Below are 56526 nucleotides of genomic sequence, written 5' to 3'. Positions count from 1 at the left end.
CGACGAATTGCAGGATCGAATAGGGCGGGAAGTAGATGTCGAAGGTCACGTCAGGATGGCGCGCGATCAGGCCGGCGGCGTCACGCTCGAAATGCCGCACCATGGCCTCGTAACCATAGCCTTCGCCGAGAAAGCGGCTGCGTACGGGATCGGTGATATAGGCGAAGGCCGCGAGCGTCCTTTTCGCATTATAGGCGCGCGCGACGTCGACATCCCGCGGCAGCGCATAGATGTCGTCGACATCGGACAGCGCAAACTTGACGGGCAGAAAAGGCGCGGCCCGGGTCAGCGGCTGCCGCAGCGGCGGAACCGACCGCAGCAATGCGAACAAGGATTCCTTCGCCATCGCCGCGCTGAACAGATACGACGCGATGCCTTTTGCTGTTCCGCGATAGAGATCGGCAGAGAGATAAGGATCGGTCTCGATGTCGGCCGCATCGACAAAGATGAAATCATCCATCTGCCAGATCACGCGCTTTGCGCCGCGATCGATGGCCTGCTCGAGCACAAAACCCTGCTGGCGCGAATTGGATCCGGTCATCGCCAGCTTGAGCGAGTGCACGCCAAGCGCATGGTCGATGTCGCTCTGGCGGAAATGGATCGCCAGCGAGGTGCCCATGAAGGCGGTGTCGAACGACTGGCTGCGGATCAGACCGGCATTCTGCACGCGCGTGTCATCGGAATAGAACGGCGCGACGAGGCGCGAGGGGCGAAACAGTTGCAGGGGATCGATGACATAGGTGAGCGCAGCCGCGCCGAGCACGCACGCGATGCTCGCGAGGAGAAGACGCCCTGGATGTGTGAACGCGCCTCGCATCAGAACCGGAAATAGATGAATTCGCTGTGGCTCTGGATGCCCAAAATCCCGAACGCAAGCACCAGCGACGCACCATAGAGGACCAGCGGCCGCATCCGTCCGGCCATCAGGCCTTCGCCGACCCGGCGATTGGCGTGGTCGTACCCCATGATACCTTGCGTGTTCGGTGCCAGCCACACCAGCGCGGCATAAATTGCGACCATCACCGACGCCGCAATCTCCTCGCGCCCGAACACGATGTTGGAGGGATCGGCCATGGCATTCAGAATCCGCAGCGCCCAATCGACCCGTTCGGCACGGAAGAATACCCAGGCGACAACGACGGCGAGGAATGTCAGCACGGCCCCGGCGACGCGCGTTGGGCGCGCGAGCAACTTCGGAACATTCGGCACCAGCGCGTTGAAGGCGTGATTGATGCAGAGATAGGCGCCATGCAGTGCGCCCCAGACGACGAATGTCCAGGCCGCGCCGTGCCAGAGCCCGCCAAGCAGCATCGTCAGCATCAAATTGACATAACGGAGCACGCGGCCGCGACGGTTACCTCCGAGCGGAATGTAGAGATAGTCGCGCAGGAAGTGCGACAGCGTCATGTGCCAGCGCCGCCAGAACTCCACGATGCTGCTCGCCTTGTAGGGCGAGTTGAAATTTACGGGTAAGAAGATGCCGAACATCAGCGATATCCCGATCGCCATGTCGGAATAGCCGGAGAAGTCGAAATAGAGCTGAAAGGTGTAGGCGAGTGCACCGAGCCAGGCCTGATCAAAACTCGGCGCGCGCGCCTCGAAGGCGAGCGCGACGAGCGGCTGGATGCCGTCGGCGAGGCATGTCTTCTTGAACAGGCCGATTGCGAAGATGATGATTCCGCACAGGATCAGATGCGCATGCGGGTGCTTGGTTTCCTCCCGTTCGAATTGCGGGATCATGTCCTTGTGGTGAAGGATCGGCCCCGCGATCAGATGCGGAAAGTAGGTCACGAACAGCGCGTAGTGCGGCAGCGCGTAGGCCGCGACCTGCCCGCGCCAGGCGTCAACTAGGAACGCGATCTGGGTAAAGGTGTAGAAGGAGATGCCGACCGGCAGCAGGATGTGGACCGCGAAATGCGTGCCGGTCAACGCATTGACGTTCTCCGCGACGAAGCCGGCATATTTGAAGACGCCGAGCACCAGGAGATCGCCGGCGACGCCGAGGGCAAGTGCGGCCTTTCGCTGCGACGGAGCAAGCTTCGCCACGATGAGGAGATGGCCAATGCCATAGTTGAAGGCGATCGAGATCAGCAACAGGGCCACGAATTGCCAATTGCCGATGGCATAGAAGGCGAGCGAGGCCGCCGCCAGCCAGATCACCGGGGCCAGATTGCTGCGCCGCCCCAGCCAGAAATAGCCCGCCAGCGCGGCCGGCAGGAACAGCAGGATGAACGGATAGGAATTGAACAGCATCAGGCTGGACCGGCGGCGGGGATAGGAAGCCTAAAGCATAGAAGGGACCGATCAACAACCCGGCGACTGGCGCAGTGGCGCTGGCAATTCATGAAATCGGGACGATATAAGGTGGGACACATCTTTCTCCCTTTCCCGCCTGCGAGGAGAGCTGAAAGAACGCCGGCGCATCTGAGTGAGGATCGAGTGACACAAGCCAAAACACCTTCCCAGCCTCCCGTCGCGCCGCGCCGGCCGCATTCATTCACGCGGCATGGGATCACCGTGACCGATGACTATGCCTGGTTGAAGGACGAGAAATGGCAGGAGGTGCTGCGCGACCCCGCGGTGCTCGATCCCGACATCCGCAAATATCTCGACGCAGAAAATGGCTACACCGAGAGCCTGCTCGGCCATACCGCAGCCCTCCAGAAGACGCTGGTGCGCGAGATGCGAGGGCGGATCAAGGAGGACGATTCCAGCGTGCCGTCGCCGGATGGTCCCTTCGCCTATTTCCGCAAGTTTCGCGAAGGCGGTCAGCACGAGCTGTTTGGCCGCATGCCGCGCGATGGCGGCGACGGCCACATCGTGCTCGACGGCGATGCGCTCGCCAAGGACCACACCTATTTCAAATTCGGCGGCAGCCGGCACTCGAACGACCACAGGCTGCAGGCCTGGAGCGCCGACACCAAGGGCTCGGAATATTTCTCCATCCGCGTGCGCGACTGGGCGACCGGAAAGGACCTCGACGACGTCGTCGAGGAGACCGACGGCGGCGTGGTCTGGAGCAAGGATGCGACGTCGTTCTTCTACGTGAAGCTCGACGACAATCACCGCCCGATGCAGGTGTGGCGGCATAAGCTCGGCACTCGGCAGGTCGACGACACGCTGGTCTACGAAGAGCAGGATCCCGGCTGGTTCACCCATCTGCACGAGAGCACCAGCGGCCGCTTCTGCGTGATCGCGGGCGGCGACCACGAGACCTCTGAGCAGCGGCTGATCGACCTCGCCCATCCCGAGGCACCACCGCGCCTCGTCGCGGCGCGCGAGGAAGGCGTGCAATATTCGCTCGCCGACCGTGGCGACGAACTTTTCATCCTCACCAACGCCGACGACGCGATCGACTTCAAGATCGTCACCGCGCCGCTCGCTTCCCCCGAGCGCAAGAACTGGCGCGATCTGATCCCGTATCGCCCGGGCATCTACATCATCGACCTCGATCTCTATGCCGGCCACATGGTGCGGTTGGAGCGCGCCAATGCGCTGCCGTCCATCGTGATCCGCGACCTCGCGACCAAGGAGGAGCACGCCATCGCGTTCGACGAGGCGGCCTATTCGCTGGATACGATGGGCTCCTATGAATTCGAGACGACGAATTTGCGTTTCGCCTATTCGTCGATGACGACGCCGTCGGAAGTCTATGATTACGACATGGTCAAGCGGACGCGCACCCTGCGCAAGCGGCAGGAGATTCCGTCCGGCCACAATGCGGCCGACTACGTCACCACGCGGATCATGGCGAAGGCGCATGACGGCGCCGAGGTGCCGGTGTCGATCCTCCATCGCCGCGGGCTCACGCTCGACGGCGCGGCGCCGCTGCTGCTCTACGGCTACGGCTCCTACGGCATGGCGATGCCGGCTTCGTTCAGCGCCAACCGGCTGTCGCTGGTCGATCGCGGCTTCGTCTATGCCATCGCCCATATCCGCGGCGGCGCCGACAAGGGCTGGGGCTGGTATCTCGACGGCAAGCGCGAGAAGAAGACGAACTCCTTCGACGATTTCTCGGCCAGCGCCCGCGCGCTGATCGACGCGAAGTACACCAGCGCAAAACGCATCGTCGGCCACGGCGGTTCGGCCGGCGGCATGTTGATGGGCGCGGTCGCCAACCGCGCCGGCGAATTGTTCGCCGGCATCGTCGCCGAAGTGCCGTTCGTCGACGTGCTCAACACCATGCTCGACGACACGCTGCCGCTGACGCCGCCGGAATGGCCGGAATGGGGCAACCCGATCGAGAGCGAGACGGATTTCCGCATCATCCTGTCGTATTCGCCCTACGACAACGTGGCGGCGAAAGACTATCCCGCGATCCTGGCGATGGGCGGCTTGACCGATCCGCGCGTCACCTACTGGGAGCCCGCCAAATGGATCGCGCGCCTGCGCGCGACCATGAGCGGCGGCGGCCCGGTCCTGCTCCGCACCAACATGGGCGCCGGTCACGGCGGCGCCTCGGGACGCTTCAACCGGCTGGATGAAGTCGCGATCGTGTATGCGTTCGCGCTGTGGGCTGCGGGGATGGCGGAGGCGGGGGTGTAGGCCACGCTCTCCCGGGTCGTCCTGGCGAAAGCCAGGACCCATACCGCGTGATCTATCCGATAAATCTCGGTATCAGTACCGCGCGAAAACACGATGACTCCGAGTCTTCGCCAAATTACTCCCTGGGGTAATGGGTCCTGGCATTCGCCAGGACGACGACGGAGATCGTGGAACGAGTTGTCGGCCTTTACCTTCCGTTCGCCTTCCGCCATGCGGCGAAGTCGGTCAGCGTCTGCGGGTCCGTCGCCGGATAGAGACCGAAAATGCCGCGGCCCTTGTTGACTTCCTCGGTGACGAAGTCCTCGAACGCGGTCATCTCGAAGGTCTCGTTGGCGATCTCCTCAGTGAGATGCGCGGGAATCACGATCACGCCGTCACTGTCGCCGAGAATGACGTCGCCGGGAAACACCGGCGCGTCTCCGCAGCCGATCGGCACATTGATCTCGATGGCGTGATGCAGCGTCAAATTGGTCGGCGCGCTCGGACGGTGGTGGTAGGCGGGGATGCCCAGCTTGGCGATCTCGGCCGAGTCGCGAAAACCCCCGTCTGTGACGACCCCGGCGACACCGCGCTTCATCAAGCGCGTGACCAGGATCGCACCGGCGGAAGCAGCGCGCGCGTCCTTGCGGCTGTCCATCACCAGCACGCTGCCCGCCGGGCAGTCCTCGACCGCCTTCCGCTGCGGATGGGAGTGATCCCTAAAGACGTCAATGGTGTTGAGATCCTCGCGGGCCGGCATATAGCGCAGCGTGAAGGCTTCACCGACCATGGTCGGTTGGTCGGCGCTGAGCGGGTGCACATCCTGGATCATCTGGATGCGCAGGCCGCGCTTGAACAACGCGGTTGCGACGGTGGCGGTGGAAACGGATTTGAGCTTGTTGCGGGTGGCTTCACTGAGTTTTGTCATTGCATTGGCTCTCTCTTTTGTCATTCCGGGGCGCGCGTAGCGCGAACCCGGAATCCATCAGGCGGCACAGACTGCGGCCCAATGGATTCCGGGCTCATCGCTTTGCGATGCCCCGGAATGACAGGGTCATCAGTAAATCGAGGGCTCGCCGATCGGCGCGCCGAAATCGGTCTCGAGGAAGTCGAAGTCGCAGCCGTCATTGGCCTGCTTGATGTGCTTGGTGAACATCCAGCCATAGCCGCGCTCGAAGCGGCGCTCGGGCTGCTTCCAGGCGGCACGGCGCTTTTCGAGCTCGGCCTCGGACACATCGAGATCGATGGTGCGGGCGGCGACGTCGAGCGTGATGCGGTCGCCGTTCCGCACCAGCGCCAGCGGCCCGCCGACATAGGATTCGGGGGCGACATGCAAAATGCAGGCCCCGTAGCTGGTGCCGCTCATGCGCGCATCCGAGATCCGCACCATGTCGCGCACGCCCTGCTTCACAAGCTTGGTCGGGATCGGCAGCATGCCCCATTCCGGCATGCCCGGCCCGCCCTGCGGCCCCGCGTTGCGCAAAATGAGAATGTGATCCTCGGTGACGTCGAGATCGGGATCGTCCACCGCCTTCTTCATCGCGGGATAATCGTCGAACACCAGCGCGGGCCCGGTGTGCTTGAGGAAGCGCGGGGCGCAGGCGGAGGGCTTGATGACGCAGCCGTCGGGCGCGAGATTGCCCTTGAGCACGGCGAGTGCGCCTTCCTTGTAGATGGGATTGTCGATCGAGCGGATCACGTCGTCATTGTGGACCTCGGCTCCCTCGATGTTCTCGCCGACCGTCTGGCCGGTGACGGTGATGCAGTCGAGATGCAGGTGCGGCTTGATCTGCCCCATCAGCGCCGGCAGGCCTCCGGCGTAGAAGAAGTCCTCCATCAGATAGGCGTCACCGCTCGGCCGCACATTGGCGATGACGGGCACCTTGCGGCTCGCAATCTCGAAATCGTCGAGGCCGATGTCGAGACCGGCGCGGCGGGCCTGCGCGATCAGATGGATGATCGCGTTGGTCGAACAGCCCATCGCCATCGCGACCGCGATCGCGTTCTCGAAGGCTTTCCGGGTCTGGATCGTCTTCGGCGTCAGATTTTCCCAGACCATCTCGACGATGCGGCGGCCGCATTCGGAGGCCATGCGGATATGGTTGGCATCCGCGGCGGGAATCGAGGACGCGCCCGGCAGCGTCATGCCGATCGCCTCGGCAATCGCGGTCATGGTGGAAGCCGTGCCCATGGTCATGCAGGTGCCGTAGCTGCGGGCAATGCCGGCTTCGATGTCGAGCCAGTCCTTGTCGGAGATTTTTCCGGCGCGCCGCTCGTCCCAGTATTTCCAGCCGTCCGAGCCCGAGCCGAGAGTCTTGCCCTTCCAATTGCCGCGCAGCATCGGACCTGCCGGCAGATAGATCGCCGGGATGTTCATCGAGGTCGCACCCAGCAGCAGCGCCGGAGTGGTCTTGTCGCAGCCGCCCATCAGCACCACGCCGTCGACGGGATGGCTGCGCAGCAGCTCCTCGGCGTCCATCGCCAGCAGATTGCGATAGAGCATCGTGGTCGGCTTGAGCAGCGATTCCGACAGCGACAGTGCCGGCAGCTCCAGCGGCAGACCGCCGGCCATCAGGATGCCGCGCTTGACATCGTCGACGCGCGACTTGAAGTGCATGTGGCAGGGCTGCGCGTCCGACCAGGTGTTGAGGATCGCGATGATCGGGCGGTCCTTCCACTCCTCGGGCGCGTAGCCCATCTGCATGGTGCGGGAACGATGGCCGAACGAGCGGAGATCGTCGGGTGCGAACCAGCGCGCGCTGCGGAGCTGGTCGGGCGTTAGTTTCTTCTTGGTCATGATTGGGTGCCCCATTTCTGCACGGTGTTCCGCTCGATGGCGCGGAAGATCAGGTTCTCGACAAAAAGCCCGATGATGATCACCGTCAAGAGGCCGGCGAAGACCGCAGGTATGTCGAGGAGGTTGCGGTTTTCGAAGATGAACCAGCCGAGCCCGCCCTGCCCCGACGACACGCCGAACACCAGCTCGGCCGCGATCAGCGTGCGCCAGGCGAAGGCCCAGCCGATCTTCAGGCCGGTCAGGATCGAGCCGAACGCGGCGGGGATCAGGATTTTCGCGACGTACGGCAATCCCCGAAGGCCGTAATTGCGCCCGACCATGCGCAGCGTGTTGGACACGCTCTTGAAGCCGGAATGGGTGTTGAGCGCAACCGGCCACAGCACCGAATGGATCAGCACAAACACCAGACTGCCGTTGCCGAGACCGAACCAGATCAAAGCGAGCGGCAACAGTGCGATCGCCGGCAACGGATTGAACATCGCCGTGACCGTCTCGAGGAAATCGGTGCCGATACGCGTCGAGATCGCGAGCACGGTGAAGATCGCGGCGAGCGCGATGCCGGCCGAATAGCCCATGAACAGCACTTTCAGCGAAGCCCAGGCCCGCATGGGAATCGTGCCGTCCTTGACGCGATCGTACATCGTGAGGACCGTGTCGTGCAGCGTCGGAAACAGCAGGGGATTGTCGAGGGTGAGGCCGTAGGCCTCCCAGACCGCCGCGAGGAACAGGATGATGACGGTCTTGCGGACAAACCCATCGTTCCACAACAGCTCGGGCACGCTCAGCTTGCGCTCGACTTCGGCTGTGCTGGCGGCGACCGGCGCCTCACGTAGCAGGATCCTGGCTTCGCCCATGAGAGGCTCCCTCAATGCGCCGTGGCTTCGGCGGCGAACAGGAGATCGTGGATCTCCTTCTCGAGCCGGCCGGCACTGCCATCGTCATTCGAGACCTTGTCGACGTCCACCACTTCGGCCTTGACGCGGCCGGGATGCGGCGACAGCAGCAGGATGCGGTTGCCGATGCGGATCGCTTCCGCAATCGAGTGGGTCACGAACAGCACGGTGAATTTGGTCTCGCTCCAGAGCTGGAGCAGCTCGTCCTGACAGGTCCGGCGCGTCAGCGCGTCGAGCGCGGCGAACGGCTCGTCCATCAGCAGGATGTCGGGCTCCATTGCCATGCCGCGCGCGATCGCGACGCGCTGCTTCATGCCGCCGGAGAGCGTGTGCGGATAGGCATCGACGACGCGGGTCAGGCCGACCTTCTCGATATAGGCCCGCGCCCGCACCTCGGCGTCCTTGCGCGAGAATTTTCGCGCGGTCAGCAGCGGAAACATTACGTTGGCCAGCACGCTCTTCCAGGGCAGCAGCTGGTCGAACTCCTGGAAGATCATCATGCGATCGGCGCCGGGACCGTGGATCTCGCGGTCGTTGATGGTCATGCGACCTTCGCTCGGCGCCATGTAGCCGCCGACGGCCTTGAGCAGGGTCGACTTGCCGCAGCCGGACGGCCCGAGCAGCACGAAGCGATCGGACCTGTCGACGGTGAAGCTCACCCTTTCCGTGGCGGTGACGACGGCGCTGGAGGTCTTGTAGCGCAGCGTCACGGAGCTGACGTCGAGCAGCGCCATCAGTTGCCCTTCAGGTCGTGGGCGACGGGGAGATAGTAATCGGTCCAGGCCTTGGGCTGGGTCTTCAGCGTGCCGGTCTTGAACAAATGGGCGGCGAATTTCATCGTGCCCTGCGGTTCGAGATTCCACTCCATCATGCCCGGCTCCTTGAGCAGATCGAGCAGCTCTTCCACCGAGGTCTTGTCGCCGGTGATCTCCTTGTAGATTTCGACCGCCTGCTTGGTGTCGCTACGGATCAGATCCTGCGCCTCCTTGGTCGCATCGCGCACGGCCTGGATGATTTTCGGGTTGGCATCGGCGAACTTCGTGGTGGTGAAGAACTGCGCCTGGCTGAGCGGGCCGCCCATCACGTCAGGCGACGACAGCACGACATGTGCGCCCGGCACGTTCTTCAGCTCGAGGAACGTGAACGGCGGAATCGAGAAATGGGTGTGCACCTCGTGCTTGGCGTTGGACAGCGCCGCATAGGCGTCGGGATGGCCGAGCTGCACCGTGTTGACGTCCAGCTTCGACCATTGGTCGGCGCCAAAGGCCTCGGCGGCGGCGATCTGGAGCACGATCGCCTGGGTCGAGACTTTGACGGTCGGCACCGCGATCTTGTCGCCGGGGCCGAAATCCCTGATCGACTTGATGTTGGCGTCGCGGCTGATCAGCGTCATCGGCTGCGCCGAGGTCGCGACGATGCCCTTGACGCCGCCGCGGGTGCGGTCCCACAGCAGCAGCAGATTGCCGGTGCCGGTGTTGAGGATGTCGACGCCGCCCGCGAGCAGCGCATCGGTCTGCGCACCGCCGCCGGAGAAGGTGACCCATTTGGTGGTGACACCCGCCACCCCGAGCTGGGCTGCATGCTTTTCGATCAGCTTCTGTTTTTCCATGACGTGGCTCGGCATGTAGAAAATGCCGGGCTGGCGCGACAGCGAGATCTCGGATTTTTGCTGCGCCGTCGCGGGCGAGGCCGTCAGCGCCGTCGCGGCGATCAGGGCGATGGCCGTGAGGCCGCACTGCAATTGCTTGATCATTGTTGTTCGTTTCCTCCGGCCGCCATTGACGAGCGATCTCGCTGATGCACTAATGTATTAGTGCATCAAAGGCAAGGCCGGCCGGAGCTCTTCGCATGGAAACAACCCACCCCGCGTCCCGCGCGGCCGCCCGCTCCGGCGCGCGGCTCGACCGGGCCCGGCAGGCCGCGCCGCAAGTGTTCGAGCGGCTGCGCAACGCCATTCTCGCGCTCGAATTGCCGCCGGGCTCGCCGCTGTCGCGCACGGATCTCGCCGCACAATTCGGCGTCAGCTCGACGCCGATCCGCGACGCCTTGATGCGGCTGGAGGAAGAAGGGCTGGTCGACGTGTTTCCGCAGCACGCCACCGTCGTCAGCCGGGTCGATGTCGGTCGGGCCGAGCAGGCCCATTTCCTGCGCCAGGCGCTGGAGCTCGAAATCGTCCGTCTGCTCGCGCAGCAGCACGGCGAAGCGCTGGTCATACGCCTCGACCACGCGATCGCGCTCCAGCAGCAATGCGCCAAGGCCGGAGACTTCGAGAGCTTCATCGCCGGCGACAATGATTTTCATGCGCAGCTTTATGCCGCAGCCGGCAAGCAGGAACTCTGGACGCTGGTGCGCAGCCGCAGCGGACATATCGACCGGCTGCGCCGGCTGCATCTACCCTCACCCGGCAAGGCCCAGAACATCGTCCGCCACCACAAGCTGATCACGCGCGCGATCGAGGCCGGCGACGCCGATGCTGCGCAACAGCATCTGCGCAAGCACCTGTCGGGCACGTTGAGCGAGCTCGCCACGATCCGAAGCCACTATCCGGAATATTTGACCGACTAGGCCTATGGCGCGCGGTTGTCGCGAGTGCTTGTGCACGTCACCGTGCATAAGTTGGCGGCATCGTTTCGCCATTTGCGAGCAATCGTCGGATCGATGGCGAAGTGCTTGCAGGCCGGATGCAATCCGCGCAACAATTTCAGAGTTGATGGTTTGATTTGCGGTCGCTGGGAAGCCCCATCCGGCCCGGAGGATACCAGACGTGGCCAACATCCTGATCGTGGATGACGACCCGGCCGTGCAGATGACGATCCGGCTGCTCCTGGAGAGGGTCGGTCATCACATCACCGTCGCCGGAGACGGCCGCAAGGGACTTGCGCTGTTCGAGGCCAGCCAGTTCGACTTGCTGTTTCTCGACATCTTCATGCCCGGCATGGACGGCCTGGAGACGATGCGCCACATCCGGGCGCTGCAGCCGGCGATTCCGATCGTCGTCATTTCCGGCCGTTCGTTCACGCCGGATGCCCATGCGGAGCCGGACTTCCTCAGGATGGCGACCAAGCTCGGCGCGGTCGCGAGCCTGCAGAAGCCGTTCCGGCCCGACGCGCTGCTCGCCGCGGTCGCTGGCTGCCTGGACGCGGCGCGGACGGCATCGGTGAGGAATCCGGATGTCAGCACCGGCCGCCGATGACAAGAACCTTCATTCTGTTCCAACCAAGCGCGGGCACGGCCATTCAGGACGCGGTGCAAATATCGCCATGACGCTCGCTACGCGGCTCGCCATCGCGATGATCCTGCTGGTGGCGGTCACCGTGGCCGCAGTCGGCTGGCTCGGCTATCGCAATATCACCCAGGCCGTCATTCCGCGGGTCCTGGAACGGATTGAAGCCCAGTCGAGCCTGCTGGCCACCCATCTTGAATCCTACGTTGCCGGCGCTCGCGGCGATCTGCTCGGTTATCGCTCCGCCGCGGCCATCAACGGCCTGATCCGTGCCCATATCGGTGGAGGCCTCGACGATGTCGACGGCGTTTCCGAGCAAACCTGGCGCGAGCGCATCGCTGCGCGGCTCGCAGCCGAGATCGACGCGAAACCGAGCTACGGGCAATTTCGAATCATCGGCCTTGACGACGACCAGCGCGAGCTGGTCCGCGTCGATCGCACCGGCCCGAACGGAACAGCACGGATTGTCCCCGACGGCGAACTGGAACGCAAGAACGACCGAACCTACTTCCAGGAGACGATTCAATTGGCGCCGGGCGACATCTATGTTTCGCCCGTCGATCTCGCCACGCGCCAGGGAGGAACCACGGACCCTCACATTCCGACGTTGCGCGTCGCGACGCCGCTGTTCACGCCTGATAGCAAGCCGTTCGGCATCATCATCGCCAATATCGACATGCGTCCTGCGCTCGACCGCGTCCGCTCGACCGCGAGCGCAGGAGGAGAAATCTATGTCGTGAATTCGCGTGGCGACTATCTTGTCCACCCTGATCGCGCGCGGGAATTCGGTGCATTGCTTGGCAACGCCAACGATTGGCGCCGAGACTTTCCTTTCTTTGCAGCCCGGGCCGGCCTGCCGCAAGGATCCACGCAGCTTACGAGCGATCAAGCGGGCCGGCCGAGTGGAGCGGCGATCGCACCGGTACTGCTGGCCGGCAAGGAGTGGTTGGCAGTCATCGAGACGGCACCACCATCCGTGTTCAGTAGCGTTCCGGCGGCCATTCAAAAAACCTCCTCGCTGGTCGGCCTGCTTGCCATCCTTGCCGCAGCTTTGCTTGCGGTGCTGCTGGCGCGCTCATTGACGCGGCCGATCGGGCGTCTGACCGCGGCGGTGGAAGCGATCGGCAGCGGACGGCGCGCCGAGATTCCCGTCGATGCGAGCGGAGAGACAGGCGTGCTGGCGCGGGCATTCGCGCAAATGGTCGAAGAAACGAGAGCAAAGACGGCCGCGCTTGAACGCGAGATCGAGGAGCATCGCCGCACCGAGGCCGCGCGAAGCCATCATGAAGCGCGCGAGCGCTTGTTCAGCGCCGCCGTCGAATCCTCCGACGATGCGATCGTGATGCAATCGCTCGACGCCATCATCACCGGCTGGAATGCGGCCGCCGAGCGCCTCTACGGCTATTCGGCGAATGAGGCGATCGGGCAATCCACCTCGATCATCGTCCCACCCGACCGACGCGAGCAAGGCAAGGACTATTTGCGGCGGATCGCCGGAGGTGAACCGATCGAACGCTTCGAGACGGTGCGCCTGCGCAAGGATGGCACGTCGGTCGAAATCTCACTCAGCCTGTCGCCGATCAGGGGCCCGTCTGGCGAGATCGTGGGCGCCTCCGGCACGGCGCGCAGCCTGACCGAGGCGCGGCGGGCCGAGCGGGCGCTGCAGCAGCAGCTCGAGGAACGGCGGCAGATCTTCGAGACCTCCCAGGATCTGATCATGGTGATGGACGCGCGCGGCCACATCGCGCAGATCAGTCCGAGCAGCGAGGCCATCCTCGGCTACCGGCCGGAGCAGATGATCGGTCGCAGCGGCGCCGATTTCATTCATCCGGACCACCTCGACCGGTCGCGCGACGAGATGCGCGCACTGCGGCGCGGCGAACGTCCGAGGCTCGCCGACACCCGCTGCTTCCACAAGAATGGCCACGAGGTCTGGCTGTCCTGGCTCGCCAGCTGGTCCGCCCAGGCCAATCGCTACTTCTTTGTCGGGCGCGACATGACGGAGGCGAGGCTTGCACAGGAGTCCTTGCGGGAGAGCGAACAGCTGGCGCGCAACATTGTCGAGACCTCGCTCGATGCTTTCACCCAGACCGACCACACCGGGACCATCCTGAGTTGGAACTCGCAAGCCGAGAAGCTCTTCGGATGGACGCGTGAGGAGGCGATCGGCGAGGATGCGATCGAGCTTTTCGTCGCCCCCAGTGAGCGCGAAAGTGTCAGGGCCAGACTGAAGCTCTTTCTCGAATCCGAGCAACAATCGCTGGCCAATCCACGGCGCGACCTTTTGGTGCGGCGGCGCGACGGCAAGGAGTTCAGGGCCGAGCTCAGCGTCACGGCGCTCCGGCGACGCGAAGGCGTTCTCTTCAATTCGTTCTACCGCGACCTGACCGACAAGATCGCGGCCGACGAGCGCATCCGCCAGGCCGAAAAGATGGAGGCGGTGGGCCAGCTCACCGGCGGCGTGGCGCACGATTTCAACAACATCCTCACCGTCATCACCGGCACGATCGAGATCCTGGCCGACGCGGTGGCCAAGGAGCCGGAGCTCGCCGCGATCACGAAGATGATCGACGAGGCCGCCGGGCGTGGCGCCGAGCTGACGCAGCATCTGCTGGCTTTTGCGCGCAAGCAGCCGCTCCAGCCGCGCGAAATCGACGTCAACGCGCTGATCATCGACACGGCGAAATTATTGCGGCCGACGCTGGGCGAGCAGATCCATATCGAATCGGTGTTCGAGGACGAGAACTGCGTCGCGATCGTCGATCCCAGCCAGCTCACCACCGCGATCCTCAACCTCGCGCTCAATGCCCGCGACGCCATGCCGGGCGGCGGCAAGCTGATCGTGGAGACGGGCGCGGCCTATCTCGACGAGGTCTATGCCAACGTCAACGACGTCCCGCCGGGACACTACGTGCTGATCGCCGTGAGCGACACCGGCAGCGGAATTCCCGCCAACATGCTGGCCAGGGTGTTCGACCCCTTCTTCACCTCGAAGGGACCGGGCAAGGGCACCGGACTCGGGCTTTCGATGGTCTACGGCTTCATCAAGCAGTCAGCGGGCCATATCAAGATCTACAGCGAGGAAGACCACGGCACCACGATCAAGATGTATCTGCCGCCCGGCAAGACGCCAACGGCGGTCGGCGAGAGCGCGACGCCGGCGACCATCGAGGGCGGACACGAGACGATCCTTGTGGTCGAGGACGACCGGCTGGTGCGCGACTACGTGCTGGCACAGCTGCATTCGCTCGGCTACGTCACCTTGCAGGCTGCGAACGCCGCGGAGGCGCTCGCAATCGTCGCCGCCGGAAAACCGTTCGACCTCCTGTTCACCGACGTCATCATGCCCGGCAAGATGAACGGGCGGCAGCTCGCCGACGAACTGCAGAGAACGCGTCCCGATCTCAGGGTGCTCTACACGTCCGGCTACACCGAGAACGCGATCATCCATCACGGCCGGCTGGATTCGGGCGTTCTGCTGCTGGCGAAGCCCTATCGCAAATCGGATCTGGCGCGGGCCATCCGCAAGGCGCTGAGCGGGTGATGTGAGGGGCCGTAGCCCGGATGGAGCGTAGCGCAATCCGGGACGTGTCTTGCCGTGGACACGGATCCCCGGATTTCGCTACGCTCCATCCGGGCTACTGCCGATAAATTTACGACGCGCGCTGCGCCGCGGTCATCACGATCCGGATCAGATCGGCGGCATTGCGCGCACCGAGCTTCTTCATGATGTTGGCGCGGTGGTCCTCGATGGTGCGCGGGCTGATGCCGAGCGTGCGGCCGGCTTCCTTGTTGGAAGCGCCGGCGGCGAACTGCTCGAGCACCTCGCGTTCCCTGCGCGTCAACGGCTCGCGCCCGGGGAAATGCAGCGAGCCGAACTTCGGCGCCGCGTTCTCCGACTGCCTGCGTGCATAGGCGCCGATCGCCTCGTCGAGCCGGCCGACGATCTCGCTGCCGCGGAACGGCTTCTCGATGAAGTCGAGCGCGCCGCTCTTGATGGCCCCGACCGCCATCGCGATATCGCCCTGTCCGGAGATCATGAAGATCGGTGCCGGATAGTCTTCGCCGTGCAGCTCATTGAGAATATCGAGGCCCGACTTGCCGGGAATGTGCACGTCGAGCAGGACCGCTGCAGGTGTGCGGCTTCGCGCGACAGAGAGCAATGCTGCGCCGTCCGCAAAACAGATCACCTCATAGCCCGCCGCCTTCAACACCATCGACAAGGTGTCGCGAACGGCAGCGTCGTCGTCGACCACGAAGATTTCACCGCGAGAGCTTTGTTCGGCCATGTGCCACACATCCGGTTGGCATGAAGGACTCGCGTCCGCCCCAACCGTTATGGCGTTCGGCGCGGATTCGGCCCACCGTATTTGTACGGGACATGGACTTAACGCACAAGTAGCGGCAAGGCGCCCAATTGCAGAGGACGGAGAATATCCATGCTAAATTGGGCCGCTACGCCGCCTCTCGTCGCAATGCCCGAAGTCGAGAGCCGTGAGCTGATTGCGGCTGACCTTCGCATGCTGATCTCGCAGATCGAGACCAGTATGCGCCGGACCGCCACAGCCATGGATCAAGAACACGGCAGCGATCCGGAAGGTTCCGCCGACGTTTTCGTGCTCGACGACGTCACACCCAGGTATGCCATCGCGATCGCCGCGCTCGACGCCTGCCGGGCGGGCCTTGGGCCACGCCGCTGAATGCCTGTCGGAAACTGGCAGCACGGTACAGATCGCGGTTGCTGCGGCGCGACGACCGCATTTCATCGCATGGCAGGCCGCGGCTCAGGCGCGGTGCCGCTCCACGATCGCGTCGGTGGCGACACCACCCCAAGTGTGGATAGCCGGCAGGCCCATCGCGGTCTTGCTGAGATTGGCGAGGCTGATGCGCAATGCGGCCAGATCCAGCGGCTTGGGCAGGCTCTGGAGCTCGATCCCGACGGAACGGGCGAAGCTGCGGGCGGCGCTGCGGCGCTTGCCGTCCATGCCGCTGATGACGATCACGGCGCCGCCAAATTTCGCCTTGGCCATCTCGCCCAGCACGTCGATGCCGTCGCCATCCTCCAGCAGGAGATCGAGTGTCACGCAGTCGAAGCGTGCGGTGCGGAGTTTTTCGATCGCTTCGGCCACGGACGGCGCCACGGTGACTTCATGGCCGGCCTGCTTGGCCGCGACCGTGATCAGGCTGCGCTGGGTGGCGTCGTCATCGACCACCAGAAGCTGAAGTGCGCGACGCTCGGCGCCGTCGGGCAGGTTTGACGGGAGAGGGGAAAAAGAGCTTCTGGGCATTGCGGTATCCTGAGATTGAGACCGGCAATGCATACACGGCTCGCGCTTAGGCGACGTAAAGTCGCCAAGGCAAATTCAGTCGGATGTTTCAGCAAATGTGAACCAACTTCGCGGCAAACGGCGACGAGACGCAGGTGACGATCACGCCGCCTCGTCACGGCCACCGGCGGCGCCGCGCTTCTTCCGGTTCTTGCCACGCAGGAATTGGATGTCCATTTCGACGCCGTTGACGCGCACCAGTTCGCAGCGGCGGTAGGCAAGCCCGGTGGACGACAGCAGCAGGAAGAACTCCTTGAGGTTCAGGCCCTGAATGGAGCCTTCCACCGTCAGGATGGCGTCGGTGTCGGAGATCGCGTTGAGCTTGCAGTCGCGGCGCCACGTGCCGTCGATGGCCATGATGCAGACATCATAGCCGCGACTGAACGTCACGCGTTCCGCGCCCTTGCCATCCTCGGCCATGCCTATCGTCCTGCCATGACCGCTACGCGCGGCACGGCGCCGGCAAGCGCCGGCTTGGCGGCCGCGGCACGCGGGTCGTTCGGCTTGTAGAGACCGCGCCGCTCTGGAATTGGCCTGAACGTGTCGGTCAGTCCGACCACCGTTTCGGCCGCGCCCAGCACCAGGAAACCGTCTCCCTCGATCTGGCGAGCCAGGCGGTTGAAAATGTTGATCTTGGTGTCCTGATCGAAATAGATCAGCACGTTGCGGCAGAAGATGACGTCGAAGGTGCCGAGCTGAGCGAAATCGTGCAGCAGATTGAGCTGCCGGTGCTGGATCATCGCCCGTAGCTCGGGATTGATCTGCCAGGTCTCACCGGTCTGCTTGAAATATTTCATCAGCATCTGGATCGGCAGGCCGCGCTGCACTTCGAACTGGCTGTAGATGCCGGCCTTGGCCTTCTCGAGCACCTCCTGCGACAAATCGGTCGCGATGATCTCGACGCGCCAGCCGGTCAGGGCCGCACCCATCTCCTTCAGACTCATCGCCAGCGAATAGGGCTCCTGCCCGGTCGAGCCGGCGGCGCACCAGATGCGCACACTGCGGCGGCCGGAGCGGGCCTTGATGATCTCCGGCATGATGGTGTCGCGGAAATGATCGAACGGGACCTTGTCGCGAAAGAAGAAGGTCTCGTTGGTGGTCATCGCCTCGACCACGCTGGTGACGAGCGCGCCCGAGCCAGCGCCTTGCAGCTTCTGCACGAGCTCGCCGATGCCAGGGATCCCGGCCTTGCGCGCCAGCGGCAACAGCCGGCTTTCAATCAGATATTGCTTGTCTGCGGACAGATCGAGCCCGGAATGATCCCTCAGGAACTTACGCAGATACTCATACTCGGTCGGGGTCACTGATAGGCCTCTCGGAAGCTGTACTGGGAACACTCTGGCTGGAACACTCCGCCAGACACTCAGACCATGGCTTGCCCGACCGGGATCAAGCCGACTTCAGCGAATTTGTCGGCGATGATGTCTTTGTCGAAGGGCTTCATGATGTACTCGTTGGCGCCCCCGCTGAGCGCCTGAGCGATATGAGCCACGTTGTTTTCGGTGGTGCAGAACACGACCTTGGGCTCCTCGCCGCCCGGCAGGCGGCGCATGTGGCCCATGAACTCGAAGCCGTCCATCACCGGCATGTTCCAGTCCAGCAGCACCGCGTCCGGCAGCTTGTGCTGGCAGATCTCGAGCGCCTTGGAGCCGTCCTCGGCCTCCGTGACTTCGAATTCCAGGCCTTCCAGGATTCGGCGTGCGATCTTGCGCACGACGCTGGAATCATCGACCACCAAACACGTCTTCATTTCGGTTCTCCGGCTTCGATGTTTCTGGGGCTCACGCAGCCATTTGCACTTCGGTCTTGAGCTCGAGGACGCGGTCGACGTCGAGGACGACCATGAGCTGGCCGTCGAGACGGTGGACACCGCCGGCGAGCTTGGCCATGCGGGGGTCGAGATTGACGGGGTTTTCTTCCATGCCGTCCTCGGCGAGCCGCAGCACTTCGCCGATCTGGTCGATCAAGAGGCCATAGGATTCACCGCGCAGGTCGACGCCGACCGCCATCGGGATCTTGCCGTCCTCGGGCTTGGGCAGGCCGAGCCGGGCGCGCATGTCGACCACGGTGACGATGCGGCCGCGCAGGTTCAGCACGCCCGCGATCTCGCGCGAGGACAGCGGCACGCGGGTGACGCGCTCGGGCATGAACACGTCCTGGACGCGGGAGATCGGCAGGCCGAACAGCTGGCCGCCGATCATCGCGGTGACGTATTCGACCATGGCGCCTTCGCCGGACTGGGTCTTCTTGGTCATGTTAGTTTCTCCTGATCCCGCTGGTTACGCTGCTGCGCGGCTCAGCTCGGAGGCACCGGCAGCGCCCGCGGTCTGTTCCTTCAGCGCCGCGATCAGACCGGGACGGTCGAACTTGGCGACATAGTCGTGGAAGCCGGCCTGACGGCCGCGCTCGATCGCCGCCGGCGACACCAGCGCGGAGAGCCCGATGATCGGCATCGCGCCCAGATTGCTGTCGGAGCGGATGGTCTCGGCAAACTCGAACCCGTTCATGTCGGGCATCTCGATGTCGGTCAGGACCACGTCGAAGGTCTGCGCGCGCAGCGCCGCCAGGCCCTCCTGCGCGGTCGGCGCGGTGCGGACGCGGTAGCCGGCGGCCTTGAGCACCGGGGCCAGCATGTTGCGGAAGAACGCGGAGTCGTCGACCAGCAGCACCGATTGCGAGTGCAGCGACGGCTTCATCTCCTTGCGGGTGAACCAGTCGGAGAACGCCATCGGCAGAAAGTGGCCGACGTCGATCACTTCGGTGGCCTGGCCCTTGATCACGGCCGAGCCGAGAATGCCGGAGGAGGATCCGCCGACCTCGATGTTGAGCCGTTCCTCGACGATGTCGATGATCTCGTCGACGACGAGGCCCATGGAGCGGCCGTCATCGGAGAACACCAGGATCGGCTGGGCGCCCTGGCTCGCGATGGTGACGCTCTCCATGGCCACGAGCGGCATCAGCTGCTCGCGGTACTGCACCATGTAGCGGCCGTTGCTGAACTCGATCTTGTCGGCCGGGAGCTCTTCCAGGCGCGTGACGAGCCCGAGCGGGACCGCCTTGGGCTGGGACGAGCCGGCGCGGAACACCAGCAGCGAGGTGGTCTGCTCGCCCGATCCGATGTGGTGAGCCCCGTTCTCGTTGTTCATGTCATGGGCCGAAGAGCCGGCGGCGCCGAGCGCCTTGGCGATGCCGTTGGGGTCGATGATCATGATGACCGCGCCGTCGCCCAGGATGGTATTGCCCGAGAACATGTCGATGTGACGCAGTTTCGTCGACATCGGCTTGACCACGATTTCTTCGGTGTGGAACACGCCGTCGACGACGATGCCGAAGGTCTGGCTGCCGACCTGCGTCACCACGATGAAGCCGTTCTCGGGATCGGAGACGGCGCCGTCGTCGATCTTGAGCAGCTTCTTGAGGTGGATCAGCGGCAGCAGCTTGTTGCGCAGCCTGAGAACCGCGGTGTCCTTGATGCGCTCGATGCGGTGCTCCGAGTTGGCGCGGGCACGCACCAGCTCGACCACGGAGAGCTGCGGGATCGCAAAGCGGTCGCCGGCGGCTTCCACGATCAGCGCGGAGACGATGGCGAGCGTCAGCGGGATCTTGATGGTGACGGAGGAGCCCTCACCGGCGACCGACTTGATGTCGATGGTGCCGCCGATCTGGTCGATATTGGTGCGCACCACGTCCATGCCGACGCCGCGCCCCGACACCGAGGTGATGGCGGCAGCGGTCGAGAAGCCCGGCGCGAAGATGAACTTGTGGATCTGGGCTTCACTCATCTTCTCGAGCTCGGCCTCGCTGACCAGGCCCGAGGAGATCGCCTTGGCCTTGATCCTGTCGGTGTTCAGGCCACGGCCGTTGTCGGCGATGCAGATGATGATGTGGCCGCCCTCGTGATAGGCGGACAGGCGAATGGTGCCCTGCTCGCCCTTGCCGCCGGCGAGACGCTCGGCCGGGGTCTCCAGGCCATGGTCGGCGGAGTTGCGCACCATGTGGGTGAGCGGGTCCTTGATCAGGTCGAGCACCTGGCGGTCGAGCTCGGTGTCGGCGCCGTGCATCTCCAGCTCGATCTGCTTGCCGAGTTCGCTCGAGAGGTCGCGAACGATGCGGGGCAGCTTCTGCCAGGCATTGCCGATCGGCTGCATGCGCGTCTTCATGACGCCTTCCTGCAGCTCGGCGGTGACGTTGGACAGCCGCTGCAACGGCACCTTGAACTCGGTGTCCTCGTTGCGGCGGGAGATCTCCAGCAGCTGGTTGCGGGTCAGCACCAGCTCCGAGACCATGGTCATCAGATGCTCCAGCGTATCCACGTTGACGCGGATCGACTGGTTGGCGATGCTGGCGCCCTCGCCGGCGCCCTCGTCGGCGGCCATCGATTTCTTGGGCGCGACCTTCTCCTTGGGCGCCTTAGTCTCCTTGGCGACGTCCTTGGCAACAGGCACCGGGGCTTCAGCGGCAGGCTCAGGCTCGGCCTTGACTTCGGCTTTGGCAACGGGCGCCGGGACTTCGATCGCGGTCTCGCGGAAGGCGCGCTCGAGCTCGTCAAGCGAGACTTCGCCCGGACGCAGCGGACGCTCCAGGCCCTGGTCGGCGAGCACGCCGGAGGTCGGCGCGGCTTCAACGGCGACAGGCGCTTCCGGCGCCAGCGGCGGCGCTTCAGCCACGGGAGCAACGCTTCCAGCCGCCGGCATCGGCTGCGCCGAGCCTGACGCGATCGGCTGCGCCGACGCTGACATGGCCGCCATGCCCTGCTCGACCATCGCTTCCAGCTTGTCGATGAGGTCGCGGTCGGTGCCCTCGGGCTCGGCTTCGGTCGCCTCCAGCCCGGCCAGAATTTCCTTGATGCGGTCGATCGAGGACAGGATCACCGTCACCGCCTGCCCCGTCACCGGCATGCCGTCACGGAATTTGCCCATCAGCGTCTCGCCGGCATGCGCCAGCGCTTCAAGTCGCGGCAATCCGAGGAAGCCGCACGTGCCCTTGATGGTGTGGACCAGCCGGAAGATGTTATCCAGGATCTTGGCGTTGTTCGGCTCCTGCTCGAACTTCACCAGCTGATTGTCCACGGTGTCCAGGCTCTCGCTGGTTTCCGTCAAAAACTCCCGCAACAGATCATCCATGAGCTACGCCTTACTGACCTGGATCTGGACCTCGACGCCCGAGCCGCGCTCGGCATGAACGGAAGCCCCCCGCCTTGGATCGTTAGACATCCCCTTTCACGGTCCCGTTAATTTCATCCTCCGTGCTAATACGGATATTGAAGACAAGTTTGCCGTTCGACCGCATGCGACAGCGTTTTTCGGCAAATCCGGCACCACGCCGCAACGGCGAGACGCGTGAGGTGAACGTGCCGATAACAGCGGGACCAGGCGCGCGGGAAAGCCCTGCTTGTGAAGGACGATATCCGCGCTCTTCGCGGAATTGTATCGAGCCGCCTGCAATCCGGGGCGGTCTCGCCACTGTCGCTTGGTGCTTTGCCGAGATACGCAAGACCCGCATTCGCGGTAAACGAACGGTTACCCGCGTCCACCGCGGCCGGTGCCGGCGCTAACCCAGGCGCGCGGCCGAGACAAGGTCGTCGTGAGGACGGTGCTCCGCCAAGCAATCGTTGACGGCGGCGAGCAGCGCGTGCGGCGTGAACGGCTTGCGCAGACAGCGCGTCGCACCGAGCTCCAGCGCCATCCGGAGGAAATCGGGGGCCGGCGAATTCAGATTTGCGAACGCGTAGCCGGACATCGCGATCAACGGAACGGCCGGCGCCCGCTCGTGAAAGATCCGGACCGATTCGAACCCGCGCATGTGCGGCATGAAGATATCGATGATCATCAGATCGAACTGTTGGTGTTCGAGCGCGCGAAGTCCGGCTTCTCCTCCTTCGGCGATCGTCACCTGAAAATTGTTGCGCTGGAGATAGACCTCGATGGCCATGCAGACCATCGGGTCGTCGTCGACGACGAGAATATGGCGCAAACCTTCTGTCCCAGCTTGAGCTTCCCGAATCGGCGATTCAATAATTGAACCGTGGCGCACGCCATGCTCCTTTGCTCGAGAAATGGACTATTGAGAACGTCCTTGGCGGAGCGGGGAAGGCGATGGACGCGGCGCGGATGTAGTGCCTCCGGCCCATGAAGGCCCCCTTGCCGCTTTTACCTGCACAACGTCGCAGGGCCGGCGCGCCGGCTCATGAGCGAATCAGCGTGCCATTCTCATTTCCGCCGCAAATGGCCCAGCTTGTGTGCCCCCCAACGGGTATACGCAGACCGACACAACCGTTATAACAATATTTGTCGCCGCACAACCGGATGACGAACCGGACGCGGCGCGGATCACGTCGAAACGCATGGGGATCAACCATGACCGCGACCACTCTCCAACCGATGCTCCAGTCGATCGATCGGGATCTGCTGGGTCTCCAACTCGGTACCTTGGAAATGGTCAGGGAATCTGTCTTGGCGAGCCCGGCGTCAGGCGGCGGTCGCCGATCGGACAACTTGTCCCAATTGCCAATATATCCCGGCGGGAACATGATGGAACTTGCCTGGACGGAAAGCAGTTTCGTGTGCTGCGGCCCACTGGTCAGGGAGACAGGAGGCTACTTTGGAAACGATGGTGCGTTCCTCCAACGGCTTCCTGTCCGCGCTGTCGGCAGACGATTATGAATTGATCCGCCCGCACCTGCGTACGGGCGATCTGCCGCATGACGCGGTGCTGGTCGAGACCGGCGAAACGCTCAAGCGCGCCTACTTTCCCCATCGCGGCGTCATCTCTCTGGTGGTGGAACTCGCCAGGGGCGAGCACGTGCAAGTCGCCATGATCGGTCGCGACAGCCTGCTCGGAACGCTCTCCATCATGGGCGATGCCTGCGCGCTGAACACGGCCATCGTGCTGGTTCCAGGCTCCGCCTCGATGATGGACCTCGACCGGCTGCGTGTCGCGGCCGACCAGAGCTGCACCCTGCGGACGCTTCTGGCGCGTCACGGACTGGCAGTGTACGCGCAGGTGCAGCAGACCGCGGGCTGCAACGCCGCCCATCCGGTGGAGTCGCGGCTGTCGCGCTGCCTGCTGCACACCCATGACCTCTCCGGCGACTACCGGCTGCTGCTGACCCAGGAGGCGATGGCGCAGATGATCGGCGCTCGGCGCAACAGCGTGTCGCTGGTCGCCAATACCTTGCAGCAGGCGAATTTCATTAACTACAGCCGCGGACACATCCAGATCCTCAACCTGGACGGCCTGCGCCAGACGGCGTGCGAATGCTACGCCACGGTGAAGGCGCAGTATGACCGGCTGCTCGGCCCGCGCTGACTGGTGCTGCGGCGTGGTAAACCGTCCGCTAATTCCGGCCCGCAAACACGGATTGTCCTGCTACCGGAACTGAAATGCGGATGCCGTAGACACGCAACGTGCCGCGCGCGCCTGTACGGGCCGGCGGCAAACGAACCGTGATCAAGGCAGGCCAAACCATGTTCGAAGTCACCGTCGCGCCTGCGCAGACGCCGCTTGATGCCGAGCCCGCGCGCGAGCCGGGCGCGTACCAGGCGCTGGTGCGCGAGATCGGCGAGGACGGTGCTTGCGAAGTGCGCGACGTGTTCTGGAGCGACACCTGCGCGCGCCTGCAATTGCTCCGCACGCTCGCGCTCGCGCAGCATCACGGCAGGATCGCGCGCGAAGCGCATTCGCTGAAGAGCGCGGCCGGGACGTTCGGCTATGTCCGGCTCGCGGCGCTGGCGCTGCGGCTGGAGAAGACCGCGGAGAGCCTCGGCGACGCCGGATTTCGCGACCTCCTGGACCTGATGGATGCGGCCTATGCCGCCGGGCGCGCGCAGGAGCCGGAGGGCTGACGCGCTACCTCGAAAACGCCGTAACCACTCACGCGTGCATGCCCGCCGTACTTCTACGGCTTGGGATTTTCACAGATGGCTAATCATAGGCAGCGATAGTCGCCGGAAACCAGGAGGGTTTCCATGTTCACCTACGAGACCGCGGACCAGAAAGAAGTTCGCCGCTTCCGCATCGCACAGTTCAACGGCCGGATGGCGACGGTGGCCGCTGGCGAGGCGACGGTGACGGGCTTCGTGCGCTCGGTGCTGGAGCAGGAATCGAGCATGCCGCCCCGCTGGACCATCACGATCATTCCCAACGTGCCGAAGGAAGAGCTCAAGCCGCTGCGACCCTCGCCGCGCGCGCGTCCCTTCGCCGAAGATTATTTCTGAGCGTAATCGAAGCCCCGGGTCTTTCTCGAGAGGTGTCTCACCTTGGCCCTCGCCGCTGGCGGGCGGCCCGAGGCAAGAGCCTTCAGTCGATCGAATGCAGCAGCGCCGCACGGACGAGGTCCGCCGTGTTGCGCGCACCGAGCTTCCGCATCGCCTCGGCGCGATGGCTCTCGAAGGTGCGCGGGCTGATCTGCATCCGAAGCGCACCCTGCTTGTTCGAATAGCCCTCGCTGATCAGCCTCAGCACCTCGCGCTCGCGCTTGGTCAGCCGCTTCTGGCCTGACAGGCCGTGCATTTCGGCGCTCGGCACGCGCTGCGGCTGTGGTGCGCGCGCGAGCTTCGATTCGGCGTCCTCGGCCCTGGACGCGATCGGCAGGCCACCCGTGTGAGAACCGGCAAGCTGTTTGACGAGGCCACAAACCCGCTCGGTCTGCACCAGCGCATTCTCCACGACGCGCTGCAAATAGGCACGATCAGCCGTCACCGGCGCGAGCTGATCGCTGTGATGCTTGATCTCGCCCATGTAGAGCAGGAGCGCCGTGAGGGGACCGTTGAGCTCGCGGGCGATGGCGGCGGCCATTTCGTCAGCCGCCTTGGCACGGGCGGCGTTCAGGCGGACGACATCGAGCTCTTGAGTTGGAGCGGCGTTGCTTTCGTACCATTCCGACGGCCGCGAATCAGTGGCCGTATCATTCTGTGACCCCATGTCACTCGTTTAGCGGAACCCGACGCGATCTGTGGTTAACTTTTTGCTCCGTAAGACTACGGTGAATCTGGCAGCTTTGTGCTGAAACGCCGGCGCAGGCACACTTTGTGCTTGAGTAGCAGCGGCTCTCAACATTCCTAGGTTGCTGAATCTGCCCAACCGATGGGCGGATGACACGAAGTCTTCTTAACGCCGATCCGCGCCGATGACGCGCGGACCCGGATTTTACCGATATATTAACGGCGGCTTGCTTCTCTATGTCGCAATTGAGAGCGCGCAAATGCCTCCATGCATGCGGCCGATAGGCCTGCTGGAAACGTTGCGGAAGATTGCGTGCGATGAACGAGATCGACCAGCTATCGGACTTCCTGCAGAAGCTGACGCCGCTGTCGCGCAGCTGCCTGCTCAGCGAGCTCGAACGGCTGGAGCTGTGCGGCATCGACATGCCGGGCTCATCCGACCTCCAATCGCGGCTGCGGGCCGAGTTTCGCAAGGACGGATCGAGCCAGGCGCGCGCCACCAGTCCCTCGCGCCATTTCTTTGCGCCGCTCGAGCTGCTTCTGATCGACGGCGCGCCCGAGCATGCCAATATGGGGCGGATCTCGCGCAACACCCTCACCCCGATCTGGGAGTGGATCTGCCGCGACCTGCTGCCGACCATGGCGCGCGACTACACCAAGGCGATCAACGACCAGGTCGCCGCCAACAACCCGAAGGAAGTGCAAAAGATCGCATCGACCTTCCAGACCAAGGTCGTCAAGGTTCTCGAAAGCACCCTCGCATCAGCGGAGAGCACCGAGTTCGCGCGCGGCAAGCTCGCGCAATACACGGCATCGCGCACCGCCTTCGACGACGTGAAGAAGATGCAGCATGTGCTGCGCGCCGGCGCCGCGCTGCCGAAATTCAACGAAAGGCTGCCCGAGAAGATCGCGAAATTCGACGACGGCCAGGTTGACCAGATCACCGCACGGTTGAACGCCTTCAAGAAGGCCCATCCCGAGGCGCTGCCGTTCGCGCTGACGCTGGTGTCGAACCGGCTGAAGACGTTCTGGCAGTTGGTGCGCCTTGCCACCAAGGCCGCCGCGAGCAAGAGTGCCGCCGACGTCGCCGCCACGCCCTATGCCTGCGTCGTTCACATGGTGCTGGACCAACTCGACGACAGGCGCCTCGCCTTGCGCATCGCGCTCCGGCACAACCGGGTGCTGATCGCACGCGACCTGCTCACCGAGATCTACGACACCGAATATGCGCTCAAGGTGCGGATCGACGGCATCGAGCAGTGTGAGTGGGGCATTCGGCTGCAGCAATTGATGGACGCGATCGCGGCGCTGGTGTCCGCCGAGGTGAGCCGCTTTCCTTCCAATGTCGGCCACATTCTCGGTTCGCGCCGGCTGCGCAGCCACGACACGCTCGGTGGAAAGCTGTCCTATCTGGCCTGGAAGGGACGCGATGCGATCGAGGACGGCGCGGCCGCGTTGCGCAAGCTGATCGGCCAAACCTGATCCCGCGCTAATGCGCGCGCGGCAGGCACAGGAAGCGATCGAGAAATCGTCCTGACAGCACGAACCTGAACCACCAATACATTATTCGCCGCGACGTCATTGCTGTGATCCTCAACAGCCCACCACCGGCTGTCCGAAGCAATAGCGCACCTGCAGCAATCCGCTTGTGATCTGCTTCACATTGGCGCCGGCGCGCGCCGACGCATTGTCGCAGAACCGTCACGCGCGAACCGGGAAAAATGCGCGCATTGCGCGCAATTGAGGCGCTGCCTTATTCAATTGGGCGAGGCGCGCGCGGCTCGGTCCAATTGCAGGACAGTGCGCGTGCATGCAGCCGCACGGCACGTCGCGAAATCTCCAGTGATTACCGCAACTCTGCGCCCGACGCGCGGGCAGACGTAAAAATTTTTCGAACGAGACACAGACAATTTTAGACGTGATGGGTGCTTTAACGTTACCCAGATAATTCGACGATCGACTGAAGCCTTCCATATTTGAAGCTGCTCACGTCGCTAACACACCGGCACGGAACGGGAGTGGCTTGCGATGGAAGACGGAATTGTAGAACTCGCCGAACGAAGGCCCAAAACCTTCGGACGGCGAAAGGTGAAGCCGCGCGCCTGCGTCGCCGACAGCAAGCGCCATCTTCGCGCGTTTCTCGCGGAAGTGCTGGAGGATCTCGGCTTCGTCACCACCGAATGCGCCAGCGCCGAGGAGCTGCAGAGCGTGCTGACGAGCGAATTGCCCGACTTGATCCTGCTCGGCATCGCCGCCGACGGCATCGAGCCCGGCAAATTTCTGGAGACGCTGGTGCGCGAGGCCTTCGACGGCAGGATTCTGACGGTCGGCGCCCGCGAGTCGATCATCGTCAGGGCGGTGCAGCAGGTCGGCGAGGAATACGGCCTCAAGATGCTGCCGCCGCTGACCACGCCCTTTGCCGCGGAGACGCTGCGCGACCGCGTCGCGATGCTGTTGCCCGAGGAGCCGGCGCCGAGCCCGGCCGTGCATGTCGGCGAGGCCTTGCATGCCGGCTGGCTGGAGCTCTGGTACCAGCCCAAGATCGACGCGCGCACGCTGATCCGCAACGGTGCCGAGGCGCTGGTGCGGATGCGGCATCCGACCTGGGGCGTGGTGCCGCCGGCCTATTTCATTCCCGAAGAGCACGACCCGCATCTGCGCGACCTCTCCGAATTCGTGATCGAGCGCGCCATGCAGGACTGGCACTATCTGCTGGAGCAGCAGAGTCCGGTCGACCTCGCGATCAATTTGCCGGCGTCATATCTGAAGGAGCCGCAGGCCGTGCGCGATCTCTGCCGCCGCATGCCGACGCATCCGGCGTTCGGCGGGCTGACGATCGAGATCGAGAGCGAGGAGGCGATCCGCGACCTCGATCACCTCGTCGAGGTCGCCCGCGAACTGCGCCTGCACAATATCGGCCTGTCGATCGACAATCTCGGCGCCAACTGGCCGTCGCTGATGGATAGGGACAAGATTCCCTTCATCAAGCTGAAGGCCGACCGGCACTTCGTCACCGGCAGCGGCACCGATCGGCTCAAGCGCACGGTGTGCCGCCACATCGTCGAGCTTTCACATGGCTACGGCGTGCACGCCGTCGCCGAGGGCGTCGAGAGCCGCGCCGACCTCGTCACCGCCAACGAGCTCGGCTTCGACCTCGTGCAGGGTTTTCTGTTCGGCAAGCCGATGCCGCTGAAGAAGTTTGCGCGGAGCACGCTGACGCGGACGGTGATGGGGTGAGAGTGAGGCGGCCTCAGGCAAACCGCCGCGCGAAGACCACGCAGGCGACCACCAGCGCGGTCGCGACGATCATGCTCCAGGCCACCGGTTCGTGCAGAAGCAGGCCTGCCAGCGCGAGGCCGAAGAAGGGCTGGAGCTGCTGCAACTGGCCGATTCGCGCGATGCCGCCGATCGCGAGCCCGCGATACCAGAAGATGAAACCGACGAACATGCTGAAGACCGAGACATAGGCGAGCCCGACCCAGGCGGGGACACCGACGCCGCTCCAGGTCGACGGCCAGGTGAGAATCGCGACCGGCACCATCAGCGGCAGCGACAGCAGCAGCGCCCAGGAGATCACCTGCCAGCCGCCGAGCCGGCGCGACAGCGCGGCGCCTTCGGCATAGCCGAGCCCGCACAGCACGATCGCCGCGACCATCAGCAGATCGCCGGTGAGCGATGCGGTGCCGTCGTTGGACAGCGCAAAGCCCGCGACCGTGGCGCTGCCCAAAATCGCGAACAGCCAGAACATCGGCTGCGGCCGCTCGCCGCCGCGCAGCACGCCGAAGATCGCGGTCGACAGCGGCAGGAGCCCGATGAAGACGATCGAATGCGCCGAGGTGATGTGCTGGAGCGCAAGCGCCGTCAGCAAGGGAAAGCCGACCACGACCCCGATGGCGACGATGGCGAGCGAGACGAGATCCTTGCGCTGAGGCCGCGCCTGACGGAGCAGGCCGAGCACGGCCACGCCGATCAGCGCCGCGATGACCGCGCGCACCGAGGTCAGGAACAGCGCGGAGAACCCGCCGACCGCCACGCGCGTCGCCGGCAGCGAGCCGCTGAAGATGATGACGCCAAGAAGCCCGTTGCCCCAGCCGGTGGCGGAAGAGTGCATGTTCGTTTTGCCTTGTGGGTGATGATCCGAACTGAAGAGGCCAGCCGGTGTTGCGACGATAACCCTTAAGCCTTCCAAGGCCCGACAACAAAAAGCGCGAAAACAACCCCATGCACAGTAGAAGGGAGCAGCAGGATCAAGGGGTTAGGAAGGGGCAGAATCGGGTAATTCGGCAACTAGCTTCCCCGAGCGATGCGCCACGGTCGGGCCCGATCAGGTACTAAAGAGAGATCGGAGCAGCTCGGTATCACCCGTAGAAGTCGATCATCTTGTGGTCCAGTATGCTCTCAGACTTTGTTTCTCGCGCCCGCGATAAGGCCAGGCTCGTCGTGACCAATTCGCGGATTCGGCGAGGAACGAGTGGCCAAGCGTGTTGCCCGGAGATTAGGTCGATCACCGCAAGGCCCACATCGACCTGATTCTCGGCGTATTCTTACACTCGAAAGGATGCTCGTCGGTTTTTCACAAAATTCAGTGACTTAACGCTGCTTGTCGCGCTTCCCTCGACGTATGAGTTGAAGGGGAGCCGGGTGATGACCTCGGCCACAGGACTATCGTATTGTCCTAGACGATGAAGACTTCTCTTCCCTTGTATTGAAGTAGACAGAGTGAACCGGGAGCTTGTTGCGAATGAATCATGAAAACGTTGTAAGCCCTGAACAGCTCCGAGAGATCGCCGCCGCGAAGTCGGCGGTATCGATGACCGGTAGGCCGACGGTAGCGGCTCTCGAAGGGCTGATCTTCGACGCGATACGCGCGCTCGATCACGGGTTCGTTCGCGTCATTGACTACATGGGGGATGATAGCTCGATAGTGCAGGCCGCTCGAGTATCGTACGGGCGAGGCACTCGTAGAGCCTCGGAAGACCGCGGTCTCATCCGGTACTTGATGAGGCACTCCCACACCACTCCGTTTGAAATGGCGTCAATCAAGCTGCACGTCAAACTGCCCATCTTCGTGGCGAGACAGTGGATCAGACACCGAACGGCTTCGGTGAACGAATACTCCGCAAGGTATTCGATTCTCGATCGAGAGTTTTATGTGCCAGAGATTGATCAACTCGCGGCGCAGTCGACAATAAATAGGCAAGGTCGCGAGGAGACGTTGACCGGCGATGAAGCCCGGAGAGTTCTGGAGATCCTGCGCGAGGACGCCGACAGAAATTACGATGACTATGTCTGGATGCTGAACGAGAGCGAGGATGGCAAGCGTCTTGACGACAACCGCATCGGCGTCGCGCGAGAACTTGCCCGAATGAACCTGACACTCAACATATACACCCAGTGGTACTGGAAGATTGATCTTCACAACCTCATGAACTTTCTGGCGCTTCGTATGGACGCGCACGCCCAATATGAGATTCGGATCTATGCCGAAATCATCGGCTCGATCATGAAGGCGTGGGTTCCGTTGACTTACGAAGCTTTCGAGGAATACCGCCTAAACAGTGTAGTCCTATCGGGAACTGCTGTGAAAATCGTTCAGTCCCTCTTAGACGGGAAACCCGTCAACGATCTGCTGGGCAACTTGTCCGAGCGAGAAGTTCGCGATCTGGAGCGCTCGTTAGGCCACCCATTAAAAGGACGGGACGAATAGCGGCTCAATCGGCATGACGTAGATATGACCTCCGGGCGCGGAGTATGCATTCTCATTGTACTCATCAACCGCCGCGTAGCAGATCTGGGCGGCTCGATTGAAAAGCGCATAACGTGCCGCGCCTAAAGTTGATAGCTTAGTATGGAGCGGTGCTATGACGACGTTTGCCTCGCCACGCGCACCTATAGCCTCGCCGAGTTCTCTCGCGACCACTATCGGATCACGCGGCGAGAACTCGAACCGGTGCTGGATGCTTCCTTGAAACTCTCGCGAAAGCCCATCGACCAGCTTTCGATTTCGATCATAAAGCTCGTCGGTTATCGAATCCGATTGTCGCCCCGTTCCAAGAACGATCTGCTTCGGCTCATACGCCTCGATGATGCTCCGGGCACGCGAAACTTCGAAGCCCATAAGGAGGACCAACTTCGTCGTTTTCGAAGGCCTTACATCGCCGGGATAACCGAGAACGGATCGAACCGCGGTGACCTCCCCCGAGAGCCATTCACCCATATTTTGCGCGCCGGTATAGGCGAGGAGCCAGTGCTTGAATGTCGAAGGTTGTAGTTCCTTTATGAAAGCAAACAGGATCAAGAGCTCCTCTCGTCTAAACGACGTGATGTCTATCACCGCCTTCCTGTGAGCCGCGGCCTCTGCGAAAATCCCTATTTCCTTGCGAAGCACCTCAGCGACCCGGAGTGGTTCACCGACATCCAGATCGGGGTGCACGAGCTTTCCTTTGAAATGTTCGCTTACTCGCGAAAGGTTGAGGAGCGCCTTCTCCGCCTTCCGTGTGGAGGCGAATATGACTGGCGACTTCCACTTCATGCCTTTCACGCAGAGCGGTATCGTGGTCGACCTCTCTTCGAAGCTCACTCGTCCCAACAGGTAGTGGGCGGTGCTGCTCACGTCGGATGCAAAGCCGGCGATATCGACTTTATCGATCATTTGTCCTCCTCGAAGTCGAGCTTGAGTTGGCTCGTCTCTGACGAGGATGCACCTGCTTTCTTTTTAGCAAATTCCGCCGGGCGCTTCGTCGCCAGATCCAGATCCTCGGACATTACGGAGAGGTGAGCCGCATAGCCTGATACGTCTAACCTATAATATGGCGCGAGACGGCGTGCGAGAACATAGCGAGGCACTCTTGCACCAAGAGCCTCTTTGGCTGCGTTGTCGGCCGTTTGCAGATAGCCCAATCGGATGCCTAGATCGAGAACCTGTCGCAGATCCGGCTTCGGTTTATCCCTTAGCACCACCGAAAAGGCTCTCTGCTCAGAAGCAGTCTCATCCAAGAGGCGCGAGCGGAAGAGCATCCCGAGACCGTCAAGGAGATTTCTGAGCCTCTCGTAGATCTCCGTCTCATGGCCCAATGCATGCAAGCTGGCGTCCGGATCGGCTTCGTCGGATTCCACATCGTCGGAAGGTCGCTCGACCTTCGCTGCTGACAGCTTCTGAACAAACTCGGTCGCCCAGTCGACTAAGACTCGATCCTGAATGGACACCGGGACGCAATCGACGGGCTCGCCCTTTTCGCTGACGACGCGGTCATACATGCGGCTTGCCGGCTCGAGGAACCATCTAATGACTCCCGAGGAGAGATCGACCATGGATCTGAAGCCGGCGTAACTATAAGTGTGGGACGACCTTGAGCTCCCCGCCAGTTCTCGCATCAATCGTGGCACGGCGTACCTTGCAACATGATCTCTCGACCGGGCGGATCCGTCGGAGATCCCTTGCAGCTCTGCTGCTTGGCGCTCGTCCTTGATTTCCTGCTGAATTTGCATGAGTCGTTCCGCTTGTTGCTCGTCGCGCGGAAAGAAGTCGGCGGCAGAACGCGATATTCCGGCAAGTTTCAGTCGCCGATTGACGATTTCCTCAATGCGATTGCTGTATGTGTTGAACTCATTTGTGTAGATTGTGCTCAGGTTCACTTCGGTGAAGTCATGCGGACTCTCGATCAATCGATTGTCGACCGTCCTGTAAGTCGCATAGCCCAATTGGGTTGTTATCTTCAGGCAAACCGCGTGAGTGCTTCTCGTCGACACCCAAGAATTGATGACCCGCTGAAGATGCTGCGGCAAGTTATCTGCGTCGTCCAGCATAACGAATATAGGCATCTTCCCGAAGATCCTAAACTTCGAAAGTTCGAGTGCGAGCGGCACGATGAAATCGAGGAAACCGACCAGAGCGCCCTCGTAATTATTCTTCGTGGTCTCGCCAAAAGGCAGACGGGTGTAATACTGCCGGACTCTGACAATCTCGGCCTCGCAAGCATCCTTCACCCACGCAAACGTGAGCTCCGAGTTTTTTTCCACCGACGCCTCGCGCAGCCGACCTCCTCCCATATTGAGCAGGCCGCGGAACTTCCCGGCAAATCTTTTTGCATCCGCCTTCTCGATAGAATGAGCCAAGCTCTCGAGAAGTGCGGCGAGCCGATAGGACACCTGCATCGACAGCAAATGCTCTCCTATCGCGATGCTCGCATATCCGGCCAACCGCCGCAGTTCCGTTACCCCGAACTCCGCTTTTCTAAGTGGAACGTGCACGCTCAAATATGGAAGATCCGCAAGCGATTTGGCTCGGTTGCTTTTCATCATGACTTCGGGCTCTAGACTCCGAAGCAGCATGCTCTTCCCAGTCCCACGGGCTCCAGCAATGAACGTGTTGCCGAAGTCCCTCACGCGCGGGAGATCGGTGAACACATCGACGAAGTTTTCCGCGATGTACGAACTGTCCAGTTGCTCCGGGCTCAGAACGCCGAAAGATTGTTCGATGTCATGTCGCACCTCCAGCCGCTTGAGAACCGGAATCGAAATGCTTCTGTTTGAGAGTAACGCCGTCGAAGCGCTTCTCGATCTCAACGACGGGACGCGGGGTCGAAGGATATCCTCGATCGGATAGGTCTACCGTCACCTCGTCTATGAGCTTTGTGCCATCGAATATTTCGAGCGACGCACGCATGATGTCCAAGTACAGGAAGCCGTTGAGGAAACGATTGCAGTATCGACGTTCTTGATCACATTTCGCTATCCTCTTCGCGATGTAGTCGACAACGAGCGTCGGTTTATCTGAGTTCTCGGGATCCGGATGCTCTGCACCGAGATCTTCCTTGTGAATCGAGTAGGTCAGCGAGATGTTTCCGGCGAGAACGTCGATTTTCGTGTTGATGACTTTGCAATAAAAGTTCGGCAGATACGACTTAGAGTGGTTTTCGAGCGCGATCGCGTCGGCCCGACGCGGATTCTCGCTGAGTTCGTCGGCCAAACGAAGCAGCGCCGCTAGTCGACGGCCGCGCACGATAATGCCGTCGATCGAGGATTCGTTCTCACGTACTACCGCAGGGATCGTATCCTTATCGCCCGCTTCGGTTCTTCCTCCATGCGCTTGCGCGATCGAGGCAACTAGGCGCTTCTCGATGTCGGCCAGCGGGCAGAGATTTCCCATATCCCGCAGGATATCGAACGCGCGCGCCTCGTGTCCGGCGCGCTCGTAAGCGTTGCCCGCATCGTGCAGCAGAATGGCATAGAGCAACACGAACGTTTCGTAGGGTTCGAGTTTTTCATAAGGTTGCGATCCGGGCTTATCGAGCCCGAGAAGCTGCCCGGTCCGCTGGATGACATCGTCGATGTGAGAAATATCGTGTTTAGTAAAGCGGTGACCGCCCTGCGACAGCCCCGTCGCAGTGGCTTGGTAATATTTGGTCGCTAAGTGCTGCTTTATCTGCGTATAGCGATTGTAGTAGTTCAATCCTCTGTCGGGGAACTTGTCTCCATGCTCCGCCGCTTGTCTGCGGAGCAAACGTTCCAGCGGCGCGTCATCTCGGATTTGGACAGTCACAAGACACCTGGATCATATGATCGAATTTGATATCGCGGCGAACACAGCCTGCGCCAACATCGGGGGAACAGCGTTCCCGACCTGCTGCTGCTGCAATCCGATGGACCCGCAGAATTGGTAATTGTCTGGAAATGATTGGATTCGCGCCGCCTCTCTTACCGATAGCCCGCGACTTTGAGTTGGGTGAATTAGCATGTTCTTCCTGAAATTGCCAAGAACGACCGATGGCTCCGACGCCGACAGACGCCTGTAGATGCCGGTGTGGCAACGGCTCTTGTCGAAATAGCTTCCCATCAGATCGTCTGGAATATCCTTCCAATTGCCACCTTGAGGGATATGGGGGTACCGCGCGACGATCTCGTCGGCATTTCTGCTTACGAGGTGGCCCGAGCAGGTCTGTCGATTTCCGCGAAGGGCGAGTGAATATGCCGAAACAGCTTGTGTTCGATAGGGGCGGACATCCTTGCTGCTACCGTTACGCAAAACCGGCAAATCCCAAATCGCATCACGAACGGTAGTGGCGACGGGATCGCCGGGGGGCGACAGGCTCGGCGGACTCTGCTCGCGGGATCCGATAAGAAAGAATCGAGTTCTGCGTTGCGGAATGCCAAAATCCGCCGCGTTCAATAGCGCTGAAGAAACGCGGTATCCTCTGGACTTCAGCTGCGATTCTAGCCGGCCGAGGAAGTATCCCCCTTCGGTGTGGACGATGCCGGCCACATTTTCAAAGACCAGCCACTCGGGACCGAGAAGATCCACGACGCGAAGAAACTCGAGAAAGAGCCAATTGCTGGGATTTGCCCGTGTCCTCGTCCGCTGATTCGAAGTGGAAAATCCCTGGCACGGCGGCCCTCCGAAGACCACGAGGGGCAGGTCACGCTTGGGAAGATCGAAACTCGTGACTTCTCGGATATCTTGAGCGAGCAACTTTGTCGTCGGGTGGTTCTTGGCAAAAGTCAGGCATGCAGACGGCTTCATCTCGACCGCCACCTTGACGTCTACACCGGCGCACTTGGCGCCCAGCGACATGCCCCCTGCTCCAGCGAACAACTCGACGCCGTAGAGCCGCCTGGTCCTGCCCACCCCTTCGCTCCGAACCTTTTCCCCCAATACCTATGCTTATTTCGTGGACCATAGACAATCCCAAACGATGTCACGAACTGTGCATTCGGATGGTGTCGAAGAGCGACTCGGCGCCAGAGTAGCGGGTCCCACGAAAGCGATGGCAGTGATTGTAAACTCGCAGTTGGCGTGGATCATAGGGAGCACGTCGGGCTCCATCCCGGGGTTGCACCAAAGACGTCGGGCGTGCAGTAAGGCCTGATTTACGGGGCTTTCCCGAAGCCGTTTTATTATGGCGGAGAGGGAGGGATTCGAACCCCCGATAGGCTTGCACCTATGCCGCATTTCGAGTGCGGTGCATTCGACCACTCTGCCACCTCTCCTGAAGGCGCCAAGTAAGGAGCAGGGCCCCTGTGGTTCGGGCGTTAATAGGCGAGGATGGCGGGCCAGACAAGGCGCGAAAGGGGAAAATCCGCTGCCCGTTTCACCGCTTCCGCTCTGTTTCTCGCCGCGCTATCAATAACCGGCACCGTTTCCTGGGCTACCCCCCTCCCTGGCCCTCCCCCACATCCGCCTTCGCCCGAAGGCGGGCTGCGGCGAGACAAGCGCGGGGGAGGGAACGCACCTTTATCGGGGCGCGAGCCCGTCTCATTCATTATGCGCTGAAAAAAGGGTGGGACCGCCAGACGCGGTAAACACTGGCGGTCCCGGTGCCGCTCATTGAAATACTGGCTGGGAAGGGCGGCTTCGCCAGCCAGGTGAGGCGACGGTTCCGACCGTAGCGTGCGGGCGGTGCACCGCAACGCAATCCGGTCCTTAACCTAACCAGTCAAGGTTACTCTGGCGACCGTGTCTGAGACCCCCCGTGTGGAGAGAGCCCTCACCCGCCGCGCGCGGACGATGCTTCGCATCGCCCGGGGCGCGTCGGCCTCTCCCGCACGCGGGAGAGGCGGAGCAAGCCCGCGGCCGGTGGATTTAGCCAAGAGCCTCCTCGCTTGAGTCGCCCTTTACGCTCAGTCGCCCTTGCCCTTTTTCTTGCCGGATTCCTTCCCGTTGCCCGTGGAATCCCCGTCTTTTCCGTTATCCTTGTCCTTGCCGTTGTCCTTGCGGCGGTTGGTGAAGCGGGCATTGCCGAGGCCAGTGCCGATGGTGAGCACGCCCCAGCGATCGACATCCTGCATGAACGGCACCTCGGAGAGGCCCTGAACCACGCCGTCATTGTGCATCAGGATCGCGGTATCGTGCTCGCCGATGGAAGGGATGCCCTCGAGCAGGCTCGCCGGCAGGTTGAACTTGCTGCTCTCCCAATTGCCCGGCAGGTTCTGCGCGCCTTTCTCGATCGAGCCGTCCGCGTTGATCACGCCGGGACAGGCGATGCCGATGAACGGCGCCAGCTTGAAGCCTTCCTTCTCGGCCTCGCTGATCAGCCCCTTCAGCATCTTGGTGAGCCGCTTCACCGCGCCTTCGCGCGTCGGCTCGTCGTCGGCATGACGCCACAGCTCGGACTTCACGACCTTGGCTTTCGACAGGTCTTTTGCCTTCTTCCAGCTGGTCTCCACCAGGCCACAGCGGATGTTGGTGCCGCCGATATCGACGGCGAGGATGCTGTCATGGGCTTCGAAGATCCACGACGGCGCCAGATGCAACGCGCCGATCAAGCCGGCTTCGTCGGGATGATGGCGGATCGGCATCATGTCGATCTTGAAGTCCTCGGATTTGAGGATGATCTCGGTGCGCGCGATCGCGAGCTCGCCGAGCCGGGAATCGCGAAAGCCGCCGCCGACCACGATGCGCTCGGTCTTGGCCCAGGCCTTGGACTTGAGGAAGCGGCGGGTGACGTAAGCGAGCTCCTGGGCAAAGTCCTCGATCGCGCTATGCACCACCGCCCAGGCCTCGGTGTCGTCGCCGACCAGGATGGCGTCCAGCGTCTTCTTGCTGATCTCGTCCGACGGCTCCTTGCCGAACGGGTCTTCGCCGGACTTGCGCAGCGGCTTGCGCCAGCGCTCGAGGATCTCCCTGAACGCGCCCTTGCTGGCGCGGTCGCCGATGAAGCCGTCCTCGTCCTTCATCTCGATGTTGAAGCTGTCGATATCCACCGACGGCAACCGCTCCGCCCCGTGATGGGCGATGCCCGTCGTCGTCTTGACCAGCTCGTCTGTCGCCATGATAGCCCCTGCCCGTGTGACTGAATTCGCGGGGACAACGGCGGGGGAACCTGTTGGTTGCGGCGCTGTCGGAAATTCGCCCGCGGGGCCGGATCGGGCCCAAATGCTTCAAATCCGGGCCGTTTTCGCCGGCTTTTCCTTGACTCTCGACGGTCAGCGGCTATAAATCCCGCAACCGGCGCGGGGCGTTTCTCGCGCCGCTTGTTTTTGCGTGGGTATTCAAAGGGATAACTCCCGCCCGCACAAAACTCGCATAACCCATAACGACTGACAAAAAGCCGGCCCCGACACTCTGTCGCGAGGCCGGGAATGAACACGAAGGAAAACAACGATGTTCGCAGTCATCAAAACCGGCGGCCGGCAGTACCGCGTCGTTCCGGATGATGTCCTGGAAGTAGGCAAGATCGAAGGCGAAGTCGGCTCGATCGTGCAGCTCAATGAAGTTCTCCTGGTCGGCGGCGACACGCCGATCCTGGGTCTGCCCACGGTCGCAGGCGCCTCCGTTGCGGTCGAGGTGCTCGACCACAAGCGCGGTCCCAAGGTCATCGCTTTCAAGAAGCGCCGCCGCAAGAACTCGCGCCGCAAGCGCGGCTATCGCGACGAGATCACCGTGCTGCGCATCTCGGAGATCCTCACCGACGGCGCCAAGCCCACCAAGGGGCCGCGTCCGAAGCGGGAGAAGGTCGCCAAGCCGGAGACCACGACCGAAGAGGCCGCCGCATAATTTGATCACGCGCCATCACGAATTGATGCGTGAGAAATTGTGAAATGATTCCGTCAAGGAATTGATCTAGACATACGTAGAATTTCGGAGACGAGCCATGGCTCACAAAAAAGCAGGCGGTTCATCGCGCAACGGTCGCGATTCCAAGGGCAAGCGCCTCGGTATCAAGGCGTTCGGCGGGGAAGTTGTGATTCCCGGCAACATCATTGCGCGTCAGCGCGGCACCACCTGGCATCCCGGCCTTAATGTCGGCATGGGCACGGACCACACCTTGTTCGCCAAGGTCGAGGGCCGCGTAACGTTCCAGGCCAAAGCCAACGGCCGCACCTTCATCTCGGTGCTCCCGCTCGCAGAGGCGGCTGAATAGACGGTGGATCAAATTTGGAGTCCGCCGGGTCCCAGACCGAACCGGCGGAGTCCTTGAGATCAAAAGAGATCGAAGGCTCCAGGGGAGGCGGGAAACCGGCCTCCCCTTTCGTTTGCGTGCTGAGTTTTCACTTAGTGACTTCGACGGAGCCGGACATGTTGCAGGACTTTTCAAGCGTGACCTTGCAGGAGGCGAGACCCAGCGTCGTCGCCACCGAACGGCTGACCTTGCGGCGGCCGACCCTCGCCGACGTCAGGACCATCGCCCTCCTCGCCAACGACCGCCGCGTCGCCGAAAACACCAGGCGCCTCCCGCATCCCTATTCGCAGGACGACGCTATCGCCTTCGTCCGCGCCACCGCCGCGCCCGGCAGCGAGACGGTGTTCCTGATCGAGCATGACAGCGGCCCCATTGGCATGGTCGGCATCGACTGCTCGACGCCCGACAATGCCGAGCTCGGCTACTGGCTCGGCGTCGAGCATTGGGGCCGGGGCTTTGCCACCGAGGCCGCGCGCGGCGCGATCGACTTCTTCTTCGAGGAGTTCGAGGACGATCATCTCTATTCAGGTGCGCGCGTCACCAACCCGGCCTCGCGCAACGTGCTGGAGAAGTGCGGCTTCCAGTGGAGCGGCGTCCAGCTGCATCGCTTCCTGGCGCTGGGCTCGTCCACGCCCGTCGACTGCTTCCGCCTGTCACGCAGTGTGTGGGCGTCGCTGAAGAGCTGGAGCAGTGCGAGGCGGGTGAGGTAGGCGGAGGCGCCTCAATCACAGCTGTCGTCCTGGCGAAAGCCAGGACCCATTACCCCAGCGAGAAGTCGTGGCGCGAACTATCAACCACGAATCTTCGCCAAACTCCTCCCTGGGGTGATGGGTCCTGGATCGGCGCTCCGCTTGTCCAGGACGACGCTCGAATTTATCGCCTGCGATCACGCCGGCGGATTCACATCCACGTCCCCCCGCCCGAGATCGCGCTCACGCAAGTAAATATAGAACCCGGCGCCGATGATGATGGCGGCGCCGACGATGGTGGCGATCTCGGGCACGTCGCCGAACACGACGAAGCCGAAGATCACCGCCCAGACGATCATCGAATATTGATAGGGCACGACGACGCTGGCCGGCGCCAGCTTGAGCGAGCGGTTGACGCAGAACAGCGCCGTGACCGAGACGCATCCCGCCAGCGCGAAGATCACGAGGCTGCCCGATGTCGGCGGCACCCAGTGGAACGCCGACAGCACCGCACCCAGCACAAACGTGCCGACGAATTGCGACGACGCCATCACGATATCGGGCGTCTTGCGCAGGCTGCGCGTGATCAGCATCAGCGTTGCGAAGGAAAGACTGCCGCCCAACGCGATCAGCGCCGGCAGGCTCACGGTCTGTGCCGAGGGCCGCAGCGCGATCAGTACGCCGCAGAAGCCGATCAGGATCGCCGTCCAGCGCCGCCAGCCGACCTTCTCGCCGAGGAATATCGCCGACATCGCCGTGACGAAAATGGGCCCGGCGAGATAATAGGTGATGACGTCGGCGAGCGGCAGGTAGACCGTCGCCAGGAAGAACGCCGCCACTTCCAGCGTCGACAGCACCACGCGGAAGAGCTGGAGGCCCGGCCGCTCCAGCTGCAGGAACTGGTGACGCTGCCGCCAGACCAGCGGCGACAGCAGCAGCAGCGCCGCGCAGGCGCGCAGGAACAGCAGCTGCCCCACCGAATAAGTCCCGACCAGGAACTTGCCCATGGCATCGCCGAACGAGAACATGAAGATCGACAGCACCATGAGCGCAATCCCGGCGAGGCGCGCCGAGCGTTCGTCATAGGCCGAGAGATTTTTGAAGAGGGGCATCGAGCGCCGTTGTAATGACGCCGGCCGTCGGGACAAGCCCGCGTTGGACGAATTGAACGGATTGTCGCAGTCTTCGCGTCGCGGTAGCCATAGGCGTCACCCGAACGAAAGAGCCAGGAAAGAGCTTCGCCATGACCGACTTCGACCCGGCCCGGCATCGCATGATCCCCGCGCAACGCTGGTTTGAGGATTTCGTGGTCGGCGAGCGTTTCGTGCTGCCGAGCCGCACGCAGACGACGGCGGTGTTCGCGGCGTTCCAGACCGCGAGCGGCGACACTCATCCGGTGCATTACGATGTGGAGTATTGCCGCAGCCGCGGCATGCCGCATCTGCTCGCCCACGGTTTCCAGACGTTGATCCACACCGCACCCGGCGCAGGCCTGTTTCCGTTCATGGTCGAGGACTCCCTGGTCGGCTTCCTCGAGCAATCCAGCCGGTTCCTCAAACCGGTGTTCGCCGACGACACCATTTATCCCGCGCTCGAGGTCATCGAGCTGGTGCCGGGACGCTCGACCGGCGCGGTGACGCTCAAAAGCACCGTGTTCAACCAGCGCAAGGAGCTGGTGCTGGAGGGCATGCAGAAATTCCTGATCCGGCGCCGGCCATCCTAACCGCGTGGAGACCAGTCCACTGCCGGTCTTCGCCAAACTCCTCCCTGTGGTTATGGGTCCCGGATCTGCGCTTCGCTTGTCCGGGACGACACGTAGGGGCGCCGGCCAGCTGGTTAAGCAAGGCCACAAATCGCCGGGTTTCGGCCGATTTGCGGGTCTATCCGGGTTGCCGCGCGGGACCGGCTGGCCTACCTATGGCCCATGAAATTCCTTGACGAAGCAAAGGTCTATATCCGCTCCGGCGACGGCGGAAACGGCTGCGTGGCGTTCCGCCGCGAAAAATTCATTGAATTCGGCGGTCCCTCCGGCGGCAATGGCGGCCGCGGCGGCAATGTCATCATCGAAGTCGCAGACGGGCTGAACACGCTGATCGACTATCGCTACCAGCAGCACTTCAAGGCCCAGAAGGGCGAGAACGGCTCGGGCTCGGACCGCCACGGCGCCAATGGCAAGTCGATCGTGCTGAAGGTCCCGCTGGGCACGCAGATCTTCGATGAAGATCGCGAGACCATGATCCACGATTTCACCAATGTCGGCGAAAAATTCGTGCTGGCCGAAGGCGGCAATGGCGGCTTCGGCAACGCGCATTTCAAGACCTCGACCAACCGCGCGCCGCGCAATGCCAATCCCGGCCAGCCTGGCGAGGAGCGCTGGATCTGGCTGCGGCTGAAGCTGATCGCGGATGCCGGTCTCGTCGGCCTGCCCAATGCCGGCAAGTCGACCTTCCTCGCCAAGGTCAGCGCGGCCAAGCCGAAGATCGCCGACTATCCCTTCACCACGCTGCATCCGCAGCTCGGCGTCGTGAATGCCGACGGCCGCGAGTTCGTGCTGGCGGACATTCCGGGCCTGATCGAAGGCGCGCATGAAGGTGTCGGTCTCGGCGACCGCTTCCTCGCCCATGTCGAGCGCTGCCGCGTGCTGCTGCATCTGATCGACGCGACCTGCGAGCACGCCGGCAAGGCCTACAAGACGGTGCGAACCGAGCTGGACGCCTATGCCGGGCAGCTCACCGACAAGATCGAGATCGTCGCGCTGAACAAGATCGACGCGGTCGAGCCGGACGAGTTGAAGAAGCAGAAGGACCGGCTGAAGCGCGCCGCCAAGAAGACGCCGCTGCTGCTCTCCGCCGTCACCGGAGATGGCGTGCAGGAAGCGCTGCGGGCATTGGCGGATGTGATCGGCGAGAGCCCGGTCTCGGCGAAAGCGAAGAGCGCGGCCGAAGCGGAGCCTTGGTCGGTTTGAACGCTCTCCCCACGGTCGTCCCGGCGAAGGCCGGAACCCATACCGCGTGATCTGTCGGTTGGGGATGGTCTTAGTACCGAACTACTAGTCTTCGCCAAACTACTCCCTGTGGCTATGGGTCCCGGCCTTCGCCGGGACGACGCTGGAATGTGCAGCCACGACCTCGCGCGTCACCGCCCTGCTTGTCTTCGCGCCCTCGATAGCGCAGCATCGACCCATCAAGACACGGCAGGGATGATTCATGGCGCGCGCGAAGAACGTTCTCTGGATCATGTGCGACCAGCTTCGCTATGACTATCTCGGCTGCACCGGCCATCCCACGCTGAAGACGCCGAACATCGACGCCATGGCCAAGCGCGGCGTGCTGTTCAGCAAGGCCTATGTGCAGTCGCCGATCTGCGGCCCCTCGCGGATGTCGTTCTACACCGGGCGCTACATGCGCTCGCACGGCTCGCACTGGAACGGCTGGCCGCTGCGCGTCGGCGAGCCCACCCTCGGCGATCACCTCAAGAAGCTCGGCGTGCGCAACGTGCTGGTCGGCAAGACCCACATGGCGCCCGATCTCGAAGGCATGAAGGCGCTCGGCATCCCGCCGGAGTCAATGATCGGCGTGCACGTCGCCGAATGCGGGTTCGAACCCTATGAGCGTGACGACGGCCTGCATCCCACGGGGCGGCCGCGTCCGAAATACGACGAATATCTGCGCCAGCAAGGATTCGAGGCGCCCAATCCCTGGGAGCATTGGGCGAACTCAGGCGCGGCCGAGGACGGCTCGCTCCAGAACGGCTGGCTGCTCGTGCATGCCGACAAGGCCGCGCGCGTGCCGGACGAGCATTCCGAGACGCCCTACATGACGCGGCGCGCGATGGACTTCATCAGCGAGGCCGAGACCGACGGCAGGCCGTGGTGCCTGCATCTGTCCTACATCAAGCCGCACTGGCCCTACATCGCGCCCGAACCCTACGCCAGCATGTATTCGACATCGGACATGATTCCGGTGATCCGCTCCGAGCGCGAGCGCCAGAACCCGCATCCGGTGTTCGGCGCCTATATGGACATGCGCTACTCCCGCAACATGGCGCGCAACGATGCCCGCGAGAAGGTGATCCCGACCTATATGGGCCTGATCACCCAGATCGACGACCAGATGGGCGTGCTGATGAAGTTCCTGGAGGAGCGCGATCTGCTGGACACCACCATGATCGTGTTCACCTCCGATCACGGCGATTATCTCGGCGATCACTGGATGGGCGAGAAGGATCTGTTCCACGAGCAGTCGGCGAAGATCCCGCTGATCATTATCGATCCCTCGAAGGAGGCCGACGCCACGCGCGGCACGCGCAACGACGCGCTGGTCGAAGCCATCGACCTCGCGCCGACCTTCGTCGATTATTTCGGCGGCAAGGTGCCGGGCCATATCCTCGAGGGACGCTCGCTGCTGCCCCTGCTGCGCGGCTCGACGCCATCGGATTGGCGCAAGGTGGCGTTCTCCGAATACGATTATGTCATGCAGGACGTGCGGCTGAAGCTGAACCAGCCGATCGAACGCTGCCGCCTGTTCATGGTGTTCGACGGCCGCTGGAAATACATCCACGCCTCGGGCTTCCGCCCGATGCTGTATGACCTCGAAACCGATCCGGAAGAGTTTGTGGATCGCGGCGACGATCCCGAGTGCGCCGGCATCATTGCGCGATTGCAGGCCGAATTGTTCGACTGGGCGCTGCACCCCAACGACCACATCACCACGTCGCGCGAGAAGATCGCCGCCTATGCCGACAACCAGCTCCAGGTGAAGGGCGGCATCCTGATCGGGATCTGGGACGAAGCGGAGCTGGCGTCGATCAAGGACGGCATCGCGCAACGCGCGAAGCTGTAGGTTGCTTCGCCTCTCCCCGCTTGCGGATTCCGGGTGAGGGGGACTCTCCGCGAGTCCGTCTGCCACTGTGATTGTGGTGAGAGCCCCTCACCCCAACCCTCTCCCCGTAAGAACGGGGAGAGGGAGAAAACCTCAATTCTCGATCTTGTATCCCGTCGCCTTGACGACCGGCTGCCAAAAGGCGGTGTTCGCGGCGAGCTCCTTGGTCAGACCTTCCGCGCTGCTGCCGACCGGGATCAGCCCGATCGCGGTGAGTTTTTCCTTCACCTCGGGCTTGGCGAGCGCGGCGCTTGCGGCCGCGCCGAGCTTGCTCGCTAATTCCGGCGAGCTGCCGGCGGGAAGCCACATGCCGTACCAGGCGTCCGCGACGAGATCGATGCCGCTCTCCTTCAAGGTCGGTACCTCCAAGGCAAAGGGTGAACGTTCGGCGCTCGCGACCGCAATGATCTTCACGCCCTTGGCGCGATGCTGCGGCAGCGCGTCCGCCAATGTGACGATGCCGAACGAGACATGGCCGCCGATGATGTCGTTGATGATGGGCGCACTGCCGCGATAGGGCACGCGCGTCATGGGAATGCCGAGGTCCTTCTCGAGCTTGGAGCCCATGAAATGCGGGATGGTGCCGTTGCTCGGCACGCCGAACGACGCCTTGTCCGGATGCGCCTTCAACCAGGCGACGAATCCCTTGAAATCCGCGGCATCGATCGTCGGGCTGATCACGACGGCGAACTCGAACCGCGCCAGCAGCGATACCGGGACGAAATCCTTTGCGGTATCGAAGTTCGGGGTCGTCTCCACCATCGGCAGCAGGTACATCGTGGGCCCGGTCGTCACCAGCACCATGCTGCCGTCGGGGCTGGCCCCTTTCACCGCCTTGATGCCGATCAGGCCGTCGCCGCCGGTGCGGTTTTCGACCACGATGGTCCGCTGCAGCGCCGGTGCCATCTCCTGCGCGATCAGCCGGCACAGGGTGTCGCCGCCCGCTCCCGCCGCGAACGGAAAGATCATTTTCGTCAGCCCGGTCTGAGCTTGCGACCCGCCCACCTGCGCCAACAGCGGCAACCCGAGGCATCCGGCGATGAAGTTGCGGCGATCCATTGGTTTCCCCTTTGAGCCCATGATGGTTGGCGACAGTTAGAGCCAGATGGGCGCTCCGGACAAGCGCCGTTTACGGGGCCTGCCGCCTTGCGCCAGCCATCGTCCTGCTGCAAAAGCAGGCCTTACCGGCGCCGCTCTCCAGCACGTACACACACCACATACACACATGGCCAGCCCCGAACTCAGTCAATTCCGCCGCATCGTCGTCAAGGTCGGCTCCGCGCTGCTGGTCGATTCCGACAAAGGCGAGGTGCGGGCGTCCTGGCTTGCCGCGCTCGCCGACGACATGGCCAAGCTGCATCGGGAGGGGCGTGACGTTCTCGTCGTCTCCTCCGGCTCGATCGCGCTAGGCCGCAGCCGCCTGAAATTGCCGCGCGGCCCGCTGAAGCTGGAGGAGAGCCAGGCGGCGGCCGCCGTCGGTCAGATCGCGCTGGCGCGGATATGGTCGGAGGTGCTTGGCGCCCACGGCATCGGCGCCGGTCAGATCCTGGTAACGCTGCAGGACACCGAGGAGCGCCGCCGCTATCTCAACGCGCGCTCCACCATCGGCAAGCTGCTGGAGTGGCGCGCGATCCCCGTGATCAACGAGAACGACACGGTCGCCACCAACGAGATCCGGTACGGCGACAATGACCGGCTCGCCGCGCGCGTCGCCACCATGGCGAGCGCCGATCTGCTGGTGCTGCTGTCGGACATCGACGGGCTCTACGACGCCCCGCCGAAGAACAACCCGAACGCCAAGCTCATTCCGATCGTCGACAGCATCTCCTCGGAGATCGAGGCTGTCGCAGGCGACGCCGAGTCCGAGTTGTCGCGCGGCGGCATGCGCACCAAGGTCGAAGCCGCAAAAATCGCGACCACCGGCGGCACGCATATGCTGATCGCCTCGGGCAAGATCGAGCATCCGTTGCAGGCGATCGCCGATGGCGGCCGCTGCACCTGGTTCCTGACGCCCGCCAATCCCATTACGTCGCGAAAACGCTGGATCGCGGGCTCGCTGGAGCCGAAGGGCACGCTGACAATCGACGCCGGCGCGGTCGCGGCGCTGCGTGCCGGCGCCAGCCTGCTGCCGGCCGGCGTGATCAAGGTCGAGGGCCAGTTCGCCCGCGGCGATGCCGTGATCGTGCGCGGCCCCGACACCAGCGAGGTCGGCCGCGGCCTGATCGCCTACGACGCCGACGACGCCGAGCGGATCAAGGGCCGCTCCTCCCCCGATGTGATGGCCATCCTCGGCATCAGCGGCCGCGCCGAGATGATCCACCGCGATGATCTGGTGGTGGGCGGGTAGGGGCAGCAGCGGTCCTTTTCCGAGGATGTTGGTAAGCCAAAGACCTAGCCCGGTGCGGCCGGGGAGACCTGCCATACCCTACCGGCCCTTCGCAAAAGCGGGATTTCCGTGCTAGGACACTGCCTTAGCAGAAGGTTGAACTCCCCATGGCCGCCCCCCTCAAAGCCGTCGACGGCAATGCCGATCTTCAGGCGCTGATGACCGATCTCGGTACCCGTGCCCGCGCTGCCGCGCGCGTGCTGGCGCTGGCGCCGCCGGAGCAAAAGAACCGGGCGCTCGAGGCCATGGAGCGGGCGATCCGCAACAATGCAGCCGCGATCCTCGCCGCCAATGCCGAGGACGTCACCGAGGCCCGCGCCTCCGGCAACGCCACCTCGTCCTTCATCGACCGCCTGACGCTGACGCCGGCGCGGGTCGAGGGCATGGCCGAGGGCATCGGTATCGTGCGCGGCATTGCCGATCCAGTCGGCATCGTCACCGAGAGCTGGCAACGGCCGAACGGCATGACCATCGAGCGCGTGCGCGTGCCGCTCGGCGTCGTCGGCGTGATCTTCGAGAGCCGCCCGAACGTTGCGGCGGATGCCGGCGTGCTGTGCCTGAAGTCGGGCAATGCCGTGATCCTGCGCGGCGGCTCCGATAGTTTCCGCTCCTGCCGCGCGATCCATGACTGCCTGGTGCAGGGCCTGCGCGAAGCGGGCCTCCCCGAGGCCGCAATCACGCTGGTGCCGACGCGCGACCGCGCGGCGGTAGGCCAGATGCTGTCGGGATTGAACGGCGCCGTCGACGTGATCGTGCCGCGCGGGGGCAAGAGCCTCGTCGCGCGCGTCGAGCAGGAAGCGCGCGTGCCGGTGTTCGCGCATCTCGAGGGCGTCAACCACGTCTACATCGACGGCAGCGCCGACCTCGCCATGGCGAAGTCGATCGTGCTCAATGCCAAGATGCGCCGTACCGGCGTCTGCGGCGCCGCCGAGACGCTGCTGGTCGATCGCGCAGCTGCCGGTAGAAACCTGAAGCCGCTGATCGAGATGCTGATCGAGGCCGGCTGCGAAGTGCGCGGCGACGACGCCGTGCAAAAGACCGATGCGCGCGTCAAACCCGCGAGCGCGGACGATTGGGACACTGAATATCTCGATGCGATCATCGCGGCGAAGGTGGTGGACGGCGTCGACGGCGCGATTGCGCATATCCAGAACCACGGCTCGCACCATACCGATGCGATCGTGAGCGCCGATGAGAGCGCTGCGAAGAAATTCCTGAGCGAGGTCGATTCCGCGATCGTGCTGCACAACGCCTCGACGCAGTTCGCCGACGGCGGCGAGTTCGGCTTCGGCGCGGAGATCGGCATCGCCACCGGCAGATTCCATGCCCGCGGCCCGGTTGGCGCCGAGCAGCTGACGAGCTTCAAATATCGCGTTCACGGCACCGGGCAGACGCGGCCGTAGACGACGCAGGGCGCGGGGCATTGAGCAACAATTTCGTCGCGCCACGTTTCTTCGCGCAGGCCATACCGACCCACATTTCGGGCATGCGCATCGGCCTGCTCGGCGGCTCGTTCAATCCGCCGCACCAGGCCCATCGCGCGATCAGCCAGTTCGCGCTGAAACGTCTCCAGCTCGATCGCGTATGGTGGCTGGTGACGCCAGGCAATCCGCTGAAGGAGAACGGCGCGCTGCACGAGCTCGGCGAGCGCATGCAGGCGGCGCGCGACGTGGCCGACGATCCCAGGATCGAGGTGAGCTGTCTCGAATCCGTCATTCGCACGCGCTATACCATCGATACGATCAACACCTTGCGCCGCCGTCTCTCGGGCTTGCGCTTTGTCTGGATCATGGGCGCCGACAACCTCGCTCAATTTCATCGTTGGCAGCACTGGCGGCGCATCGCCGATCAGGTGCCGATCGCGGTCATCGACCGTCCGCCACAGAGCTTTCGCGCCCTCGCCTCTCCCGCCGCCCAGGCGCTCAGGCGCTATCGGATGCCGGAGAATGAGGCCGCATTGCTTGCTGACCGGGCCGCGCCAGCCTGGGTGTTCCTGACCGGAATGAAGCTGAATCTCTCGTCGACCGGCTTACGGAACCCGGACGGAAGCTGGAAAGGTACGAAGTGAGTCAGATTGTGCGAACGCCATGCGGCCTTCGGGCTCTCTGGCATATTGAAACCCTTAACCCCACATGATGTAGTGTAACCAGTGGGCGCCGGATTCGGCGTTCGCGATACAGTGAAAGGAATGGTCCCTGACCACATCTGTATTGTCCAAGACAGCTTCACCCAAGACGGCTTCACCGAAGTCTGTTTTACCCAAGGTTGCCAAGCCGACGCGTAAAACATCGACCAAAGCTGCGGCCTTGAAGGCGCAACCCGACGCCGACAAGACGCTGAGCCTGATCCTCTCCCGCCTCGACGACATGAAGGCGGAAGAGACGGTTACCATCGACCTTCGCGGCAAATCGGCCTACTCCGACTACATGATCGTCACCACTGGCCGGGCCAACCGGCACGTCGGTGCGATCGCGGAGAACGTCGCCAAAGGCCTCAAGGAAAACGGCATCAAGAACATCCACGTCGAGGGCTTGCCCAATTGCGACTGGGTGCTGATCGATTCCGGCGATGTGATCGTGCACGTGTTCAGACCCGAGGTCCGCGAATTCTACAGTCTCGAGAGATTGTACACGCAGGGCCCAGGGGCGGCGAAGGCGATCTGAGAGGCTGCTGCCGATTTCGAATCGGTTGACGCGCATGCTAGCGTCGTGCGCGCGCATATCGCGCGCGGTCCAGAAAACGCGACCCTGATCATATCATGCGCATAGCCGTCATTGCGGTGGGCCGGCTGAAGCAGGGCCCCGAACGGGAGCTTGCCGACCGCTATTTCGAGCGGTTCGACGAGGCCGGCCGGAAGCTCGGATTCCGCGAGCTCGCCATCCACGAATTGCCCGAAAGCCGCGCGCGCGATACGGCGACGCGGATGGCCGAGGAGGCCGCGGCGATCTCCGCCCATATTCCCGAAAAATCGGTGCTGGTGGCGCTGGACCAGCGCGGCCAGAATCTGGATTCGACCGTATTCGCACGGCATCTCGGGCGCTGGCGCGACGAGGGTGCCGGTCATACTATCTTCATGATCGGAGGGGCGGACGGACTTTCGCCCGAATTGCGCCGTAAGGCCAAGCTCGTGATCGCGTTCGGCTCTGCGACCTGGCCGCACCAAATGGTCCGCGTCATGCTTCTGGAACAGCTTTATCGGGCCGCCACCATTCTGGCCGGCCACCCCTATCACCGCGCGTGACCCGCGCCACAACGAGCACCTTTGCATAAAGCGATGCGAGCGCCTGTCCTCAACCTGCTGCTGATCGCCGGCGTTGCCGGCGCAAGTATCTTGGGCGCAAGTATCTTGGGCGCAAGCCTCGCGCAAGCTCAGACGCCTGCACCGCAGACTGCGGCCGTTGCGCCCGATGCGATCAAGCAGCGCGAGCAGGAGCTCGAAGCCGCGCGCGCCAGCAAGAAGAGCGCGGAGGAAGCGCAGGCCAAGCTCAAGGCCGAGATCACCTCGCTCGGCCAGGACCGCACCCAGCTCAATCAGCAGTTGATCGACACCGCCGCCAATGTGCGCACCGTCGAGATCAAGATCGACGAGGCCGAAGCGCGGTTGCGATCGCTGAACGGCCGAGAGCAGGCGATGCGCAGCTCGCTCGACTTACGCCGCGCCGACATCGTCGAGGTGCTGGCGGCCTTGCAGCGCGCCGGAAGGCGGACGCCGCCGGCACTTCTGGTACGGCCCGAGGATGCGCTGCAATCGCTGCGCACGGCGATGCTGCTCGGTGCCGTGGTGCCGGAATTGCGCGGCCGCGCCGAGAAGATCGCGGGCGAGCTCGGCGAGCTCGTGGCCTTGCGCAAGACCATGGCGACCGAGCGCGACCAGCTCGCCTCCGACCGCGACAAGGTGCGCAACGACCAGACCCGGCTCGCGGCTCTGGTCGACGAGCGGCAGCGCCAGCAGGCGTCGCGTGAAAAGGATCTCGACGCCGAGAATGCGCGCGCCGTCGCGCTCTCACGACAGGTCGGCGATCTCCAGGGGCTGATCGCCAAGATGGAGCAGGATCTGCAAAGCGCCGCCAAGGCGGCCGAGAAGGCGGCTGAGGCCGCCAGGCAGGCCGAGGCCAAAGCGGCTGCAAACGCGACCGCCAGCGCCAAGACCGGCCCCGGCGCTTTCAAGGATCGTTCCCGAACCACCCCTGCGATGGCCTTCGCCGCGGCCAAGGGCCTGCTGCCTCTTCCGGTTAACGGTAACAAGATCAGGGAATTCGGCGGTTCCGACGGGCTCGGCGGGGTCCAGAAGGGCATTTCGCTGGCGACCAGGCCCGGCTCCCAGGTCACGACGCCGTGTGATGGATGGGTTGTCTATGCCGGCCCCTTCCGCAGCTATGGACAACTCTTGATCCTCAATGCCGGGGGCGGGTATCATGTGCTGATCGCCGGGATGGAGCGCATTTCGGTCAACATCGGTCAGTTTGTGCTCACGGGGGAGCCTGTCGCGACCATGGGGTCGACTTCTCAAGTCGCCTCCATTCTCGCCACGAACGCGAGTCAACCTGTGCTCTATGTCGAGTTCCGCAAAGACGGCACTCCAATCGATCCAGGCCCATGGTGGGCCGCAAATGAAGGCGAGAAGGTTCGCGGATGATGCGCAAGACTTCAGTTATCCTCCTCAGCGCGGCCACCGGTGCGGCGCTGACGCTGTTCGTGACGCAACCGCGCGCGATCTTCATGGGCTCCAGCGCGCGAGCCGCCACCGCGGACACCTATCGCCAACTCAATTTGTTCGGCGACGTCTTCGAGCGCGTGCGCTCGGACTATGTCGAGAAGCCCGACGACACCAAGCTGATCGAATCCGCGATCAGCGGCATGCTCACCGGTCTCGATCCGCATTCGAGCTACATGGACGCGAAGAGCTTCCGCGACATGCAGGTGCAGACCCGCGGTGAGTTCGGCGGCCTCGGTATCGAAGTCACGATGGAAGACGGCCTGATCAAGGTGGTCTCGCCGATCGACGACACCCCGGCCTCGCGCGCCGGCGTCATGGCCAACGACATCATCACCAATCTCGACGACGAGGCGGTGCAGGGCCTGACCCTGAACCAGGCGGTCGAGAAGATGCGCGGGCCGGTCAACACCAAGATCAAGCTCAAGATCATCCGCAAGGGCCAGGATAATCCGATCGACGTCACGCTGGTGCGCGACAACATCCGCGTCCGTTCGGTACGCGCCCGCATCGAGGCCGACGACATCGCCTATATCCGCATCACCACCTTCAACGAGCAGACCACCGAAGGTCTGAAGCGCGAGGTCGCCAACCTCTCGAATCAGATCGGCGACAAGCTGAAGGGCTACGTCATCGACCTCCGCAACAACCCGGGCGGGCTGCTCGAGGAAGCGGTCACCGTCTCCGACTCGTTCCTGGAGAAGGGCGAGATCGTCTCGACCCGCGGCCGCAATGCCGAGGAGACCCAGCGCCGTACCGCGCATTCGGGCGACCTCACCAAGGGCAAGCCGGTCATCGTGCTCGTCAACGGCGGCTCGGCTTCGGCATCGGAGATCGTCGCCGGTGCGCTGCAGGACCACAAGCGCGCGACCATCGTCGGCACACGCTCGTTCGGCAAGGGCTCGGTGCAGACCATCATTCCGCTCGGCTCCGGCAACGGCGCGCTGCGTCTGACCACGGCGCGCTATTACACGCCGTCGGGCAAGTCTATCCAGGCCAAGGGCATCGTGCCCGACATCGAGGTGCTGCAGGACGTGCCGGACGAGCTGAAGTCGCGCACCGACACCAAGGGCGAAGCTTCGCTGCGCGGCCATCTCAAGAACGACGGCGACGAGAAGACCGGCTCGCAGTCCTACGTTCCGCCGGATGCCAAGGACGACAAGGCGCTCAAGCTCGCCGACGATTTGCTCCACGGCATCAAGAACAGCGCCTCGGCGGCGCCCACCCCGGGCGGCGACAAGGCCACGACCGACAAGCCCAAAGCGGCAAACTAAAGTCGGCGCATCGCGATCTGACGAAAGGGCGGCTCCCGGAGCCGCCCTTTTTGCTTGGAACTCCTGCTATCCCCGGCCTATCCCGGCCTGCCGCCGCTTGACCTCGGCGTGGTATCGTCATCTCGAGTGATTCGGGATCGCGCATGACTGAAACGGCCGATGATCTGAGCGCCCCGCTCGGACGGGACAAGCCGCGCCGGAAGCGCCGGCTGCGGCTGCCGTTCACCGTCATGCAGCTGCTCGCGGTCCTGCTTGGCCTGTTCCTGGTCACATTTGCCGGCTTCGCCATCTTCAACAAGGATCCGCTCGGCGGCGAGCCGATGACGCGGCTCGCGATCCGCGAGCCCAGTGCCGCAGACAAGGCCGGCGTCGACAAGCCGGCCGCTTCCGGCCACGGCCAGGACAGCAAACAGGAAAGCAAGCAAGAGACCAGGGAGGCGCCGAAGCAGGCGGGCGAGCAGAAGACCGTCACCATGATCGACGGGTCCACCGGCACCCGCCACGACGTGGTGATCGGCGGCGATGCCGCCGGCAAGAGCGAGGCGGCGTCGGCTTCCGCACCGCCGCCCGTGATGGCCGGGATCGACTCAAAACTCCTCGAGAAATCGCGCTATGGCATGATCCCCGCGATGTCCGGGGATCTGAAGCCGTTCAACGTCTATGCGGCGGATGCCGACCGCGCCAAGGCCGCCAAGATGCCGGTGGTCGCGATCCTGATCGGCGGCCTCGGCGTCGGCGCCGCCAAGACCACCGATGCCATCATGCGGCTACCGCCGGCGGTGACGCTGGCCTTCACGCCCTATGGGTCCGATCCAGGAAAACTCGCCGAGCGCGCCCGCGCCCAGCGCCACGAGATCTTCCTCCAGATCCCGATGGAGCCCTATGACTTCCCCGACAACGATCCGGGACCGCAGACGCTGCTGACCTCGCTGAGTGCCGACCAGAACATGGACCGCCTGTACTGGCATCTGAGCCGGATGCAGGGCTATGCCGGCCTCACCAATTTCATGGGCGCCCGCTTCATCGCAACGGAGCCGGCGATGCAGCCGATCATCCGCGAGGCGGCCAAGCGCGGCCTCGGCTTCTTCGACGACGGCTCATCGCCCCGCAGCATCGCACCCCAGGCCGCCGGCAGCCTGGCGATGCCGTTCGGCAAGGGCGATATCGCGATCGACGCGGTGCCGACCCCGGCCGAGATCGACCGCGCCCTGACCAAGCTCGAAGCGGCGGCGCGCGAACGCGGCGTGGCCGTGGGCACCGCCTCCGCCCTCCCGGTCTCGATCGAGCGCATCGGCGCCTGGACCAAGACATTGGGCGACCGAGGTATCCTTTTGGTGCCATTGACAACCGCGATGCTGAAATCAAAATCCAGCTAAATCAACGGATTGGTACGGCACAGGCCCGCCGGGCCTGCTTCAGCCTTACCGACAGCATGCGAGAGGTCTGGCGGAATGGCGCGTTACGAAGATCTGCCCTACCGGACCTGCGTCGGCGTGATGTTGCTCAACAAGGACGGACTGGTGTTCATCGGCCGGCGTGCCGGCGGTATCGAGCATGTCGACGACACCCATGTCTGGCAGATGCCGCAGGGCGGCGTCGATCCCGGCGAGGACAATTGGGAGGCCGCCAAGCGCGAGCTCTATGAGGAGACCAGCGTGCGCTCGGTCGAGCGGCTCGGCGAGGTTCCGGACTGGCTCACTTACGACATTCCGCGCACGGTCGCCGGGCGCGCCTGGAAGGGCCGCTACCGCGGCCAGCGCCAGAAATGGTTCGCGGTCCGCTTCACCGGCAAGGACAGCGAGATCAATGTCGAAAAGCCCGGCGGTGGCCACAAGGCCGAGTTCGTGAGCTGGCGCTGGGAGCCGATGAAGAATCTGACCGGGCTGATCATTCCGTTCAAGCGCCCGGTCTACGAGCGCGTGGTGAAGGAATTTTCCGCGCTGGCGCAGGATTAGTTCAAGTCGCCTTTCCAGGTTGATGCTAGAGCCAGTTCCGTTCCGATGGAATCGGAACGGGGCTCTAGTTTTAGTTTGACGCGTTTTCTTGACGCGAACCGGTATCCACTTCGCTCGAAAACGCTCTAATGCACAGCCTGAAATGACGACGAGAGATCCACGCGTGAGCACCGAAAAACCCTACCGTCCCAATGTCGGAATCGCGCTGTTCAATGCGGATGGCCGCGTGCTGATCGGGCATCGCTTCAAGGGCGACGGACCCGAGATCATCTTGCCGGGCCTGGACTGGCAGATGCCGCAGGGCGGCGTCGACGAGGGCGAGGATTTGCGCGATGCCGCGCTGCGCGAGCTCTGGGAAGAGACCAGCGTCAAGAGCGCAACCTATCTCGGCGAGACCGACTGGCTGACTTACGAGTTCCCACCTTACGACGGACCGCAGACGCATCGGCTGGCGAAATTCCGCGGACAGCGCCAAAAATGGTTCGCGCTGCGCTTCACCGGCAAGGATGACGAGATCGATCCGCTGACGCCGCGCAACGGACAGCCCGCCGAGTTCGACGCCTGGCGCTGGGAGCGGCTCGACCGTGTCGCCGATGTCGTGGTGCCGTTCCGCCGCCACGTCTACAGCGCGGTGGCGCAGCAATTTGCGCCGTTCGCAAACTAAGAACGCAGAGACCTTTCACCGCTTACCGCACAACCAGCCGCGGGCTCGCTCGGCCTCTCCCGTTTGCGGGAGAGGCCGGCGCGGAGCAACAAAGTTTCAGCGCCCGCCACTTCCGTGACGAGCGCTGAATTTATTCAGGAATTTGCAGCCTGAGCCCCGGCGCGGTGCACCGGGGCTTAGTGCATAGCCGTGGTGTTGAGCTCGTGCTGGATGCTCTTGAAGTGGTCGAGCCGGGCGATGGCTTGATCGAACTCGTCGCCCTCATGCTCCTTCAATCCCTCTTCCATCTCCGAGACGGTCGCGGCGAACTGGGCGCGGTCGAGCTCGGCCAGCGAGGTCGCGACGTCGGCGAGCACGGTG

General features: G+C 63.3%; 52 protein-coding genes and 1 tRNA gene (2 of these 53 running past the window's edge). 27 read left to right on the top strand and 26 right to left on the bottom strand.

Annotated features, from left to right (window positions below; all coding sequences use genetic code 11):
* On the bottom strand, positions 1-817 hold the 5' portion of the coding sequence (locus tag BRA471DRAFT_RS02385; protein ID WP_007604431.1) for a hypothetical protein. Its footprint begins 296 nt before the window's first position; the window shows 817 of its 1113 coding nt (coding positions 1-817); the start codon lies at positions 815-817; its stop codon lies off the left edge, out of view.
* Entirely contained in the window at positions 817-2253 is a 1437-nt protein-coding gene (locus BRA471DRAFT_RS02380) for an MBOAT family protein (protein ID WP_007604430.1), read from the bottom strand. Before BRA471DRAFT_RS02380 ends, BRA471DRAFT_RS02385 begins: the two co-directional genes overlap by 1 nt.
* Before the next feature lie 186 nt (positions 2254-2439).
* Here BRA471DRAFT_RS02380 and BRA471DRAFT_RS02375 point away from each other — a divergent pair, with 186 nt between their 5' ends.
* A complete protein-coding gene (locus tag BRA471DRAFT_RS02375) occupies positions 2440-4545 on the top strand; it encodes a S9 family peptidase (RefSeq protein ID WP_007604429.1) in 2106 nt (701 codons plus the stop codon).
* A 187-nt stretch (positions 4546-4732) separates the two neighbouring features.
* On the opposite strand, the gene BRA471DRAFT_RS02370 is transcribed toward BRA471DRAFT_RS02375, so the two are convergent.
* From BRA471DRAFT_RS02370 to BRA471DRAFT_RS02350, 5 genes are all read right to left on the bottom strand, one after another.
* Entirely contained in the window at positions 4733-5452 is a 720-nt protein-coding gene (locus tag BRA471DRAFT_RS02370; protein ID WP_007604428.1) for a ribonuclease activity regulator RraA, read from the bottom strand.
* Between the two features lie 129 nt (positions 5453-5581).
* Positions 5582-7321, bottom strand: a complete 1740-nt coding sequence (gene araD, locus BRA471DRAFT_RS02365; protein WP_007604427.1) for an L-arabinonate dehydratase — start codon at positions 7319-7321, stop codon at positions 5582-5584.
* Positions 7318-8175, bottom strand: a complete 858-nt coding sequence (locus tag BRA471DRAFT_RS02360; protein ID WP_007604426.1) for an ABC transporter permease — start codon at positions 8173-8175, stop codon at positions 7318-7320. The genes araD and BRA471DRAFT_RS02360 overlap by 4 nt, the downstream gene beginning before the upstream one ends.
* An 11-nt stretch (positions 8176-8186) precedes the next feature.
* Positions 8187-8948 carry an ABC transporter ATP-binding protein gene (locus BRA471DRAFT_RS02355; protein ID WP_007604425.1) on the bottom strand — a complete coding sequence of 254 codons (762 nt, stop codon included), beginning with the start codon at positions 8946-8948 and terminating at the stop codon, positions 8187-8189.
* Positions 8948-9967: an ABC transporter substrate-binding protein gene (locus BRA471DRAFT_RS02350; RefSeq protein ID WP_007604424.1), complete on the bottom strand. Its 1020-nt coding sequence runs from the start codon at positions 9965-9967 to the stop codon at positions 8948-8950. The genes BRA471DRAFT_RS02355 and BRA471DRAFT_RS02350 overlap by 1 nt, the downstream gene beginning before the upstream one ends.
* A gap of 95 nt (positions 9968-10062) precedes the next feature.
* Between BRA471DRAFT_RS02350 and BRA471DRAFT_RS02345 the strand changes: the two genes are divergently transcribed.
* From BRA471DRAFT_RS02345 to BRA471DRAFT_RS02335, 3 genes are all read left to right on the top strand, one after another.
* Positions 10063-10779, top strand: a complete 717-nt coding sequence (locus BRA471DRAFT_RS02345) for a GntR family transcriptional regulator (protein WP_007604423.1) — start codon at positions 10063-10065, stop codon at positions 10777-10779.
* A gap of 199 nt (positions 10780-10978) precedes the next feature.
* Positions 10979-11407 (top strand): response regulator, encoded by a 429-nt coding sequence (locus BRA471DRAFT_RS02340; protein WP_007604422.1) that lies wholly within the window; start codon positions 10979-10981, stop codon positions 11405-11407.
* Entirely contained in the window at positions 11385-14981 is a 3597-nt protein-coding gene (locus BRA471DRAFT_RS02335; RefSeq protein WP_007604421.1) for a PAS domain S-box protein, read from the top strand. Before BRA471DRAFT_RS02340 ends, BRA471DRAFT_RS02335 begins: the two co-directional genes overlap by 23 nt.
* 109 nt (positions 14982-15090) lie before the next feature.
* On the opposite strand, the gene BRA471DRAFT_RS02330 is transcribed toward BRA471DRAFT_RS02335, so the two are convergent.
* Complete coding sequence (locus BRA471DRAFT_RS02330; protein WP_007604420.1) at positions 15091-15726, bottom strand: response regulator transcription factor; 636 nt, start codon at positions 15724-15726, stop codon at positions 15091-15093.
* A gap of 231 nt (positions 15727-15957) precedes the next feature.
* Between BRA471DRAFT_RS02330 and BRA471DRAFT_RS39260 the strand changes: the two genes are divergently transcribed.
* The gene (locus BRA471DRAFT_RS39260) at positions 15958-16137 is read left to right on the top strand and encodes a hypothetical protein (protein ID WP_231171016.1); all 180 of its coding nucleotides are present in this window, start codon (positions 15958-15960) and stop codon (positions 16135-16137) included.
* Positions 16138-16221: 84 nt separating this feature from the next.
* Here the strand turns inward: BRA471DRAFT_RS39260 and BRA471DRAFT_RS02320 are convergent, their stop codons facing one another.
* The 7 genes from BRA471DRAFT_RS02320 to BRA471DRAFT_RS02290 all read right to left on the bottom strand — a co-directional run bounded on the left by BRA471DRAFT_RS02320 (position 16222) and on the right by BRA471DRAFT_RS02290 (position 22737).
* Positions 16222-16725, bottom strand: a complete 504-nt coding sequence (locus BRA471DRAFT_RS02320) for a response regulator (RefSeq protein WP_007604418.1) — start codon at positions 16723-16725, stop codon at positions 16222-16224.
* A 141-nt stretch (positions 16726-16866) separates the two neighbouring features.
* A complete protein-coding gene (locus tag BRA471DRAFT_RS02315) occupies positions 16867-17184 on the bottom strand; it encodes a hypothetical protein (RefSeq protein WP_007598957.1) in 318 nt (105 codons plus the stop codon).
* A gap of 2 nt (positions 17185-17186) precedes the next feature.
* Positions 17187-18068, bottom strand: a complete 882-nt coding sequence (locus BRA471DRAFT_RS02310; RefSeq protein WP_007604417.1) for a protein-glutamate O-methyltransferase CheR — start codon at positions 18066-18068, stop codon at positions 17187-17189.
* A gap of 59 nt (positions 18069-18127) precedes the next feature.
* Positions 18128-18514 carry a response regulator gene (locus BRA471DRAFT_RS02305; RefSeq protein WP_007604416.1) on the bottom strand — a complete coding sequence of 129 codons (387 nt, stop codon included), beginning with the start codon at positions 18512-18514 and terminating at the stop codon, positions 18128-18130.
* 31 nt (positions 18515-18545) lie between these two features.
* Complete coding sequence (locus tag BRA471DRAFT_RS02300; protein ID WP_007598954.1) at positions 18546-19019, bottom strand: chemotaxis protein CheW; 474 nt, start codon at positions 19017-19019, stop codon at positions 18546-18548.
* A gap of 24 nt (positions 19020-19043) precedes the next feature.
* Positions 19044-21887 carry a hybrid sensor histidine kinase/response regulator gene (locus BRA471DRAFT_RS02295; protein ID WP_007604415.1) on the bottom strand — a complete coding sequence of 948 codons (2844 nt, stop codon included), beginning with the start codon at positions 21885-21887 and terminating at the stop codon, positions 19044-19046.
* Between the two features lie 427 nt (positions 21888-22314).
* The gene (locus BRA471DRAFT_RS02290) at positions 22315-22737 is read right to left on the bottom strand and encodes a response regulator (RefSeq protein ID WP_167552308.1); all 423 of its coding nucleotides are present in this window, start codon (positions 22735-22737) and stop codon (positions 22315-22317) included.
* A gap of 636 nt (positions 22738-23373) precedes the next feature.
* Between BRA471DRAFT_RS02290 and BRA471DRAFT_RS02285 the strand changes: the two genes are divergently transcribed.
* From BRA471DRAFT_RS02285 to BRA471DRAFT_RS02275, 3 genes are all read left to right on the top strand, one after another.
* A complete protein-coding gene (locus BRA471DRAFT_RS02285) occupies positions 23374-24072 on the top strand; it encodes a Crp/Fnr family transcriptional regulator (protein WP_179950131.1) in 699 nt (232 codons plus the stop codon).
* Positions 24073-24230: 158 nt separating this feature from the next.
* Positions 24231-24608: an Hpt domain-containing protein gene (locus BRA471DRAFT_RS02280; RefSeq protein ID WP_035974585.1), complete on the top strand. Its 378-nt coding sequence runs from the start codon at positions 24231-24233 to the stop codon at positions 24606-24608.
* 123 nt (positions 24609-24731) lie between these two features.
* Positions 24732-24980, top strand: coding sequence for a hypothetical protein (locus BRA471DRAFT_RS02275; RefSeq protein ID WP_007604412.1), 249 nt, complete (start codon positions 24732-24734; stop codon positions 24978-24980).
* Between the two features lie 82 nt (positions 24981-25062).
* On the opposite strand, the gene BRA471DRAFT_RS02270 is transcribed toward BRA471DRAFT_RS02275, so the two are convergent.
* On the bottom strand, positions 25063-25686 hold the full coding sequence (locus BRA471DRAFT_RS02270; RefSeq protein WP_007604411.1) for a helix-turn-helix transcriptional regulator: 624 nt from the start codon (positions 25684-25686) through the stop codon (positions 25063-25065).
* Positions 25687-26024: 338 nt separating this feature from the next.
* Here BRA471DRAFT_RS02270 and BRA471DRAFT_RS02265 point away from each other — a divergent pair, with 338 nt between their 5' ends.
* Complete coding sequence (locus BRA471DRAFT_RS02265) at positions 26025-27188, top strand: hypothetical protein (protein ID WP_007604410.1); 1164 nt, start codon at positions 26025-26027, stop codon at positions 27186-27188.
* Positions 27189-27734: 546 nt separating this feature from the next.
* The gene (locus BRA471DRAFT_RS02260; RefSeq protein WP_007604409.1) at positions 27735-28943 is read left to right on the top strand and encodes an EAL domain-containing protein; all 1209 of its coding nucleotides are present in this window, start codon (positions 27735-27737) and stop codon (positions 28941-28943) included.
* A gap of 13 nt (positions 28944-28956) precedes the next feature.
* Here the strand turns inward: BRA471DRAFT_RS02260 and BRA471DRAFT_RS02255 are convergent, their stop codons facing one another.
* Positions 28957-29817 (bottom strand): DMT family transporter, encoded by an 861-nt coding sequence (locus BRA471DRAFT_RS02255; RefSeq protein ID WP_007604408.1) that lies wholly within the window; start codon positions 29815-29817, stop codon positions 28957-28959.
* 630 nt (positions 29818-30447) lie between these two features.
* On the opposite strand from BRA471DRAFT_RS02255, the gene thyX reads away from it, so the two are divergent.
* Entirely contained in the window at positions 30448-31413 is a 966-nt protein-coding gene (gene thyX / locus BRA471DRAFT_RS02250) for an FAD-dependent thymidylate synthase (protein WP_007604406.1), read from the top strand.
* Here thyX and BRA471DRAFT_RS02245 read toward each other — a convergent pair.
* From BRA471DRAFT_RS02245 to BRA471DRAFT_RS02220, 6 genes are all read right to left on the bottom strand, one after another.
* Positions 31393-32358: a hypothetical protein gene (locus BRA471DRAFT_RS02245; RefSeq protein ID WP_007604405.1), complete on the bottom strand. Its 966-nt coding sequence runs from the start codon at positions 32356-32358 to the stop codon at positions 31393-31395. The genes thyX and BRA471DRAFT_RS02245 overlap by 21 nt on opposite strands.
* Positions 32355-34196, bottom strand: a complete 1842-nt coding sequence (locus BRA471DRAFT_RS02240) for a hypothetical protein (protein ID WP_007604404.1) — start codon at positions 34194-34196, stop codon at positions 32355-32357. The genes BRA471DRAFT_RS02245 and BRA471DRAFT_RS02240 overlap by 4 nt, the downstream gene beginning before the upstream one ends.
* Entirely contained in the window at positions 34186-35157 is a 972-nt protein-coding gene (locus BRA471DRAFT_RS02235) for a hypothetical protein (protein ID WP_157233959.1), read from the bottom strand. The genes BRA471DRAFT_RS02240 and BRA471DRAFT_RS02235 overlap by 11 nt, the downstream gene beginning before the upstream one ends.
* A 102-nt stretch (positions 35158-35259) precedes the next feature.
* Positions 35260-36330: a DNA cytosine methyltransferase gene (locus tag BRA471DRAFT_RS02230; protein ID WP_035974582.1), complete on the bottom strand. Its 1071-nt coding sequence runs from the start codon at positions 36328-36330 to the stop codon at positions 35260-35262.
* Between the two features lie 272 nt (positions 36331-36602).
* Positions 36603-36692, bottom strand: a tRNA-Ser gene (locus BRA471DRAFT_RS02225).
* 630 nt (positions 36693-37322) lie between these two features.
* A complete protein-coding gene (locus BRA471DRAFT_RS02220) occupies positions 37323-38474 on the bottom strand; it encodes an ROK family protein (protein WP_007604398.1) in 1152 nt (383 codons plus the stop codon).
* A 331-nt stretch (positions 38475-38805) separates the two neighbouring features.
* Between BRA471DRAFT_RS02220 and rplU the strand changes: the two genes are divergently transcribed.
* The 3 genes from rplU to BRA471DRAFT_RS02205 all read left to right on the top strand — a co-directional run bounded on the left by rplU (position 38806) and on the right by BRA471DRAFT_RS02205 (position 40314).
* Complete coding sequence (gene rplU, locus BRA471DRAFT_RS02215; RefSeq protein WP_007604396.1) at positions 38806-39198, top strand: 50S ribosomal protein L21; 393 nt, start codon at positions 38806-38808, stop codon at positions 39196-39198.
* 97 nt (positions 39199-39295) lie between these two features.
* The gene (gene rpmA / locus BRA471DRAFT_RS02210; protein WP_007598923.1) at positions 39296-39565 is read left to right on the top strand and encodes a 50S ribosomal protein L27; all 270 of its coding nucleotides are present in this window, start codon (positions 39296-39298) and stop codon (positions 39563-39565) included.
* Between the two features lie 155 nt (positions 39566-39720).
* Positions 39721-40314, top strand: a complete 594-nt coding sequence (locus BRA471DRAFT_RS02205) for a GNAT family N-acetyltransferase (protein ID WP_007604389.1) — start codon at positions 39721-39723, stop codon at positions 40312-40314.
* 176 nt (positions 40315-40490) lie between these two features.
* Here BRA471DRAFT_RS02205 and BRA471DRAFT_RS02200 read toward each other — a convergent pair whose 3' ends face one another.
* A complete protein-coding gene (locus tag BRA471DRAFT_RS02200; protein WP_007604387.1) occupies positions 40491-41405 on the bottom strand; it encodes a DMT family transporter in 915 nt (304 codons plus the stop codon).
* 131 nt (positions 41406-41536) lie between these two features.
* On the opposite strand from BRA471DRAFT_RS02200, the gene BRA471DRAFT_RS02195 reads away from it, so the two are divergent.
* The 3 genes from BRA471DRAFT_RS02195 to BRA471DRAFT_RS02185 all read left to right on the top strand — a co-directional run bounded on the left by BRA471DRAFT_RS02195 (position 41537) and on the right by BRA471DRAFT_RS02185 (position 45134).
* Entirely contained in the window at positions 41537-42016 is a 480-nt protein-coding gene (locus BRA471DRAFT_RS02195) for a MaoC family dehydratase (protein WP_007604386.1), read from the top strand.
* 201 nt (positions 42017-42217) lie between these two features.
* Positions 42218-43258: a GTPase ObgE gene (obgE, locus tag BRA471DRAFT_RS02190; RefSeq protein ID WP_007604379.1), complete on the top strand. Its 1041-nt coding sequence runs from the start codon at positions 42218-42220 to the stop codon at positions 43256-43258.
* A 241-nt stretch (positions 43259-43499) separates the two neighbouring features.
* On the top strand, positions 43500-45134 hold the full coding sequence (locus BRA471DRAFT_RS02185) for an alkaline phosphatase family protein (RefSeq protein WP_007604377.1): 1635 nt from the start codon (positions 43500-43502) through the stop codon (positions 45132-45134).
* A 132-nt stretch (positions 45135-45266) separates the two neighbouring features.
* Here the strand turns inward: BRA471DRAFT_RS02185 and BRA471DRAFT_RS02180 are convergent, their stop codons facing one another.
* Positions 45267-46232, bottom strand: coding sequence for a Bug family tripartite tricarboxylate transporter substrate binding protein (locus tag BRA471DRAFT_RS02180; RefSeq protein WP_007604374.1), 966 nt, complete (start codon positions 46230-46232; stop codon positions 45267-45269).
* Positions 46233-46398: 166 nt separating this feature from the next.
* Between BRA471DRAFT_RS02180 and proB the strand changes: the two genes are divergently transcribed.
* The 10 genes from proB to BRA471DRAFT_RS02130 all read left to right on the top strand — a co-directional run bounded on the left by proB (position 46399) and on the right by BRA471DRAFT_RS02130 (position 56166).
* Positions 46399-47520 carry a glutamate 5-kinase gene (gene proB / locus BRA471DRAFT_RS02175; protein ID WP_007604372.1) on the top strand — a complete coding sequence of 374 codons (1122 nt, stop codon included), beginning with the start codon at positions 46399-46401 and terminating at the stop codon, positions 47518-47520.
* Between the two features lie 146 nt (positions 47521-47666).
* Positions 47667-48962: a glutamate-5-semialdehyde dehydrogenase gene (locus tag BRA471DRAFT_RS02170; RefSeq protein WP_007604370.1), complete on the top strand. Its 1296-nt coding sequence runs from the start codon at positions 47667-47669 to the stop codon at positions 48960-48962.
* A 20-nt stretch (positions 48963-48982) separates the two neighbouring features.
* On the top strand, positions 48983-49627 hold the full coding sequence (locus BRA471DRAFT_RS02165) for a nicotinate-nucleotide adenylyltransferase (protein WP_007604368.1): 645 nt from the start codon (positions 48983-48985) through the stop codon (positions 49625-49627).
* Between the two features lie 238 nt (positions 49628-49865).
* The gene (gene rsfS, locus BRA471DRAFT_RS02160; protein WP_007604366.1) at positions 49866-50222 is read left to right on the top strand and encodes a ribosome silencing factor; all 357 of its coding nucleotides are present in this window, start codon (positions 49866-49868) and stop codon (positions 50220-50222) included.
* Positions 50223-50317: 95 nt separating this feature from the next.
* A complete protein-coding gene (rlmH, locus tag BRA471DRAFT_RS02155; protein ID WP_007604363.1) occupies positions 50318-50800 on the top strand; it encodes a 23S rRNA (pseudouridine(1915)-N(3))-methyltransferase RlmH in 483 nt (160 codons plus the stop codon).
* A gap of 33 nt (positions 50801-50833) precedes the next feature.
* Positions 50834-52195, top strand: coding sequence for a murein hydrolase activator EnvC (locus BRA471DRAFT_RS02150; RefSeq protein WP_007604361.1), 1362 nt, complete (start codon positions 50834-50836; stop codon positions 52193-52195).
* Positions 52192-53547 carry a S41 family peptidase gene (locus tag BRA471DRAFT_RS02145; RefSeq protein WP_007604359.1) on the top strand — a complete coding sequence of 452 codons (1356 nt, stop codon included), beginning with the start codon at positions 52192-52194 and terminating at the stop codon, positions 53545-53547. The genes BRA471DRAFT_RS02150 and BRA471DRAFT_RS02145 overlap by 4 nt, the downstream gene beginning before the upstream one ends.
* 143 nt (positions 53548-53690) lie before the next feature.
* Positions 53691-54923, top strand: coding sequence for a divergent polysaccharide deacetylase family protein (locus BRA471DRAFT_RS02140; RefSeq protein WP_007604354.1), 1233 nt, complete (start codon positions 53691-53693; stop codon positions 54921-54923).
* A gap of 75 nt (positions 54924-54998) precedes the next feature.
* Positions 54999-55502, top strand: coding sequence for an RNA pyrophosphohydrolase (locus BRA471DRAFT_RS02135; RefSeq protein ID WP_007604352.1), 504 nt, complete (start codon positions 54999-55001; stop codon positions 55500-55502).
* 163 nt (positions 55503-55665) lie between these two features.
* Entirely contained in the window at positions 55666-56166 is a 501-nt protein-coding gene (locus BRA471DRAFT_RS02130) for an RNA pyrophosphohydrolase (RefSeq protein WP_007604351.1), read from the top strand.
* A gap of 176 nt (positions 56167-56342) precedes the next feature.
* Here BRA471DRAFT_RS02130 and BRA471DRAFT_RS02125 read toward each other — a convergent pair whose 3' ends face one another.
* On the bottom strand, positions 56343-56526 hold the 3' portion of the coding sequence (locus BRA471DRAFT_RS02125; RefSeq protein WP_007604349.1) for a F0F1 ATP synthase subunit epsilon. The gene runs 224 nt beyond the window's last position; the window shows 184 of its 408 coding nt (coding positions 225-408); the start codon falls outside the window, past its right edge — the gene reads right to left on this strand; the stop codon is at positions 56343-56345.

The sequence above is a fragment of the Bradyrhizobium sp. WSM471 genome, assembly GCF_000244915.1.
In the GTDB taxonomy this organism is placed as follows: domain Bacteria; phylum Pseudomonadota; class Alphaproteobacteria; order Rhizobiales; family Xanthobacteraceae; genus Bradyrhizobium.
This window is presented reverse-complemented; position numbering and strand designations above follow the sequence as displayed.

Excerpts from the sequence above, each read along its gene's own strand:
- BRA471DRAFT_RS02380 (WP_007604430.1), bottom strand. The coding sequence starts at position 2,253 with ATGCTGTTCAATTCCTATCCGTTCATCCTGCTGTTCCTGCCGGCCGCG.
- BRA471DRAFT_RS02370 (WP_007604428.1), bottom strand. The coding sequence starts at position 5,452 with ATGACAAAACTCAGTGAAGCCACCCGCAACAAGCTCAAATCCGTTTCC.
- araD (WP_007604427.1), bottom strand. The coding sequence starts at position 7,321 with ATGACCAAGAAGAAACTAACGCCCGACCAGCTCCGCAGCGCGCGCTGG.
- BRA471DRAFT_RS02360 (WP_007604426.1), bottom strand. The coding sequence starts at position 8,175 with ATGGGCGAAGCCAGGATCCTGCTACGTGAGGCGCCGGTCGCCGCCAGC.
- BRA471DRAFT_RS02355 (WP_007604425.1), bottom strand. The coding sequence starts at position 8,948 with ATGGCGCTGCTCGACGTCAGCTCCGTGACGCTGCGCTACAAGACCTCC.
- BRA471DRAFT_RS02350 (WP_007604424.1), bottom strand. The coding sequence starts at position 9,967 with ATGATCAAGCAATTGCAGTGCGGCCTCACGGCCATCGCCCTGATCGCC.
- BRA471DRAFT_RS02345 (WP_007604423.1), top strand. The coding sequence starts at position 10,063 with ATGGAAACAACCCACCCCGCGTCCCGCGCGGCCGCCCGCTCCGGCGCG.
- BRA471DRAFT_RS02335 (WP_007604421.1), top strand. The coding sequence starts at position 11,385 with ATGTCAGCACCGGCCGCCGATGACAAGAACCTTCATTCTGTTCCAACC.
- BRA471DRAFT_RS02330 (WP_007604420.1), bottom strand. The coding sequence starts at position 15,726 with ATGGCCGAACAAAGCTCTCGCGGTGAAATCTTCGTGGTCGACGACGAC.
- BRA471DRAFT_RS39260 (WP_231171016.1), top strand. The coding sequence starts at position 15,958 with ATGCTGATCTCGCAGATCGAGACCAGTATGCGCCGGACCGCCACAGCC.
- BRA471DRAFT_RS02320 (WP_007604418.1), bottom strand. The coding sequence starts at position 16,725 with ATGCCCAGAAGCTCTTTTTCCCCTCTCCCGTCAAACCTGCCCGACGGC.
- BRA471DRAFT_RS02315 (WP_007598957.1), bottom strand. The coding sequence starts at position 17,184 with ATGGCCGAGGATGGCAAGGGCGCGGAACGCGTGACGTTCAGTCGCGGC.
- BRA471DRAFT_RS02305 (WP_007604416.1), bottom strand. The coding sequence starts at position 18,514 with ATGAAGACGTGTTTGGTGGTCGATGATTCCAGCGTCGTGCGCAAGATC.
- BRA471DRAFT_RS02300 (WP_007598954.1), bottom strand. The coding sequence starts at position 19,019 with ATGACCAAGAAGACCCAGTCCGGCGAAGGCGCCATGGTCGAATACGTC.
- BRA471DRAFT_RS02295 (WP_007604415.1), bottom strand. The coding sequence starts at position 21,887 with ATGGATGATCTGTTGCGGGAGTTTTTGACGGAAACCAGCGAGAGCCTG.
- BRA471DRAFT_RS02285 (WP_179950131.1), top strand. The coding sequence starts at position 23,374 with ATGGTGCGTTCCTCCAACGGCTTCCTGTCCGCGCTGTCGGCAGACGAT.
- BRA471DRAFT_RS02280 (WP_035974585.1), top strand. The coding sequence starts at position 24,231 with ATGTTCGAAGTCACCGTCGCGCCTGCGCAGACGCCGCTTGATGCCGAG.
- BRA471DRAFT_RS02275 (WP_007604412.1), top strand. The coding sequence starts at position 24,732 with ATGTTCACCTACGAGACCGCGGACCAGAAAGAAGTTCGCCGCTTCCGC.
- BRA471DRAFT_RS02270 (WP_007604411.1), bottom strand. The coding sequence starts at position 25,686 with ATGGGGTCACAGAATGATACGGCCACTGATTCGCGGCCGTCGGAATGG.
- BRA471DRAFT_RS02265 (WP_007604410.1), top strand. The coding sequence starts at position 26,025 with ATGAACGAGATCGACCAGCTATCGGACTTCCTGCAGAAGCTGACGCCG.
- BRA471DRAFT_RS02260 (WP_007604409.1), top strand. The coding sequence starts at position 27,735 with ATGGAAGACGGAATTGTAGAACTCGCCGAACGAAGGCCCAAAACCTTC.
- BRA471DRAFT_RS02255 (WP_007604408.1), bottom strand. The coding sequence starts at position 29,817 with ATGCACTCTTCCGCCACCGGCTGGGGCAACGGGCTTCTTGGCGTCATC.
- thyX (WP_007604406.1), top strand. The coding sequence starts at position 30,448 with ATGAATCATGAAAACGTTGTAAGCCCTGAACAGCTCCGAGAGATCGCC.
- BRA471DRAFT_RS02245 (WP_007604405.1), bottom strand. The coding sequence starts at position 32,358 with ATGATCGATAAAGTCGATATCGCCGGCTTTGCATCCGACGTGAGCAGC.
- BRA471DRAFT_RS02220 (WP_007604398.1), bottom strand. The coding sequence starts at position 38,474 with ATGGCGACAGACGAGCTGGTCAAGACGACGACGGGCATCGCCCATCAC.
- rplU (WP_007604396.1), top strand. The coding sequence starts at position 38,806 with ATGTTCGCAGTCATCAAAACCGGCGGCCGGCAGTACCGCGTCGTTCCG.
- rpmA (WP_007598923.1), top strand. The coding sequence starts at position 39,296 with ATGGCTCACAAAAAAGCAGGCGGTTCATCGCGCAACGGTCGCGATTCC.
- BRA471DRAFT_RS02205 (WP_007604389.1), top strand. The coding sequence starts at position 39,721 with ATGTTGCAGGACTTTTCAAGCGTGACCTTGCAGGAGGCGAGACCCAGC.
- BRA471DRAFT_RS02200 (WP_007604387.1), bottom strand. The coding sequence starts at position 41,405 with ATGCCCCTCTTCAAAAATCTCTCGGCCTATGACGAACGCTCGGCGCGC.
- BRA471DRAFT_RS02195 (WP_007604386.1), top strand. The coding sequence starts at position 41,537 with ATGACCGACTTCGACCCGGCCCGGCATCGCATGATCCCCGCGCAACGC.
- obgE (WP_007604379.1), top strand. The coding sequence starts at position 42,218 with ATGAAATTCCTTGACGAAGCAAAGGTCTATATCCGCTCCGGCGACGGC.
- BRA471DRAFT_RS02185 (WP_007604377.1), top strand. The coding sequence starts at position 43,500 with ATGGCGCGCGCGAAGAACGTTCTCTGGATCATGTGCGACCAGCTTCGC.
- BRA471DRAFT_RS02180 (WP_007604374.1), bottom strand. The coding sequence starts at position 46,232 with ATGGATCGCCGCAACTTCATCGCCGGATGCCTCGGGTTGCCGCTGTTG.
- proB (WP_007604372.1), top strand. The coding sequence starts at position 46,399 with ATGGCCAGCCCCGAACTCAGTCAATTCCGCCGCATCGTCGTCAAGGTC.
- BRA471DRAFT_RS02170 (WP_007604370.1), top strand. The coding sequence starts at position 47,667 with ATGGCCGCCCCCCTCAAAGCCGTCGACGGCAATGCCGATCTTCAGGCG.
- rlmH (WP_007604363.1), top strand. The coding sequence starts at position 50,318 with ATGCGCATAGCCGTCATTGCGGTGGGCCGGCTGAAGCAGGGCCCCGAA.
- BRA471DRAFT_RS02150 (WP_007604361.1), top strand. The coding sequence starts at position 50,834 with ATGCGAGCGCCTGTCCTCAACCTGCTGCTGATCGCCGGCGTTGCCGGC.
- BRA471DRAFT_RS02145 (WP_007604359.1), top strand. The coding sequence starts at position 52,192 with ATGATGCGCAAGACTTCAGTTATCCTCCTCAGCGCGGCCACCGGTGCG.
- BRA471DRAFT_RS02140 (WP_007604354.1), top strand. The coding sequence starts at position 53,691 with ATGACTGAAACGGCCGATGATCTGAGCGCCCCGCTCGGACGGGACAAG.
- BRA471DRAFT_RS02135 (WP_007604352.1), top strand. The coding sequence starts at position 54,999 with ATGGCGCGTTACGAAGATCTGCCCTACCGGACCTGCGTCGGCGTGATG.